58 protein-coding genes and 1 tRNA gene (2 of these 59 running past the window's edge) are annotated in these 54,955 nt (G+C 68.9%); 30 read left to right on the top strand and 29 right to left on the bottom strand.

All coding sequences use genetic code 11. The features are described from left to right. The 3 genes from ACWTPI_RS02300 to ACWTPI_RS02290 form a co-directional block, all read right to left on the bottom strand. Positions 1-807, bottom strand: the 5' end (the start) of a protein-coding gene (locus ACWTPI_RS02300; RefSeq protein ID WP_454730863.1) for a Na/Pi cotransporter family protein. The gene continues 873 nt to the left of window position 1, outside the view; 807 of the gene's 1,680 nt are visible here — the first part of the coding sequence; the start codon lies at positions 805-807; its stop codon lies beyond the left edge, outside the window. Positions 808-1,066: 259 nt separating this feature from the next. Beyond that, positions 1,067-1,681, bottom strand: coding sequence for a LysE family translocator (locus ACWTPI_RS02295; RefSeq protein WP_020202680.1), 615 nt, complete (start codon positions 1,679-1,681; stop codon positions 1,067-1,069). Positions 1,682-1,721: 40 nt separating this feature from the next. Then, positions 1,722-2,294: an adenine phosphoribosyltransferase gene (locus tag ACWTPI_RS02290; RefSeq protein ID WP_020202679.1), complete on the bottom strand. Its 573-nt coding sequence runs from the start codon at positions 2,292-2,294 to the stop codon at positions 1,722-1,724. Between the two features lie 216 nt (positions 2,295-2,510). On the opposite strand from ACWTPI_RS02290, the gene ACWTPI_RS02285 reads away from it, so the two are divergent. Together ACWTPI_RS02285 and ACWTPI_RS02280 are read left to right on the top strand one after the other, a co-directional pair. Then, entirely contained in the window at positions 2,511-3,089 is a 579-nt protein-coding gene (locus ACWTPI_RS02285; RefSeq protein ID WP_020202678.1) for a DJ-1/PfpI family protein, read from the top strand. Between the two features lie 63 nt (positions 3,090-3,152). Beyond that, positions 3,153-3,545, top strand: a complete 393-nt coding sequence (locus ACWTPI_RS02280) for a ribbon-helix-helix domain-containing protein (RefSeq protein ID WP_020202677.1) — start codon at positions 3,153-3,155, stop codon at positions 3,543-3,545. A 43-nt stretch (positions 3,546-3,588) separates the two neighbouring features. On the opposite strand, the gene ACWTPI_RS02275 is transcribed toward ACWTPI_RS02280, so the two are convergent. Further along, the gene (locus tag ACWTPI_RS02275; RefSeq protein ID WP_020202676.1) at positions 3,589-5,568 is read right to left on the bottom strand and encodes a cation:proton antiporter domain-containing protein; all 1,980 of its coding nucleotides are present in this window, start codon (positions 5,566-5,568) and stop codon (positions 3,589-3,591) included. 153 nt (positions 5,569-5,721) lie between these two features. On the opposite strand from ACWTPI_RS02275, the gene ACWTPI_RS02270 reads away from it, so the two are divergent. From ACWTPI_RS02270 to ACWTPI_RS02220, 11 genes are all read left to right on the top strand, one after another. Next, positions 5,722-6,705 (top strand): KpsF/GutQ family sugar-phosphate isomerase, encoded by a 984-nt coding sequence (locus ACWTPI_RS02270; protein ID WP_029043535.1) that lies wholly within the window; start codon positions 5,722-5,724, stop codon positions 6,703-6,705. Positions 6,706-6,720: 15 nt separating this feature from the next. Next, positions 6,721-7,353, top strand: coding sequence for an LPS export ABC transporter periplasmic protein LptC (lptC, locus tag ACWTPI_RS02265; RefSeq protein ID WP_059410409.1), 633 nt, complete (start codon positions 6,721-6,723; stop codon positions 7,351-7,353). Between the two features lie 92 nt (positions 7,354-7,445). Beyond that, complete coding sequence (gene lptA / locus ACWTPI_RS02260) at positions 7,446-8,090, top strand: lipopolysaccharide transport periplasmic protein LptA (RefSeq protein ID WP_454730862.1); 645 nt, start codon at positions 7,446-7,448, stop codon at positions 8,088-8,090. A 34-nt stretch (positions 8,091-8,124) separates the two neighbouring features. After that, the gene (gene lptB / locus ACWTPI_RS02255) at positions 8,125-8,913 is read left to right on the top strand and encodes an LPS export ABC transporter ATP-binding protein (RefSeq protein ID WP_020202672.1); all 789 of its coding nucleotides are present in this window, start codon (positions 8,125-8,127) and stop codon (positions 8,911-8,913) included. A 133-nt stretch (positions 8,914-9,046) separates the two neighbouring features. Continuing rightward, on the top strand, positions 9,047-10,522 hold the full coding sequence (locus tag ACWTPI_RS02250) for an RNA polymerase factor sigma-54 (RefSeq protein WP_020202671.1): 1,476 nt from the start codon (positions 9,047-9,049) through the stop codon (positions 10,520-10,522). Positions 10,523-10,571: 49 nt separating this feature from the next. Next, the gene (gene hpf / locus ACWTPI_RS02245; RefSeq protein WP_020202670.1) at positions 10,572-10,922 is read left to right on the top strand and encodes a ribosome hibernation-promoting factor, HPF/YfiA family; all 351 of its coding nucleotides are present in this window, start codon (positions 10,572-10,574) and stop codon (positions 10,920-10,922) included. A gap of 418 nt (positions 10,923-11,340) precedes the next feature. Then, entirely contained in the window at positions 11,341-11,796 is a 456-nt protein-coding gene (gene ptsN, locus ACWTPI_RS02240; RefSeq protein ID WP_029043533.1) for a PTS IIA-like nitrogen regulatory protein PtsN, read from the top strand. 78 nt (positions 11,797-11,874) lie between these two features. Beyond that, positions 11,875-12,846, top strand: a complete 972-nt coding sequence (gene hprK, locus ACWTPI_RS02235) for an HPr(Ser) kinase/phosphatase (RefSeq protein WP_020202668.1) — start codon at positions 11,875-11,877, stop codon at positions 12,844-12,846. A gap of 203 nt (positions 12,847-13,049) precedes the next feature. Beyond that, positions 13,050-13,385 (top strand): PsiF family protein, encoded by a 336-nt coding sequence (locus tag ACWTPI_RS02230; RefSeq protein WP_020202667.1) that lies wholly within the window; start codon positions 13,050-13,052, stop codon positions 13,383-13,385. Positions 13,386-13,501: 116 nt separating this feature from the next. Beyond that, positions 13,502-14,410, top strand: coding sequence for an RNase adapter RapZ (rapZ, locus tag ACWTPI_RS02225; RefSeq protein WP_020202666.1), 909 nt, complete (start codon positions 13,502-13,504; stop codon positions 14,408-14,410). Between the two features lie 87 nt (positions 14,411-14,497). Then, complete coding sequence (locus ACWTPI_RS02220; RefSeq protein ID WP_059410406.1) at positions 14,498-15,181, top strand: LON peptidase substrate-binding domain-containing protein; 684 nt, start codon at positions 14,498-14,500, stop codon at positions 15,179-15,181. A gap of 80 nt (positions 15,182-15,261) precedes the next feature. Here ACWTPI_RS02220 and mutY read toward each other — a convergent pair whose 3' ends face one another. The 3 genes from mutY to mutM all read right to left on the bottom strand — a co-directional run bounded on the left by mutY (position 15,262) and on the right by mutM (position 19,702). Further along, a complete protein-coding gene (mutY, locus tag ACWTPI_RS02215; protein WP_454730861.1) occupies positions 15,262-16,455 on the bottom strand; it encodes an A/G-specific adenine glycosylase in 1,194 nt (397 codons plus the stop codon). 120 nt (positions 16,456-16,575) lie between these two features. Then, complete coding sequence (locus tag ACWTPI_RS02210; RefSeq protein ID WP_020202663.1) at positions 16,576-18,513, bottom strand: dynamin family protein; 1,938 nt, start codon at positions 18,511-18,513, stop codon at positions 16,576-16,578. A gap of 259 nt (positions 18,514-18,772) precedes the next feature. After that, on the bottom strand, positions 18,773-19,702 hold the full coding sequence (mutM, locus tag ACWTPI_RS02205) for a bifunctional DNA-formamidopyrimidine glycosylase/DNA-(apurinic or apyrimidinic site) lyase (RefSeq protein ID WP_454730860.1): 930 nt from the start codon (positions 19,700-19,702) through the stop codon (positions 18,773-18,775). A gap of 149 nt (positions 19,703-19,851) precedes the next feature. Here mutM and ACWTPI_RS02200 point away from each other — a divergent pair, with 149 nt between their 5' ends. The 7 genes from ACWTPI_RS02200 to pth all read left to right on the top strand — a co-directional run bounded on the left by ACWTPI_RS02200 (position 19,852) and on the right by pth (position 25,949). Continuing rightward, a complete protein-coding gene (locus ACWTPI_RS02200; RefSeq protein WP_454730859.1) occupies positions 19,852-21,738 on the top strand; it encodes a tetratricopeptide repeat protein in 1,887 nt (628 codons plus the stop codon). A 116-nt stretch (positions 21,739-21,854) separates the two neighbouring features. Continuing rightward, positions 21,855-22,451: a lipoprotein insertase outer membrane protein LolB gene (gene lolB / locus ACWTPI_RS02195; RefSeq protein ID WP_454730858.1), complete on the top strand. Its 597-nt coding sequence runs from the start codon at positions 21,855-21,857 to the stop codon at positions 22,449-22,451. Beyond that, on the top strand, positions 22,448-23,326 hold the full coding sequence (ispE, locus tag ACWTPI_RS02190) for a 4-(cytidine 5'-diphospho)-2-C-methyl-D-erythritol kinase (RefSeq protein WP_020202659.1): 879 nt from the start codon (positions 22,448-22,450) through the stop codon (positions 23,324-23,326). The genes lolB and ispE overlap by 4 nt, the downstream gene beginning before the upstream one ends. 58 nt (positions 23,327-23,384) lie before the next feature. Continuing rightward, a tRNA-Gln gene (locus ACWTPI_RS02185) sits at positions 23,385-23,461 on the top strand. A gap of 85 nt (positions 23,462-23,546) precedes the next feature. Next, positions 23,547-24,500: a ribose-phosphate pyrophosphokinase gene (locus tag ACWTPI_RS02180; RefSeq protein ID WP_020202658.1), complete on the top strand. Its 954-nt coding sequence runs from the start codon at positions 23,547-23,549 to the stop codon at positions 24,498-24,500. 103 nt (positions 24,501-24,603) lie between these two features. After that, positions 24,604-25,209, top strand: a complete 606-nt coding sequence (locus ACWTPI_RS02175; protein WP_020202657.1) for a 50S ribosomal protein L25/general stress protein Ctc — start codon at positions 24,604-24,606, stop codon at positions 25,207-25,209. Between the two features lie 146 nt (positions 25,210-25,355). Then, positions 25,356-25,949, top strand: a complete 594-nt coding sequence (gene pth, locus ACWTPI_RS02170; protein WP_020202656.1) for an aminoacyl-tRNA hydrolase — start codon at positions 25,356-25,358, stop codon at positions 25,947-25,949. A gap of 114 nt (positions 25,950-26,063) precedes the next feature. Here the strand turns inward: pth and ACWTPI_RS02165 are convergent, their stop codons facing one another. The 5 genes from ACWTPI_RS02165 to ACWTPI_RS02145 form a co-directional block, all read right to left on the bottom strand. Further along, complete coding sequence (locus ACWTPI_RS02165) at positions 26,064-26,324, bottom strand: YfhL family 4Fe-4S dicluster ferredoxin (RefSeq protein WP_020202655.1); 261 nt, start codon at positions 26,322-26,324, stop codon at positions 26,064-26,066. A gap of 69 nt (positions 26,325-26,393) precedes the next feature. Then, the gene (coaD, locus tag ACWTPI_RS02160; RefSeq protein WP_020202654.1) at positions 26,394-26,879 is read right to left on the bottom strand and encodes a pantetheine-phosphate adenylyltransferase; all 486 of its coding nucleotides are present in this window, start codon (positions 26,877-26,879) and stop codon (positions 26,394-26,396) included. 227 nt (positions 26,880-27,106) lie between these two features. Next, positions 27,107-27,736: a 16S rRNA (guanine(966)-N(2))-methyltransferase RsmD gene (gene rsmD, locus ACWTPI_RS02155; RefSeq protein ID WP_197090298.1), complete on the bottom strand. Its 630-nt coding sequence runs from the start codon at positions 27,734-27,736 to the stop codon at positions 27,107-27,109. Between the two features lie 133 nt (positions 27,737-27,869). Beyond that, positions 27,870-29,243 (bottom strand): M16 family metallopeptidase, encoded by a 1,374-nt coding sequence (locus tag ACWTPI_RS02150; RefSeq protein ID WP_020202652.1) that lies wholly within the window; start codon positions 29,241-29,243, stop codon positions 27,870-27,872. A gap of 19 nt (positions 29,244-29,262) precedes the next feature. Further along, the gene (locus ACWTPI_RS02145) at positions 29,263-30,804 is read right to left on the bottom strand and encodes a M16 family metallopeptidase (protein ID WP_454730857.1); all 1,542 of its coding nucleotides are present in this window, start codon (positions 30,802-30,804) and stop codon (positions 29,263-29,265) included. A gap of 60 nt (positions 30,805-30,864) precedes the next feature. Between ACWTPI_RS02145 and ftsY the strand changes: the two genes are divergently transcribed. Continuing rightward, positions 30,865-32,034 (top strand): signal recognition particle-docking protein FtsY, encoded by a 1,170-nt coding sequence (ftsY, locus tag ACWTPI_RS02140; RefSeq protein ID WP_454730856.1) that lies wholly within the window; start codon positions 30,865-30,867, stop codon positions 32,032-32,034. 174 nt (positions 32,035-32,208) lie between these two features. Here the strand turns inward: ftsY and maiA are convergent, their stop codons facing one another. Beyond that, positions 32,209-32,853 carry a maleylacetoacetate isomerase gene (gene maiA, locus ACWTPI_RS02135; RefSeq protein WP_454732434.1) on the bottom strand — a complete coding sequence of 215 codons (645 nt, stop codon included), beginning with the start codon at positions 32,851-32,853 and terminating at the stop codon, positions 32,209-32,211. A gap of 7 nt (positions 32,854-32,860) precedes the next feature. Then, complete coding sequence (locus tag ACWTPI_RS02130) at positions 32,861-33,562, bottom strand: fumarylacetoacetate hydrolase family protein (protein ID WP_020202648.1); 702 nt, start codon at positions 33,560-33,562, stop codon at positions 32,861-32,863. A gap of 235 nt (positions 33,563-33,797) precedes the next feature. Here ACWTPI_RS02130 and ACWTPI_RS02125 point away from each other — a divergent pair, with 235 nt between their 5' ends. The 5 genes from ACWTPI_RS02125 (at position 33,798) to ybiB (ending at position 39,051) form a co-directional block, all read left to right on the top strand. Further along, positions 33,798-34,442: an ANTAR domain-containing response regulator gene (locus ACWTPI_RS02125; protein ID WP_029043526.1), complete on the top strand. Its 645-nt coding sequence runs from the start codon at positions 33,798-33,800 to the stop codon at positions 34,440-34,442. A 332-nt stretch (positions 34,443-34,774) separates the two neighbouring features. Continuing rightward, on the top strand, positions 34,775-36,091 hold the full coding sequence (locus ACWTPI_RS02120; protein WP_020202646.1) for a CmpA/NrtA family ABC transporter substrate-binding protein: 1,317 nt from the start codon (positions 34,775-34,777) through the stop codon (positions 36,089-36,091). A 196-nt stretch (positions 36,092-36,287) separates the two neighbouring features. Continuing rightward, positions 36,288-37,100 (top strand): nitrate ABC transporter permease, encoded by an 813-nt coding sequence (ntrB, locus tag ACWTPI_RS02115; protein WP_454732433.1) that lies wholly within the window; start codon positions 36,288-36,290, stop codon positions 37,098-37,100. Between the two features lie 18 nt (positions 37,101-37,118). Further along, positions 37,119-37,922 carry an ABC transporter ATP-binding protein gene (locus tag ACWTPI_RS02110; RefSeq protein ID WP_454730855.1) on the top strand — a complete coding sequence of 268 codons (804 nt, stop codon included), beginning with the start codon at positions 37,119-37,121 and terminating at the stop codon, positions 37,920-37,922. 118 nt (positions 37,923-38,040) lie between these two features. Further along, positions 38,041-39,051: a DNA-binding protein YbiB gene (gene ybiB, locus ACWTPI_RS02105; protein ID WP_020202643.1), complete on the top strand. Its 1,011-nt coding sequence runs from the start codon at positions 38,041-38,043 to the stop codon at positions 39,049-39,051. Here the strand turns inward: ybiB and ACWTPI_RS02100 are convergent. Beyond that, entirely contained in the window at positions 39,048-39,926 is an 879-nt protein-coding gene (locus tag ACWTPI_RS02100) for a pirin family protein (RefSeq protein ID WP_029043525.1), read from the bottom strand. The genes ybiB and ACWTPI_RS02100 overlap by 4 nt on opposite strands. Before the next feature lie 353 nt (positions 39,927-40,279). On the opposite strand from ACWTPI_RS02100, the gene rpoH reads away from it, so the two are divergent. Beyond that, complete coding sequence (rpoH, locus tag ACWTPI_RS02095; RefSeq protein WP_029043524.1) at positions 40,280-41,209, top strand: RNA polymerase sigma factor RpoH; 930 nt, start codon at positions 40,280-40,282, stop codon at positions 41,207-41,209. A 112-nt stretch (positions 41,210-41,321) separates the two neighbouring features. Here rpoH and ACWTPI_RS02090 read toward each other — a convergent pair whose 3' ends face one another. The 5 genes from ACWTPI_RS02090 to ACWTPI_RS02070 form a co-directional block, all read right to left on the bottom strand. Further along, on the bottom strand, positions 41,322-41,951 hold the full coding sequence (locus ACWTPI_RS02090) for an SCO family protein (protein ID WP_020202640.1): 630 nt from the start codon (positions 41,949-41,951) through the stop codon (positions 41,322-41,324). 146 nt (positions 41,952-42,097) lie between these two features. After that, a complete protein-coding gene (locus tag ACWTPI_RS02085; RefSeq protein WP_029043522.1) occupies positions 42,098-43,033 on the bottom strand; it encodes a heme o synthase in 936 nt (311 codons plus the stop codon). Beyond that, positions 43,030-44,133 (bottom strand): COX15/CtaA family protein, encoded by a 1,104-nt coding sequence (locus ACWTPI_RS02080; RefSeq protein WP_020202638.1) that lies wholly within the window; start codon positions 44,131-44,133, stop codon positions 43,030-43,032. The genes ACWTPI_RS02085 and ACWTPI_RS02080 overlap by 4 nt, the downstream gene beginning before the upstream one ends. Before the next feature lie 51 nt (positions 44,134-44,184). Continuing rightward, positions 44,185-44,841, bottom strand: a complete 657-nt coding sequence (locus tag ACWTPI_RS02075) for an SCO family protein (protein WP_020202637.1) — start codon at positions 44,839-44,841, stop codon at positions 44,185-44,187. 79 nt (positions 44,842-44,920) lie between these two features. After that, positions 44,921-45,724, bottom strand: coding sequence for an SURF1 family protein (locus tag ACWTPI_RS02070; RefSeq protein WP_454730854.1), 804 nt, complete (start codon positions 45,722-45,724; stop codon positions 44,921-44,923). Positions 45,725-45,808: 84 nt separating this feature from the next. Here ACWTPI_RS02070 and ACWTPI_RS02065 point away from each other — a divergent pair, with 84 nt between their 5' ends. Then, positions 45,809-46,018: a twin transmembrane helix small protein gene (locus tag ACWTPI_RS02065; RefSeq protein ID WP_020202635.1), complete on the top strand. Its 210-nt coding sequence runs from the start codon at positions 45,809-45,811 to the stop codon at positions 46,016-46,018. A gap of 169 nt (positions 46,019-46,187) precedes the next feature. Here the strand turns inward: ACWTPI_RS02065 and ACWTPI_RS02060 are convergent, their stop codons facing one another. The 8 genes from ACWTPI_RS02060 to ACWTPI_RS02025 all read right to left on the bottom strand — a co-directional run bounded on the left by ACWTPI_RS02060 (position 46,188) and on the right by ACWTPI_RS02025 (position 52,960). Then, positions 46,188-47,048 (bottom strand): cytochrome c oxidase subunit 3, encoded by an 861-nt coding sequence (locus ACWTPI_RS02060; RefSeq protein ID WP_059410395.1) that lies wholly within the window; start codon positions 47,046-47,048, stop codon positions 46,188-46,190. Positions 47,049-47,156: 108 nt separating this feature from the next. After that, positions 47,157-47,372, bottom strand: a complete 216-nt coding sequence (locus ACWTPI_RS02055) for a DUF2970 domain-containing protein (protein ID WP_020202633.1) — start codon at positions 47,370-47,372, stop codon at positions 47,157-47,159. A 100-nt stretch (positions 47,373-47,472) separates the two neighbouring features. Continuing rightward, a complete protein-coding gene (locus ACWTPI_RS02050; protein WP_059410394.1) occupies positions 47,473-48,084 on the bottom strand; it encodes a cytochrome c oxidase assembly protein in 612 nt (203 codons plus the stop codon). 18 nt (positions 48,085-48,102) lie between these two features. Next, positions 48,103-48,234 (bottom strand): cytochrome oxidase small assembly protein, encoded by a 132-nt coding sequence (locus tag ACWTPI_RS02045; RefSeq protein ID WP_020202631.1) that lies wholly within the window; start codon positions 48,232-48,234, stop codon positions 48,103-48,105. A 67-nt stretch (positions 48,235-48,301) separates the two neighbouring features. Next, positions 48,302-49,930, bottom strand: coding sequence for a cytochrome c oxidase subunit I (gene ctaD, locus ACWTPI_RS02040; RefSeq protein WP_020202630.1), 1,629 nt, complete (start codon positions 49,928-49,930; stop codon positions 48,302-48,304). Between the two features lie 23 nt (positions 49,931-49,953). Then, positions 49,954-51,210: a cytochrome c oxidase subunit II gene (gene coxB, locus ACWTPI_RS02035; protein WP_029043521.1), complete on the bottom strand. Its 1,257-nt coding sequence runs from the start codon at positions 51,208-51,210 to the stop codon at positions 49,954-49,956. 63 nt (positions 51,211-51,273) lie between these two features. After that, positions 51,274-51,783 (bottom strand): DUF2244 domain-containing protein, encoded by a 510-nt coding sequence (locus ACWTPI_RS02030; RefSeq protein WP_020202628.1) that lies wholly within the window; start codon positions 51,781-51,783, stop codon positions 51,274-51,276. A 232-nt stretch (positions 51,784-52,015) separates the two neighbouring features. Further along, complete coding sequence (locus tag ACWTPI_RS02025; RefSeq protein ID WP_020202627.1) at positions 52,016-52,960, bottom strand: methyltransferase domain-containing protein; 945 nt, start codon at positions 52,958-52,960, stop codon at positions 52,016-52,018. Between ACWTPI_RS02025 and ACWTPI_RS02020 the strand changes: the two genes are divergently transcribed. Both ACWTPI_RS02020 and trmL read left to right on the top strand, forming a co-directional pair. Continuing rightward, positions 52,949-53,857, top strand: coding sequence for a phosphoribosyltransferase family protein (locus ACWTPI_RS02020; protein WP_454730853.1), 909 nt, complete (start codon positions 52,949-52,951; stop codon positions 53,855-53,857). The genes ACWTPI_RS02025 and ACWTPI_RS02020 overlap by 12 nt on opposite strands. A 95-nt stretch (positions 53,858-53,952) precedes the next feature. After that, positions 53,953-54,423 (top strand): tRNA (uridine(34)/cytosine(34)/5-carboxymethylaminomethyluridine(34)-2'-O)-methyltransferase TrmL, encoded by a 471-nt coding sequence (gene trmL, locus ACWTPI_RS02015; protein WP_020202625.1) that lies wholly within the window; start codon positions 53,953-53,955, stop codon positions 54,421-54,423. A 7-nt stretch (positions 54,424-54,430) separates the two neighbouring features. On the opposite strand, the gene ACWTPI_RS02010 is transcribed toward trmL, so the two are convergent. Then, positions 54,431-54,955, bottom strand: partial view of a Bug family tripartite tricarboxylate transporter substrate binding protein gene (locus tag ACWTPI_RS02010; RefSeq protein ID WP_454730852.1) — the 3' portion only. Its footprint extends 471 nt past the window's final position; only the last 525 of its 996 coding nucleotides appear in the window; its start codon lies beyond the right edge, outside the window; it ends in the stop codon at positions 54,431-54,433.

Here is a 54,955-nt window from a genome sequence, read left to right as displayed (position 1 = left end):
GGCGTCGAGCAGCGCGAGCAGGCGCTCGGCCTGTCCCAGCAGCGGCAGCGCGATCACGCAGCCGAGCAGGCGCGACAGCAGGTTGCCCAGCGTGACGCGCTTGCCGGGCTGGTTGTTGCCCGAGGTGGTGAGCAGCGCGGAGATGCCGGAGCCGAGATTCGCGCCCAGCACCAGCGCCATCGCCACGTGCAGCGAGACCACGCCGGCCGAGGCCAGCGCGCCGCAGAACAGCACCACCGCCAGGCTGGAATAGCACAGGATGGTGAGGAAGGCGCCGACCAGCATGTCCAGCGTGGGGTCGCCGGTCAGCGTGCCGAACAGCACCTTGACGCCGGCGGCCTGCACCACCGGCCGGGTGGCGATGGAGATCAGCTCGAGCGCCAGCGTGATGAGCCCCAGGCCGATCAGCACGCGGCCGACGTGGCCGGGCTTGTTGCCCTTCCAGCTCAGGTGCAGGATCACGCCGACGAAGATCAGCAGCGGCGACAGCCACGACAGGTCCAGCGAGAACACCTGCACCATCACCGCGGTGCCCACGTTGGCGCCCAGCATGATGGCCAGCGCCGGCGCCACGGCGATCAGGCCCTGGCCGACGAAGGAGCTGACGATCACCGCGGTGGCGTTGCTGCTCTGTACCAGCCCGGTCACGCCGAGGCCGGCGGCGAACGCCGTGAAGCGGTTGGCGATGCTGGAGGAGAGCACGTGGCGCAGGTTGGCGCCGTACACGCGCAGGATGCCGACCTTGACGATGTTGGTGCCCCACACCAGCAGCGCCACGCCGGAAAGCAAATGAAGTAGAACGCCCATGGTCTGCCCTTCTGTGACCGGTACCGCCGTTGCGAGGGCAGATGCAGGAGCCGGAAGACGCGGGGCCGGACGCGGGGCCGGGCGCGGCGCTGATGCCGGAGCTGATGCAAATGCCGGCGCAAGGTGCCGCCCGGCCATCGTATCGTTGTCAAGAGGGCATTATGCGCCGCCACGCATGGGCGGGCAACGCCGCGGACGGGGGGCGGACAGGGCGTGGGCACGCGGCGCAACGCGGCGGCGCCGGGCCGCCCGCGCGCGTTCAGGCCGGCAGCGCGACCTTGACGCCGAGCGCCACGAAGATGGCGCCGGCCACGCGGTCGAGCCAGCGGCCCGCGCGCGGCCGGTGCCGGAGCCAGTCGCCCAGCACGCCCGCGAACAGCCCGAACAGCGAGAACACCACCGCCGTCTGCAGCATGAAGACCAGGCCCAGCAGCAGCATCTGCCAGCCCGCGTGGGCGGCGTCGGCGCGCACGAACTGCGGCAGGAACACCAGGAAGAACAACGTCACCTTGGGGTTCATCAGGTTGGCCAGCACGCTCTGGCGGAACACCCGCGCCAGCGGCACCGCCGGCGCGTCGGCGCCCCGGCCGAGCGCGCCGCGCGAGCGCAGCGCCTGGATGCCGATCCAGATCAGGTAGGCCGCGCCGGCGAACTTGATGCACTGGAACGCCAGCGGCGAGGAGCGCAGCACCGCCGCCAGCCCGACCGCGGCCACCACGGTGTGGAACAGGCAGCCCGAGGCGAAGCCGAGCGCCGCCACCACGCCGGCGCGGCGCCCCTGCGCCATGCCGCGCGCCAGCACCTGGAGGTTGTCGGGCCCGGGCGCCAGCGTGATGGCGACCGAGGTGACGAGGAACAGCAGCAGATCCGGCATGGCAGAGGCTCCGGTGATTGATTCAGGCGCGCGCCCGGCTTCAGTGCCCGTCGAAGCGGCACACGGTAAACAGCGGCAGCCCGCTGTCGAGCAGGTGGCGCGAGCCGCCCAGTTCGGGCAGGTCGACGATGGCCGCGCCCTCCACCACGGTGGCGCCCAGGCGCTCGAGCAGCTTGCGCCCGGCCATCATGGTGCCGCCGGTGGCGATCAGGTCGTCGATCAGCAGCACGCGGTCGCCGGGCTTGCAGGCGTCGGCGTGGATCTCGACGGTGGCGCTGCCGTATTCGAGCTCGTATTCCTCGGACACGGTCTGGAACGGCAGCTTGCCCTTCTTGCGGATCGGCACGAAGCCGAGGTTGAGCTCGTAGGCGACGATCGCGCCGAGGATGAAGCCGCGCGCGTCGATGCCGGCGACCAGGTCCAGGCGGGCGTCCATGTAGCGGTGGACGAAGACGTCGATCAGCACGCGCAGGGTCTTGGGGTCCTGCAGCAGCGGGGTGATGTCGCGGAACATCACGCCGGGCTGCGGCCAGTCGGGCACGGTGCGGATCCGCTCGCGCAGGTATTCGGTGACGTGGCCGAGGGCGGACGACTGGATGGTGGTATTGGGCATGGGAACTCGTTGGTGCGGCCTGCCGGCCCGGCAGGCCGGCCGCGGTGGCCGGATGCCGGAGGGGTGCGGAACAGGCTGCGGGACAGGATGCGGTAATGGGTTACTACCCGGGCGGCCGCGAACGGCAACACAATGGGCTCGCGCCGGGCGGGCCGGGCGCGCGGTCCGTCCGCGCGTGCGCCCCGCCGGGCACCCGTAACCATACAGGAGACCGCGATGGCAAAAAAGATCTTGATGCTGGTCGGCGACTACGCCGAGGACTACGAAACGATGGTGCCGTTCCAGGCGCTCCAGATGGTCGGCCACACGGTGCACGCGGTCTGCCCGGACAAGAAGGCCGGCGCGAGCTGCGCGACCGCCATCCATGACTTCGAGGGCGACCAGACCTACAGCGAGAAACGCGGCCACAACTTCGCGCTCAACGCGACCTTCGCCGAGGTCGATCCCGCCGCCTACGATGCGCTGGTGATCCCGGGCGGGCGCGCCCCCGAATACCTGCGCCTGAACGAGCGCGTGCTGGAGATCGTGCGCCACTTCGCCGGCGCCGGCAAGCCGATCGCCGCGGTCTGCCACGGCGCGCAACTGCTGGCCGCCGCGGGCGTGCTGGAAGGACGCACCTGCTCGGCCTACCCGGCCTGCGCGCCGGAAGTGCGGCTGGCCGGCGGCAAGTACGCCGACATCCCGGTGGACCAGGCCCATACCGACGGCAACCTCGTGACCGCCCCGGCATGGCCGGCGCACCCGGCCTGGCTGGCGCAGTTCCTTGCGGTGCTGGGCACCCGGATCGTACATTAGAGGCTGCCGGAGGCGGCCCGCGTGCTTGCGTTGCCCGCCGGCCGCGCCGAACGGGAGTCTCCCATGTGCGAAATCTTCATCCGGGCCAATCCGGAGTCGTATCTGTGCCAGTCGCGCTCGCTGCGGCTGCATGGCGTGGCCACCAGCATCCGCCTGGAAAGCCTGTTCTGGGAAGTGCTGGAAACGCTGGCCCGGCGCGACGCCATGAGCGTGGGCCAGCTGATCACGCGGCTGCACGACGAACTGGTGGCCTACCGGGGCGAGGCGGCCAATTTCACGTCCTTCCTGCGCGTGTGCTGCCTGCGCTACCTGATGCTGCAGGGCGAGGGCCGCATCCCGGCCGACCCGCTGGTGCCGATCCGCTCGCTCGACGCGCGCTCGGTGCTCGAAGGCCTGCCGCCGTCGTGGGCCGACGGCGCGGCGAGCGCCACGGCCGCGCCGCGCGCGGCGGCCTGACGGTAGCCTGACCGCGATCCGCGCATTTGCCTGACGGCGGGCATCAGCCCGTCAGCATGCGTTTTTCCGCCGCTTCCAGCGCCTCGGGCTGGCCGCGCAGGACCACGATGTCGCCCGGCTCCAGCACGGTCTCGGGCTGCGGGTCGAACGCGCGGATGCCGCGCCGGCGCACCGCCGTCACCTCCACGCCGATGCGCTCCAGCCCGAGCGTGCCGAGGCTGCGCCCGAGCGCGGTGGCGTCCGGCCCGAGCGAGACCGAGCACAGCCGCACCGACTCGCGCTCCACCATGTCCTCGTCGTCGTCGCGGCCGTGGAAGTAGCCGCGCAGCAGGCTGTAGCGCGCGTCGCGCGCCTGCTGCACGCCGCGCACCACGCGCCGCATCGGCACGCCCAGCAGCACCAGCGCGTGCGAGGCCAGCATCAGGCTGCCTTCGATGATCTCCGGCACCACCTCGGTGGCGCCGGCCTTCTGCAGCACGCCGAGTTCCGAGTCGTCCACCGTGCGCACGATCACCGGCAGCGCCGGCGCGAGCTCCTGCACGTGGTGCAGCACCTTGAGCGCCGACGGCGTGTTGGCGTAGGTGATGATGACCGCCGCGGCGCGGTGCAGGCCGGCGGCGATCAGCGCCTCGCGCCGGCCCGCGTCGCCGTACACCACGGTGTCGCCGGCGCCGGCGGCCTCGCGCACGCGGTCGGGGTCGAGGTCGAGCGCCACGTAGGTGATGCCCTCGCGCTCCAGCATGCGCGCGAGGTTCTGCCCGCTGCGGCCGAAGCCGCAGATGATGGCGTGCTTCTCGGTCTGCAGGCTCTGCACGGCGATGCGCGTCATGTTCAGCGACTGCATCAGCCATTCGTTGGCGGCGAAGCGCAGCACGATGGCGTCGCTGTACTGGATCAGGAACGGCGCGGCCAGCATGGAGAGCAGCATCGAGGCCAGGATGACCTGGGTCAGCACCGGGTCCACCAGGTTGAGGCCGTCGATCTGGTTGAGCAGCACGAAGCCGAACTCGCCGGCCTGCGCCAGCCCCAGCCCGGTGCGGATCGCCACGCCCTGGCGCGAGCCGAACAGGCGCGCCAGCCCGGCGATCAGCAGCAGCTTGAACAGGATCGGCACCACCAGCAGCGCCAGCACCAGCCACAGGTGGTCCAGCACCACGTGGATGTTGAGCAGCATGCCGATGGTGACGAAGAACAGCCCCAGCAGCACGTCGCGGAACGGCTTGATGTCTTCCTCCACCTGGTGGCGGTAGGGCGTCTCGGAGATCAGCATGCCGGCCATGAAGGCGCCCAGCGCCATCGACAGCCCGAGCCGCTCGGTCAGCGCCGCCATGCCCAGCGTGACCAGCAGCAGGTTGAGCATGAACAGTTCCTGCGAGCGGCGCGCGGCCACCACGTGGAACCACCGGCTCATCACTTTCTGGCCGAGGAAGAAGATCACGCTCAGCGCCACCGCGATCTTCACCGTGGCCAGCACCAGCGCCATGACCAGATCGCCGGGGTCGCGCGACAGCGCCGGAATCACGATCAGCAGCGGCACCACGGCCAGGTCCTGGAACAGCAGGATGCTGATGATGTTGCGCCCGTGCTCGCTTTCCAGCTCGAGGCGCTCGGACAGCATCTTGGAGACGATGGCCGTGGACGACATCGCCAGCGCCCCGCCGAGCGCCACCGAGGCCTGCCAGGACAGCGGGAAGGCCCAGTTGAACAGCCAGCTCGCCGGCACCACCGCCAGCATCGACAGCACCACCTGCGAGCCGCCCAGGCCGAACACCTGGCGCTTCATGGCCTTGAGCTTGCCCAGGCTGAACTCCAGCCCGATCGAGAACATCAGGAAGACCACGCCGAATTCGGCCAGGTATTTGGTCTGCGCGGTATCGCTGGCCAGCCCGAGCGCGTGCGGCCCGATCAGGATGCCGACCGCCAGGTAGCCCAGCATCGGCGGCAATTGCAGCATGCGGAAAGCGACCACGCCAAACACGGCGGCGGCCAGCAGCACGAGAGTCAGGTCCAGCGGAGAATGCATCGAAAGGGGTCTGGGTGCGCCGTCCCGCGCCAGGGCCAGGCCCGGCGCGGGCGGCCCTGCCGGCGGGTTGCGGCAGGCGCGGCAGCCGCAACGGCCGCCCCGATCCCCGGAACAGCCAAAGCGCCATCGCATTCGTTGGTATACTTCGTCGCCATGATAGCTAATTTCAATGCGGATCGAGCACTTCGGCTCGCCCGCGACACGCTCCAGACCGAAGCCGAAGCCGTTGCCGCCCTCGCGGGCCGCCTGGACGGCGAGTTCGCGCGCGCCGTCGAGCTCACGCTCGGGTGCACCGGCCGGGTGGTGGTGTCGGGCATGGGCAAGTCCGGGCACATCGGGCGCAAGGTGGCGGCCACGCTGGCCTCGACCGGCACGCCCTCGTTCTTCGTGCACCCCGCCGAGGCCAGCCACGGCGACCTCGGCATGGTCACGCGCGACGACGTGCTGATCGCCTTCTCCAATTCCGGCGAGACCGCCGAGCTGCTGTCGATCGTCCCGATCGTCAAGCGCATCGGCGCCAAGCTGATCTCGGTGACGGGCAATCCGGAATCGGCGCTGGCCAAGCTGGCCGACGCCCACCTCAATGCCGGCGTCGAGAAGGAAGCCTGCCCGCTCAACCTGGCGCCGACCGCGAGCACCACCGCCGCGCTGGCGATGGGCGACGCGCTGGCGGTGGCGGTGCTGGACGCGCGCGGCTTCGGCGAGGAAGACTTCGCCCGCTCGCACCCGGGCGGCGCGCTCGGGCGCAAGCTGCTCACGCACGTGCGCGACGTCATGCGCAGCGGCAACGCCGTGCCCAAGGTACGCGAAAACACGCCGCTGGCCCAGGCGCTGATGGAAATCACCCGCAAGGGCATGGCCATGACCGCCGTGGTGGACCCGGACGAGCGCCTGATCGGCGTGTTCACCGACGGCGACCTGCGCCGCCTGCTGGAGACGCCGCGCGACTGGAAGACCATGCCGATCAGCGAGGTCATGCACCGCTCGCCCCACGCCGTGGGCCCGGACCAGCTCGCCGTGGAAGCGGTGCAGGTGATGGAGGCCAACCGCATCAACCAGATGCTGGTGGTCGACGCCGACGGCCGCCTGGTGGGCGCGCTGCACATCCACGACCTGACCCGCGCCAAGGTCATCTGAGGCCGGCCACGACACATGCGGGAATTCCTGTCCTCCCTCGGCCGGCTCGGCATGCGGCTGCTGCCCCTGCTGCTGATGGCGCTGGTGGCCGGCAGCACGTTCTGGCTGGTGCAGGTCAATTCGCCGCGCGAGGCGCCCGCCGGGCCGGTCGGCGCCAAACACGAGCCGGACTACTACATGGTCCGCTTCTCGGCCACCGAGCTGGCCGAGGACGGCAACACCAAGATGCGCTTCACCGGCGACAAGATGATCCACTTCGCCGACGACCAGACCTACGAAGTGACCAGGCCGGCCATGCGCGCCTACGAGATCGGCCGCCCGCCGGTCACGGGCCATGCCGACCGCGGCACCATGAACGCCGAGGGCTCGGTGGTGGACCTGTTCGGCAACGCCCTGATCGTGCGCGCGCAGGGGCCCGACCCGTCCAAGGACCCACCCATGACGGCCGCCTCCGAGTATTTCCAGGTGCTGGTCAACGACGACATCGTCAAGACCGACAAGGCCGTCAAGCTCACGCGCGGGCCTTCCGTGATGACCGCCAACGGGCTCGTCTTCAACAACGTCACCCGCGAAGTACAATTGCTGGGTAACGTACACGGCACCATCATCACGGTCCCGCCGCCGGCCAGCCCCGCGGCCAGGCCGTGAGCAGGGCCTGACGTGGCCCCACCCGGAAACCGCCAGAGAAACGAAGCCGCCCGCGGGCCACAGCCGTCCGCGCCAACCGCCACCACGCCAATATGAATCCATTCCTGACGACATCGTCCTGTCGCCGCCGCGGCACGGCTGCCCTGATGACGGCCGCGGCCCTCCTCGGCCTGGCGCTGGTCGCGCCGGCCCGCGCCGAGAAGGCCGACCGCGACAAGCCGCTAGTGCTGGAGGCCGACAACGCCAGCTACGACGACGTCAAGCAGGTGTACGTACTGACCGGCAACGTGGTGCTGACCAAGGGCACGATGGTGCTGAAGTCGGACGCGGCGGAAGTGCGCACCGACCCCGAGGGCTACCAGTACGCGGTGGCCACCTCCAAGGGCGGCAAGCAGGCCTACATCCGCCAGAAGCGCGACAACGTCGATGAATACATCGACGGCTGGGGCGACCGCATCGAGTCCGACGGCAAGCAGGACCTGTCCAAGCTGATCGGCCACGCCCGCATGGCGCGCCTGGCCGGCGCCAAGCTGATCGACGAGATCCGCGGCGCGGTGATCACCTACGACAGCCGCAACGAGTTCTACACGGCCACCGGCGGCACCGACAACGCCACCGCGGGCAGCCCGTCAGGGCGCGTGCGCGCGGTGCTGTCGCCGCGCCAGGAGCAGCCCGCCAGCGGCGCCGCCGCCAGCGCGCTGCCGCTCAAGCCCGCGCCGGCCCCCGCCGCCCCCTGACCCCGCCGCAGCCGACCCACGGATTCACGCCTTCATGACCGCTACCTTGACCGAACCGTCGTCCGCGACCAACGTCCTGACCGAAAGCAGCACGCTCGTCGTGCGCCACCTGAAGAAGCGCTACGGCTCGCGCACGGTGGTCAAGGACGTGTCGCTCGACGTGAAGAGCGGCGAGGTGGTGGGCCTGCTCGGCCCCAACGGCGCGGGCAAGACCACCTCGTTCTACATGATCGTCGGGCTGGTGGCGCTGGACGAGGGCGACATCGTGCTCGACGACAAGCACATCAGCGGCCTGGCCATCCACGAGCGCGCCCGCATGGGCCTGTCCTACCTGCCGCAGGAAGCGTCGGTGTTCCGCAAGCTCAACGTGCAGGAGAACATCCGCGCCGTGCTGGAATTGCAGGTCCACGACGGCAAGCCGCTGGCCAAGGCCGAGATCGAGCGGCGCCTGGACACCCTGCTCGACGACCTGCAGATCGCCCACCTGCGCGACAACCCGGCGCTGTCGCTGTCGGGCGGCGAGCGCCGCCGCGTGGAAATCGCGCGCGCGCTGGCCTCCGCGCCGCGCTTCATCCTGCTCGACGAGCCGTTCGCCGGCGTGGACCCGATCGCGGTGGGCGAGATCCAGCGCATCGTCAGCTTCCTCAAGGCGCGCAACATCGGCGTGCTGATCACCGACCACAACGTGCGCGAGACCCTGGGCATCTGCGACCACGCCTACATCATCAGCGAAGGCACGGTGCTGGCGTCCGGACAGCCGGAAGACATCATCGCCAATGAGTCGGTGCGCAAGGTCTACCTGGGCGAGAACTTCCGCATGTAGCCGCGGGAGGGGCACGCGGGGACACCCGCGAGGCGGCGTTCATGCCGCCTTTCGCCCCGCAAACGATCACGGCGACGCCAGCGATAGCAATTTCCGTTCCACCAGTACGGAAGTTGGGCATAAAATAGCTCGCATGAAACCGTCGCTACAGCTCCGCCTCTCGCAACATCTCGCGCTCACGCCGCAACTCCAGCAGTCGATCCGCCTGCTGCAACTGTCCACGCTCGAACTGCAGCAGGAAGTGGAACAGGCCCTGACCGAGAATCCGCTGCTCGAACGCGAGAACGACTGGATCGAAAGCCCGCTGCGCGTGGCCGCCGACGGCTCGGTCAACCTGCAGAGCGCGCCCGCGCCGGCCCCCGCCGACGGCCAGGGCACCAGCGAGAACCGCGCCGACGGCGCCGCCGACAGCGAGGACAGCTACAGCGACAGCGGCGAGGACTACGGCAACGACTGGAGCCTGGACGACTTCGCCCGCCGCCCGCAAGGCGACGAGGACGAAAAGACCCCGATGCAGTTGCGCGACGCGGAGCCCACGCTGCGCGAGCACCTGATGGAGCAGCTCGCCCCGCTGAAGATCTCCATGCGCGACAAGGGCCTGGCCATCTTCCTGATCGAGTCGCTCGACGACGACGGCTACCTGAGCGCCTCGCTCGAGGAAATCTGCACGGAACTGCCCGAGGAGCTCGAATTCGAGCTCGACGAGGTGCACGCCATCCTCACGCTGCTGCAGAGCTTCGACCCCGCCGGCGTGGGCGCGCGCAACGCCGCCGAATGCCTGGCGCTGCAGCTGCGCCGGCTCAAGCATCCGCAGCGCGAGCTGGCCCTGACCATCGTCACCAGCCATCTCGAACTGCTCGCGGTGCGCGACTACACGCGCCTGAAGAAGGCGCTGCAGGTCGACGAGGCCGACCTCAAGGCCGCGCACGAGCTGATCCGCTCGCTCGCGCCCTACCCCGGCCATGCCTACAGCCGCCCCGAGGCCGACTTCGTCGTGCCCGACGTGTTCGTGCGGAAAATGAGCGGCGGCTGGATCGCGCAGCTCAACCCGGATGTGATGCCGCGGCTACGCATCAACGACATGTACGCGCAGATCCTGCGCGGCGCAAAAGGCGACTCCGGCGCGGCCGGGCTGCAGCAGAAGCTGCAGGAAGCGCGCTGGCTCATCAAGAATATCCAGCAGCGCTTCGACACCATATTGCGCGTCGCACAAGCGATTGTCGAACGTCAAAAGAACTTCTTCACCCACGGGGAAATTGCGATGCGCCCCTTGGTTTTGCGGGAGATTGCCGATACACTGGGTTTACACGAGTCCACCATCTCTCGGGTGACAACCAATAAATACATGGCAACGCCGATGGGGACTTTCGAGCTGAAGTACTTCTTCGGCAGTCACGTATCCACGGAAACCGGCGGCGCGGCCTCATCAACGGCAATCAGGGCGTTGATCAAGCAACTCATAGGAGCCGAAGACCCCAGGAACCCCCTGTCGGACAGCAGGATCGCCGAACTGCTCGGCGAGCAAGGCTTCGTGGTGGCCCGGCGAACCGTGGCCAAATACCGTGAAGCGCTGAAAATCCCTGCCGTCAATCTCCGCAAGACTTTGTAGCCGAGCCGCACCGCCTGCCTGGTGTGGCTCTTTCAGAAGGAGAAACGCTATGAACTTCAAGATCAGTGGACACCACTTGGACATCACGCCCCCGCTGCGTGAGTACGTGGAAACGAAACTGGAGCGTATCGTCAGGCATTTCGATCAAGTCATTGGCGTAAGCGTGCTGCTCTCTGTCGACAATACAAAAGAAAAGGACCGGCGGCAGTATGCGGAAATCAATCTACATCTCAAGGGCAAGGACATCTTTGTCGAGGCGCATCACGAAGACCTGTATGCCGCCATCGACGCACTGGTCGACAAGCTCGACCGGCAGGTGATTCGCCACAAGGATCGCGTGCAGAGCCACGACCGCGACGCGGTCAAGTACCAGATGGCCGCATCGCAGATGCAGCAATGACCGTGCCTGGCGGCCCGCCAAGGGGGCCGCCGGTGTCAGTCCCTTGAACCAGAACAAGCCGCGCCCGTTGCGCGGCTTTTTTGCGCCGTCCGCTTTCGTGTCCACCCTCGCGCCGGCGGCCGTTGCGCAATGCCACAAGGGGATTCCGCAACGCCCCGCCGCCGGTGTATGCTGCGCAATACATGAACGGTGGTTCAGCGATTCCGGGCATGCGCGCGGCACCGCTTCCGCGCACGGGCTATTGCGATGCACAAGGCGGGGGCGGGCCTGCTCTATAATGGCCAGACGCCCGACACCGGCATGGGACAACCGGTGCAATGCGGGTATGAGCCGGCACCAGCCTTTTCATCCCCTTTTTGCCTGGCGCGCCCCCCTGCCGGCCCCGGGCCTGCTTACTAGAAAAACCTGCGCATTCCACATGAATCGTTTGGCTAAATTGCTGCCACCCGGCAACATCAACCTCGACGTCAGCGTCACCAGCAAGAAGCGGGTGTTCGAACAGGCCGGGCTCCTCTTCGAGAACAACCACGGCGTAGCGCGCGCCACCGTGACCGACAACCTGTTTGCCCGCGAATCGCTGGGCTCGACCGGCCTCGGCGCCGGCGTGGCCATTCCGCACGGCCGCATCAAGGGCCTGAAGCAGCCGCTGGCCGGCTTCATGCGCCTGGCCGAGCCGATCCCGTTCGAGTCGCCGGACGGCAAGCCGGTATCGCTGCTGATCTTCCTGCTGGTGCCCGAGCAGGCCACCCAGCAACACCTGGAAATCCTCTCCGAGATCGCCCAGCTGCTGTCCGACCGCGAGATGCGCGAAGGACTCGCCACCCTGCCCACTTCCGATGCCGTGCACCAGTTGCTGACGCAATGGCATCCCTGATCCGCCTGGGCAGCCGCCACCCGGCACGCCGGGCGACGGCCCGCCCGGCCTGAAAGCCCGTCCCCCGAAAGTAGCCGCATGGAACTCACTGGCGTCACCTCGCAGTCGATCTTCGACGACAACGCAGCCGACATCAAACTCTCCTGGGTTGCTGGGCTGGAAGGCGCGGACCGCGCCTTCGACGTCGAGTTCGCGCGCGAAGCCACCTCCGCCGCCGACCTCGTCGGCCACCTGAACCTGATCCACCCGAACCGGATCCAGGTGCTCGGCAAGCCGGAGATCACCTACTACCAGCGCCTCGACGACGAGATGCGCAAGCGCCAGATGGGCGAGCTGATCCTGCTCGAGCCGCCGTTCCTGGTGATCGCCGACGGCATGGAGCCGCCGCCCGACCTGGAACTGCGCTGCACGCGCTCGTCCACGCCGCTGTTCACCACGCCGGTGTCCTCGGCCGCGGTGATCGACCACCTGCGACTCTATCTCTCGCGGATCTCCGCGCCGCGCGTGACCATGCACGGCGTGTTCCTCGACATCCTCGGCATGGGCGTGCTGATCATGGGCGAGTCGGGCCTGGGCAAGAGCGAGCTCGGCCTGGAACTGATCTCGCGCGGACACGGGCTGGTGGCCGACGACGCGGTGGACTTCGTGCGCCTGGGGCCGGACTTCATCGAAGGCCGCTGCCCGCCGCTGCTGCAGAACCTGCTCGAGGTGCGCGGACTGGGCCTGCTCGACATCAAGACCATCTTCGGCGAGACCGCGGTGCGCCGGAAGATGAAGATGAAGCTGGTGGTGCAGCTCGTGCGCCGCAACGACGGCGAGTTCGAGCGCCTGCCGCTCGATTCGCAATACCTCGACGTGCTCGGCCTGCCGATCCACATGGTCAAGATCCAGGTGGCGGCCGGCCGCAACCTCGCCGTGCTGGTCGAGGCCGCCGTGCGCAACACCATCCTGCGCCTGCGCGGCATCGACACGCTGCGCGACTTCATGGACCGCCAGCGCGCGGCGATGCAGGCCGACGTGGTCGCGCGCGGCCAGGGCCGGCTGCTCTGAAGCGCCGGGAGCGCGGGCGCGCGCGCGCAGAAAGCGCGCCCGCCCCGCGCGGTTTTTCATTTGCTTACATTGCTTGCGGGTCCAGGCCGTCAACGGCTTTGGGACATCGTCCGTTTTGTGCTGTAATGGGCATCGAGCCCACCCCGAGCCGCCGCGCCGACAGGCCGGCGGCCATGACGTTTTCCACAGCCAGGAGAGCAAGCATGAAGAAGATGATCGCGATGTGCGCGCTGGTAGCCCCGCTGTTCGCCAGCGTGGCGTTTGCCCAGACGGCTGCGGCCCCCGCCGCACCCGCCGCCCCCGCGGCGGCACCCGCAGCCGCCAACACCCAGCAGGACAAGATGAAGGCCTGCAACACCCAGGCTTCCGGCAAGAAGGGCGACGAGCGCAAGACCTTCATGAAGGGCTGCCTGTCGAACAAGCCGGCGGCGGCGCCCGGCAACAGCCAGCAGGAAAAGATGAAGGCGTGCAACAAGGACGCCACCGGCAAGAAGGGCGACGAGCGCAAGGCCTTCATGAAGGATTGCCTGTCCAAGTAAAAGGGCCGCCCTTGCGGCAAGGCACGCAGTCGAATGGCGAACCCCGGTTCGCCATTTTTCTTGGCGCCCGCGCCGTCATGACGGCGTCATTCCCCTGATGTTATGCTTGTGACGCTATGCGCATCATACTTATCACCGGAATTTCCGGCTCCGGCAAGTCGGTCGCCCTGAACGTACTGGAAGACGCGGGCTACTACTGCGTCGACAACCTGCCAGCGCAGTTCATCCCCGAGCTGGCGCGCTATCTCGCGTCCCAGGGCTACACGCATTTGGGCGTCGCCACCGACATCCGCAGCCGCGAATCGCTCGACCAGCTGCCGGGCACGCTGCGCGACCTCGCGGCCGAGCACCAGGTCCGCGTGGTGTTCCTGACCGCCAATACCGACGCGCTGGTGCAGCGCTACTCGGAGACGCGGCGGCGCCACCCGCTGTCCATGCGCACGGAGAAACCCGGCGCGGCCGGCGAGAACAATGCAGACAATGTCGCCGCTGCCGCGCCGCTCAACGACACCTCGCTGGTCGAGGCGATCGAGATGGAGCGCGAGCTGCTCAGCCCGCTGGCCGAGGCCGCGCACCGCATCGACACCAGCAACGTGCGCACCAACACGCTGCGCGCCTGGATCAAGGAATTCGTGCGCGAAGACGGCCTGCAGCTCACGCTGCTGTTCGAGTCGTTCGGCTTCAAGCACGGCGTGCCCAGCGACGCGGACATGGTGTTCGACGTGCGCTCGCTGCCCAACCCGTACTACGACCTCGCCCTGCGCCCGCTGACCGGGCGCGACGCGCCGGTGATCGACTTCCTGCAGAGCCAGCCGATGGTGCTGGCGATGGCCGAGGACATCCGCGCCTACGTCGAAAAGTGGCTGCCGAGTTTCATCGCCGACAACCGCAGCTACCTGACCGTGGCCATCGGCTGCACCGGCGGCCAGCACCGTTCGGTCTACATCGCCGAAAGACTTGCCAACTATTTCCGCGCGCATGGTAATGTGCTGGTGAGACACCGCGAGCTCGCGCCGGGCGGCTGATACACGCTGCCGCGCCCGCCTTCGCGGCCCGGCCCCGGCAGCCGGTGCCCGGCACCGCTGCCCGCCCGCAACCTTTGCTGGCTCAGCATGTCCTCACGCGCCACGCCCGCCGCACCCGGCCCATCCGCCTCGCCTTCCCTGTCCGCCACATCGGCGCCGCCCACGCTGGATAGCCTGCCGCTGTTCCCGCTGAACACCGTGCTGTTCCCCGACGGCCTGCTGCCGCTGCGCGTGTTCGAGGCGCGCTACGTCGACATGGTGCGCGCCTGCATGCGCGACCGCGCGCCGTTCGGCGTGTGCCTGATCGCCAGCGGCAGCGAGGTGGCCCGCCCCGACGAGCCCACCGTGCCGGAAACCGTCGGCTGCCTGGCCGACATCATCGACTGCAACATGGAGCAGCTCGGCGTGCTGCTGATCAGCACGCGCGGCCGGCAGCGCTTCGAGCTGCTCAGCTACACCGTGCGCGACAACGGCCTGCTGGTCGGGCAGGCCAGGCTGCTGCCGCCGGACATCATCGACTGCAAGCTGGAACTGCTGGGCGAATGCCTGGCCGTGCTACGCCGCATCGTCGGCGCGCTGCATGCCGAGCACCCGGGCAAGCTGCCTTTCTGCGAGCCCTTCCTGTGGGACGACCCGAGCTGGGTGGCGAACCGCCTGTGCGAGCTGCTGCCGGTGCCGCTCAAGGCCAAGCAGATGCTGATGGCGCTGCCGGACGCGGGGATGCGGATCGAGATCGTCCACAAGTACATGCACCAGCACCACATCCTGTAGCGAAGGCGCGAATAAATCTACTGCGCGGGCCGTGGCAGGCGCTGCGATTTCTTCGCACCTTCGGGGCGCTGATCAAACCATCAGAACAGGCCGCTTTGCGCTTGCGTTTCGAGCAGCTTGCGCACCGGCGCTGGCGTGCCGACTTCGTCCAGGTCGTCCAGCGAGATCCAGCGCAGCGCGGGGCCATCGCCGCCGTCGCGCATGGCCAGCGCGGTCATGTCCACGCGGATGGCGCGGATCAGCAGGCGGAAGTGGGTGAAGACGTGGGTGAGCTCGCCGACCAGTTCGGCGCGGCCGGGCGTGCCGAACGCGCGGGCGCGTTCGAGCGCGGCGTCCTCGGCCTGCTCGGCGTCGAAGGGCACGGTGTCGACCGGCATTTCGGGCAGGCTCCACAGGCCGCCCCAGATGCCGCTGTCGGGGCGCAGCGCGAGCAGGATCTCGCGGCCGCGCCGCAGCAGCAGCATCACGGTGCTGCGCTCGGGGATGGCGGCGCGCGGCTTGGGCGTGGGCAGCGCGGCGGTAAGGCCGTCGCGGCGCGCCACGCAGTCGGCGGACAGCGGACAGGCCGCGGCGCTGCCCAGGCAGGCGGGCTTGCCGCGCGAGCAGATGGTGGCGCCGAGGTCCATCAGGCCCTGGGTGTAGGACACCATGTCCTCGGACTGCGCGGGGCCTTGGGCGGGCAGCACCTCGCCGGCCAGTTGCCACATGCGGGTCTCGACCGCCTTGACGCCGGGATGTCCGTGGATGCCGAAGAACCTGGCGAACACGCGCTTGACGTTGCCGTCGAGGATGGGCGAGCGCACGCCGGCGCTGAAGGCCGCCACCGCCGCCGCGGTCGAGCGGCCGATGCCGGGCAGCGTCACCAGGACTTCGGGGTCGCTCGGGAACACGCCGCCGTGCTCGCTCATCACCGCCTTGGCGCAGCGGTGCAGGTTACGCGCGCGCGAGTAGTAGCCGAGCCCCGCCCACAGCGCCATCACCTCGTCCGCGCTCGCCTCGGCCAGCGCGGCCACGGTGGGCAGGCGGCCGACGAAACGCTGGAAGTATTCGATCACCGCGCTGACCTGGGTCTGCTGCAGCATGATCTCCGACAGCCAGATGCGATACGGGTCGCGCGTGTTCTGCCACGGCAGGTCATGGCGCCCGTGCACGCGCTGCCACGCCACCACGCGGGCGGCGAAATCGGTGGGAACACCGGCGGCAGGAACGCCGGCGGCGGGCCGGGCTACGGTGGCGGGAATATCGGCGGACAGGACGGCGGACTTGCGGGGCATCGGGGACGTGGCGGGCAAAGGCGGCGCCGGGAGCGGCGGCGCGTCATGATACCGCCTCCCGCGGCGCGGCCCGCGGGCCGCGCTGCTTCATGCCGCCTTCAGACTGCCTACAGACTGCCTTCAGGCCGCCGCCCGCGCGTGGCCGCTGCTCTCGGGCCGCAGGATCTGCCGGGCATAGGCTTCGATGCGCCCGCTGCGGTCGTCCAGGCCGTTGAGCACTTCCTCGAGCTGCGCGATGCGGCTCTCGAGCGTGTCGGTGGCTTCATGGATGCGCTCGATCGAATCGACGCGGCGGCGCAGCTGCTTCTGGTGCTCGCGCACCTGCGCCTCGAGCGGCGTCATCACCGACTTGAGCCAGATCTCGATGTCGCGGTTGAGGTCGCGGAAGGTCTCCAGCACGCGGCTGGCGATGGTCGAGAACGCGCTCTGCACCAGTTGCGGACGCGAGCGCGTGAGCATGCTCATGGCGCCGAAATGCGTGTTGGCCAGCGCCAGCGTGGCCTGCAGCTCGCTGACGTAGCGCGCGGTGACGAACTGGATCGGCGCCGGCAGCGTGAAGCCGTGCTCGGCATTGAAGCGGCGGTACATGCTGTCGGTGAGCTGGTGCAGCTGGGCGATCTTCTGGTCGGCCTCGCTGACCAGCTCGACCAGCCGCGCGAACAGGCTGTCCATGTCCTCGCGCAGGCCGCGCGAGAAGAAGCGCTCCTTCATCTGCTCGCGGCGCTCGCGCATGGTGCTGCGCACGTCGCGCAGCTGCAGGCTCTTGATGATGTCGGCGCTGTGCCGGCCGAACACCAGCCGCAGCGCCTGGAACTTGGCGATGCTCTGCTCGAACTCTTCCTTCTCGGACTGCACGCGCGAGAGCATGTGCTTGACCATCGCGTGGTTCTTGCCGCGCAGCCCGCGCAGCTCGAACAACTGCTCGACGATGCTGCGGCGGCGGCTTTGCAGCAGTTGCTGCGCGCCGCGCGCCATCTCCTCGACGGCGCGCTGCACCTGGTCGGCGACGATCTCGCGCCGCTGCGGGATCAACTGGTCCGACAGCACGTGCTCGAACTGCGGCAGGCCGCTACGCACGAGCAGGTCGTCGTCGTGCGTCACCTTGGCGACCAGGCCCTTCTGCGCCGACACCGGGTAGACGCGCGCCTCGTCGATGCCCAGCACCTGCGCGCTGGAGGTGACCTGGCGCGTGATCTCCGCGGCGGTCTCGGCCGGCGACTTGAGCGGGTCCCACAGGCCGTCGATCTTGTTGAGCACCGCCAGGCAGCCCTTGCGGTGCCCCGCGCTGACATGGCTGCGCCACAGGTCGAGGTCGCTCTTGGTAACGCCGGCGTCGGCGGCCAGCATGAACACCACCACGTGCGCATCGGGGATCAGGCGCAGCGTCAGTTCCGGCTCGGTGCCGATGGCGTTGAGGCCCGGCGTGTCGAGGATCACCAGGCCCTGGCGCAGCAGCGGATGCGGGAAGTTGATCACCGCGTGGCGCCAGCGCGAGATCTCCACCATGCCGTCGGCGTCGAGCGCGTAGGCGGCGTCGGGGTCCTTGTCGTTGTACAGGCCCAGCGACTCGGCCATCTCGCGCGTGACGCGGCTGGTCTCGATCACGTGGCGGAAGGCGTCGAGCATGCCGTCGGGCGAGGACGGGTCGAGCGGCACGGTGTGCCAGTGCGAGTCGACGTCGAGGAAGTCGGCAGTGGAGGCTTCCTGCAGGCGCGTCTCGATCGGCAGCAGGCGGATGCAGGGCGCCTCGGTCTCGTCGTAGCGCAGCTCGGTCGGGCACATGGTGGTGCGCCCGGCCGACGACGGCAGGATGCGCCGGCCGTAGTCGGCGAAGAAGATCGCGTTGATCAGTTCGCTCTTGCCGCGCGAGAACTCGGCGATGAACGCCACCTTGAGCCGGTCGCTCTTGAGCACGCTCTGGATGCGCTGCGCGCGCTCGTCGGCCTGGGCGTCGTAGAGGTCGTGCTGCTGCAGCCAGCCACGGAATTCGGCCAGGGAATCGAGTACCCCGGTTCTCCAGGCGCCGTACTGTTCGAATTGAAGGGCGAGGGTTGTCATTGGTACTGGGATCTTGAGCGATCAGCCCCCGCGGCGGCATCACGGGCCTGGCGCAGGCGTCTACGCCGGCTCGCGCCGGCGCAGGGGCTGAGTATTCGGCTGTGTATTCTGTAACACTTTTTTACGTTATCGAAGATACAGGTTTCCGGCGCACTTTTGTGAAATTAGAAGCGCCCGCGGGCCGCGGTGTTGCGCCGGCCCATCGGGTGCGCGCGGCACCAGCCGCAAGACGCCCGCGAAGCACTTCGCCGGGCGCCGCTCAACGCTGGCAGGTCGGGCAATAGAAGGTGGAGCGCTGGCCCTGCACGATCTGCCGGATGGTCGTGCCGCACACCCGGCACGGATGGCCGGCGCGGTCGTACACCGCGCAGTCGAGCTGGAAGTAGCCGCTGCTGCCGTCGCTGCCGACGAAATCGCGCAGGGTGCTGCCGCCGCGCTCGATGGCGCGCGCCAGCGTGTCGCGCACGGCCGCGGCCAGCCGCTCGCAGCGCGCCAGCGACAGCCGCCCGGCCGGCGTGGTCGGGCGGATGCCGGCGGCGAACAAACTCTCGGAGGCGTAGATGTTGCCCACGCCGACCACGATGTTGCCGGCCAGCAGCACGGTCTTGATGGCCGCGCTGCGGCCGCGCCCGTGGCGGTGCAGCCAGGCGCCGTCGAAGCGCGCGTCGAAAGGCTCGATGCCGAGCCCGCGCAGCAGCGGATGGGTCTCGAGTTCGGCCTCCGCCAGCGCGCTCCACAGCACCGCGCCGAAGCGGCGCGGATCGCGAAAGCGCAGCACGAGCGGCGCCGCGGCGCCATCTCCTTCCGCCCCGGCCAGGACCAGGTCGAGGTGGTCGTGCGCGCCCGGCGGCGGCGCCTGCGGCAGCACCCGCAGCGTGCCGGTCATGCCGAGGTGGATCAGCAGCCAGCCGCGCTCGCCGCCGGGCGGCGACCCAGGCGCCGGACCCGCCACGGCGGCCGGGCCCGGCGCCCCATCATCGTGCGGGGCCGCCCGCATGCACTCCAGCAGCAGGTACTTGCCGCGCCGCTCGATGCGCGCGACCACGCGCCCGGCCAGTTGCGCCTCCAGCCCGGTTTCCACCGGCCAGCGCAGGCCGCGATGGCGCACCACGACCTCGGCGATACGCCGGCCGACCACGTGCGGCAGCAAGCCGCGCCGGGTCACTTCGACCTCCGGCAACTCAGGCATCGAACCTCTCCCTTCCAAGCCACTCAAACCGCCAGAAGCCCCATGCCGGCTGGCGCCACGCGGACAAGCAAGGCATTGTAACGGCAGGCTACAATGCCCTTAACTATCCCATCGCATCTGCGCTTTTGCGTGCTGGAGCACCCACCCACATGTCGGACCGTCTGGACCGTACCTCGATGACCCCCGCTGACTCCATCCTTGCCCGGCCGGCCCGGCGGCCCCTGCGTCACAGGCTGGCGGCCATCGCCGTGGCCGCGCTGGCGGTCTGCGCCCTGGCTCCGCTCGCCGGCCATGCCGCCGACGCCCGTCCGCTCACGCTCGCCGCGGAAGCCGCGCCGGCGCCGGCCCGCTCCAACCCGCTGCCGCCCAAGATGCCGCTGCCGGCGGTGCCGCTGACCGGCGACATCCTGTACCGCGTGCTGGCCGCGGAGATTTCCGTGCAGCGCGGCGTGATCGGCCCGGCCTACCAGACCTACCTGGAACTGGCCCGCAACACGCGCGACCCGCGCTTCGCCCAGCGCGCCACCGAGATCGCGTTCAACGCGCGCAGCGCCCCGCAGGCGCTGGAGGCCGCGCGCCTGTGGACCGAGCTTGCGCCCACTTCGGCGGGCGCGCGCCAGGTGCTGTCCACCCTGCTGGTGCTGAGCGCCCGCTGGGACGAGGCCGAGCCGCTGCTCGCGCTGCAGCTCAACGGCGTGCCGCCGGGCCACCGGCCGGACGCGATCCTGCAGATGCAGCAGCAACTCTCGCGCACCAGCGACCCGGCCGGCGCCGCCGCCCTGCTGCGGCGCCTGGTGGCCAACGACATGGGCTCGGCCGAGACCCACCTCGCGCTGGCCCGCGCCAGGGAAGCCGCCAACGACATCCCCGGCGCGCTGACCGAGCTCGACCAGACGCTGCGCATGCGGCCCGACTACGAGGCGGCCGCGCTGATGGCCGCCGAGCTGCGCGCGGACGGCGCGCCCGACCAGGCCATCGCCGGACTGAAAGCCTTCGTCGACAAGGCGCCGGTCTCGATCAACGGGCACATCACGCTGGCCCGCCTGTACCTGCAGCAGAACGACCTGCAGGCCGCGCGCGCCGAGTTCGAGACCCTGCGCAAGATCGCGCCGAAGGACCCGCGCGTGCCGCTCGCGCTCGGCCTGACCAGTCTGCAGTCCAAGCGCTACGACGAGGCCGAGCAGTACCTGAAGGAATACCTGCAGCTGGCCGGCCAGGTGCCGACCGCCAGCCCGGACATCGCCTACCAGTACCTGGCGCAGATCGCCGAGGAAAAGAAGGACTACCCGGCCGCGGTGGCCTGGCTCGACCGCATCGACGACAGCCGCCTGGCGCCCGCCGCCGCGGTGAAGCGCGCGCAGCTGCTGGGCCGCATGGGCAAGCTCGACGATGCCCAGGCCGTCTTCAACGACATGCTGGCCGACAGCGAGGACATCGCCGAGCCGGACCAGCGCGCGCAGCGCATGACCGCGATACGCCAGGCCGAGGTCGGCATGCTGCTCGACGCCAAGGCCTACGGCCGCGCCCGCAAGGTGCTGGAGGAACGGACCACGGCCGAGCCCGACAACTCCGACTGGGTCTACGAGCTGGCCATGCTCGACGAGCGCGAGAAGCGCTACGACAGCATGGAGACGCTGCTGCGCCGGGTGATCGCCATGCAGCCCGAGCAGAAGCAGGGCTACAACGCGCTCGGCTACTCGCTGGCCGACCGCAACGTGCGCCTGCCCGAGGCGCTGCAGCTGCTCGAGAAGGCTTCGGCGCTGGGCCCGGACGATCCCTACATCATGGACAGCCTGGCCTGGGTCAAATTCCGCCTGGGCCAGCTCCAGCCGGCCGCCGAACTGCTGCGCAACGCCTACGCCCGGGCGCCCGAGGCCGAGATCGGCGCCCACCTGGGCGAGGTCCTCTGGCAGCTCGGCCAGCAGGACGAGGCGCGCAAGACCTGGACCGAAGCCGCCAAGATCGAGCCGGACAACGTGATCCTGATCGACACCCTGCGCCGCTACAACGTGCCGCTGTCGGCGCTGTCCAAGTAGGCCCGCGCCTGCCTTCGCCGACGTTCGCCTCTGTTCGCCGCGTCCGATGATCCACCCGCTTCCTTCCGGCCCGCGCCGGGAGGAAGGCCCGCCGCCGGCGCGGGCGCCAGACACCCATGCCCATATCCCGACGCCTAGCCCTGCTGTGCCTGACCGCGCCCCTCTGGCTCGCGGCCTGCGCCAGCATCACGCCCACCCGCCAGTTCGACACCGGCGAGGCCGCGCAGGCGCGCGACCTCAAGGGCCGCTTTGCCGCCAGCTACGTGCGCTACGGCCGCGACGAAGGCGTGCAGGGCAGCTTCCAGTGGCATGAGCAGGGCCGCAACGTGCGGCTCGACCTGATCTCGCCGCTGGGCCAGACCCTGGCCGTGGTGACTTCCACGCCGTCCGGCGCCACGCTCGACCTGCCCAACCAGCCGCCGCGCAACGCGCCCGAGGTGGACACGCTGCTGGAGGAAGCCCTCGGCTTCTCGCTGCCGGTGGCCGGCATGCGCGACTGGCTGTACGGCCGGCCCGCGCCGGGCACGCCCGCGCGCGCCACGCGCGACGACAGCGGGCGCCTGGCCACGCTGGCGCAGAACGGCTGGACCGTGCGCTACGTCGCGTGGCAGGATGCGGCCGCACAGCAGCCGCGCCGCATCGACCTCGCGCGCGACGGCGACAGCAACCCCTTGTCGGTCCGCCTCGTGATCGACCCGGAACAGGCCCAATGAATACTGCCCGCACCCTGCCCCCGCCCGAACTGCGCGGCTGCCCCGCGCCCGCCAAGCTCAATCTCTTCCTGCACGTGACCGGGCGCCGCCCCGACGGCTACCACACGCTGCAGACCGTGTTCCAGCTGGTGGACTGGAGCGACACGCTGGACTTCCGCCGCCGCGACGACGGCCGCATCGAGCGCGTCACCGAGGTGCCCGGCGTGCCGGCCGACTCGGACCTGATCGTGCGCGCGGCGCGCGCGCTGCAGCAGGCCGGCGGCACCGCGTTCGGCGCCGACATCGCCATCGACAAGCGGCTGCCGATGGGCGGCGGCATCGGCGGCGGCTCGTCCGACGCGGCCACCACGCTGATGGCGCTCAACCACCTGTGGGGCCTGGGCCTGCCGCGCGAGGAACTCAAGCGCATCGGCCTCACGCTCGGCGCCGACGTGCCGTTCTTCCTGCACGGCGAGAATGCCTTCGCGCAGGGCATCGGCGAGGAACTGGCCACGGTCGAACTGCCCGAGAGCTGGTTCGTGATCGTCCATCCGCGCCAGCACGTCCCGACCCCGGAAATTTTTTCGGACGGGCGCTTGACAAGGGATACGCCGATCTCTATAGTTGCGGTCTTCGCTGCTTGCACAAACAAATTCGCTTTCGGTCGCAACGATCTGGAAACGATAGCAACGGCGAAGTTCGGCGAAGTTGCCCGAGCCCTTGAATGGTTGAGACAATACAGTCCCCATGCAAGGATGACCGGATCCGGCGCCTGCGTGTTTGCACGGTTTGATGACGAGCAGACGGCGCAGCAGGTACTGGAACGGTTGCCACCCGGATGGGATGGCAAGTGTGCGAGGAGTTTGTCCCGCCACCCGCTCGCAGCGCTCGCTTGATAGTTTTTCGTTCGGCGTCACGCTGGCTGTATGTGACGATGGACGGACCCGGTTGTGTAGGGGAGTCGCCAAGTTGGTCAAGGCACCGGATTTTGATTCCGGCATTCGAAGGTTCGAATCCTTCTTCCCCTGCCATTACATTCCTCGCAGATCCGCAGAATACGTCACCGGCACTAGCCGGTGACGGTCGTCCCCCCCAGCAGCAAGACAGGTGCACCGAATGAGCAGCGAAGGCTTGATGGTTTTTACCGGCAACGCCAACCCCAAACTCGCGGAGGCTGTCGTGCAGCACCTCGGCATTCCCCTTGGGAAGGCACAGGTGGGCCGGTTCTCCGACGGCGAAGTCCAAGTCGAAATCCAGGAAAACGTTCGCGGCAAGCACGTCATCGTGCTGCAGTCTACCTGCGCGCCGACCAACGACAACCTGATGGAACTGATGGTGATGGTCGACGCGCTCAAGCGCGCCTCGGCACGCAGCATCACCGCCGCCATGCCCTACTTCGGCTATGCCCGCCAGGACCGCCGCCCGCGCTCGGCGCGCGTCGCGATCTCGGCCAAGGTGGTGGCCAACATGCTGGAAGTCGCCGGCGTCGACCGCATCCTGACGATGGACCTGCACGCCGACCAGATCCAGGGCTTCTTCGACATCCCCGTCGACAACATCTACGCCTCGCCGGTCCTGCTGGGCGACCTGCGCGAGAAGAACTACGGCGACCTGCTGGTGGTCTCGCCCGACGTCGGCGGCGTGGTGCGCGCCCGTGCGCTGGCCAAGCAGCTCAACTGCGACCTGGCCATCATCGACAAGCGCCGCCCCAAGGCCAACGTGGCCGAGGTGATGAACATCATCGGTGAAGTCGACGGCCGCAACTGCGTGATCATGGACGACATGATCGACACCGGCGGCACGCTGTGCAAGGCGGCCCAGGTGCTCAAGGAGCGCGGCGCGCAGAAGGTCTTCGCCTATTGCACCCATCCGGTGCTGTCGGGCGGCGCCGCTGCCCGCATCGCGGATTCCGAGCTGGACGAAGTGGTGGTGTGCGACACCATCCCGCTGCGCGACGACGCCATCCAGTCCGGCAAGATCCGCCAGCTGTCGACCGCGCCGCTGCTGGCCGAAACCTTTACCCGGATCGTCAAGGGCGACTCGATCATGTCGCTGTTTGCCGATTCCTGATAGAATTCAAGGCTTTACTGTGGCGGGCAGGGGCAAATAGCCCTTTCCTGCCGGTTCATCGGGCTGTCTGGTCGCGGACAGCCCTCTTACATTTGGAGTCATCATGAAAGTCGTAGCTTTCGAGCGTAGCGTACAGGGAACGGGTGCGAGCCGCCGCCTGCGCAACGCCGGCAAGACCCCGGGCATCATCTATGGCGGCGCTGCCGAACCCAAGATGATCGAACTCGATCACAACGCGCTGTTCCACGCGCTGAAGAAGGAAGCGTTCCACTCGTCGATCCTCGACCTGGAAGTGGAAGGCAAGGCCGAGAAGGCCCTGCTGCGCGCGTTCCAGATGCACCCGTTCAAGCCGCTGGTGCTGCACGTCGACTTCCAGCGCGTGTCGGCCTCGGACAAGATCCACGTGAAGGTGCCGCTGCACTTCGTCAACCAGGAAAACGCCCCGGGCGTGAAGCTGGGCCACGGCATCGTCAACCACATCCTGAACGAACTGGAAGTGTCGTGCCTGCCGGCCGACCTGCCCGAGTTCATCGAGGTGGACCTGGGCGCGGGCGAGCTGGGCCAGACCCTGCACCTGTCGGACGTGAAGCTGCCGAAGGGCGTGAGCGCCATCACCCACGGTGACGAAAACCCCGCCGTCGCCAGCATCTCGCTGCCGGCCGGTGGCGTCGCGGAAGCTGCCGAAGGCGGCGAAACGCCCGCTGCCTGAGTTGCCTGAGCGCGGCCCGCGGGCCGCGCACCAGCAATGGCAAGAAAGAGCCGCCGGCGTGTCCGGCGGTTTTTTTTCGCGTGCCGGTCCCCATGCCGTTTCGCGTATGCTTGGCCTCTGGCCGCCCTCACCCACGTAGTGCACGCATGATCAAACTCATCGTCGGCCTCGGCAATCCCGGGGCGGAATACGAAGCCACCCGCCACAACGCCGGCTTCTGGCTGGTCGACCAGCTTGCCCGCATGGGCGGCGCCACGCTGCGCGTGGAAGGCCGCTTCCACGGGCTGGCCGCGCGCGCGCGCCTGTGGGACCAGGACATCTGGCTGCTCAAGCCGTCCACCTTCATGAACCGCTCGGGGCTGTCGGTGGTGTCGCTGGCGCGCTTCTACAAGATCCTGCCCGACGAGATCCTGGTCGCCCACGACGAGATGGACCTGCCGCCGGGCGCGGTCAAGCTCAAGCGCGGCGGCGGCGCCGGCGGCCACAACGGCCTCAAGGACATCGCCGCGCACCTGACCACGCAGGACTACTGGCGGCTGCGCCTGGGCGTGGGCCATCCGCGCAACGCGCCGGGCGGCGCGGGCGGGCGCGAGGACGTGATCAATTATGTGCTCAAGCCGCCGCGCCGCGAGGAGCAGCAGGCCATCGACGAGGCCATCGACCGCAGCATCGCGCCGCTGTCGCTGCTGGCCAGGGGCGAGAGCGAGCGCGCCATGCTGGAGCTGCACACGGGCCGCTGAGCGCCGCGCCGGCATCACGCGCGCGGGACGCCCAACAAGCACCCAACAAAAAACCCCGCCACCTTCCGGTGCCGGGGTTTTTTGCCGCCGAACAGGCTGCCTGGCCGTGTGGCTTCAGGCGGCGCGCTTGGCCGCCGTCAGCAGGCGGTAGCGCCCCATCAGCGTCTCGCGCGATTCGACCCGGGCCGGATCGTGCGGGATGCAAGCCACGGGGCAGACCTGCTGGCATTGCGGTTCATCGAAGTGTCCGACGCATTCCGTGCATTTGTTGGGGTCGATCTCGTAGATCTCGGGCCCCATCGAAATGGCTTCGTTCGGGCACTCCGGCTCACAAACGTCGCAATTGATGCAGTCGTCGGTGATCATCAGTGCCATCGTGTTTCCTTTCAGCCGGACATGGGCCGCGCCCGACTGGCCGCGGTCCGCATGTCGCAAGCCCTCATTCTATTCCGCTTTGCCGATTTTCTCTTTCAGCCAGCGCTCGACCGAGGGGAATACGAACTTGCTGACGTCGCCGCCGAGCACCGCGATCTCGCGCACGAAGGTGCCGGAGATGAACTGGTACTGGTCCGACGGCGTCAGGAACATGGTTTCCACGTCGGGCAGCAGGTAGCGGTTCATGCCCGCCATCTGGAACTCGTACTCGAAGTCGGACACGGCGCGCAGGCCGCGCACGATCACGCGGGCGTTGTTCTTGCGGACGAAATCCTTGAGCAGGCCGGAGAAGCCTTCCACGCGCACGTTGGGATAGTGGCCCAGCACCTCGCGGGCGATACCGATGCGCTCTTCCAGCGAAAAGAACGGGCGCTTGTTGGGACTATGCGCCACACCGACCACGAGCTCATCGAAGATGTTGGACGCTCTGCGCACCAGATCCTCGTGGCCCCGGGTCATTGGATCGAACGTGCCGGGGTAGACCGCGACGACCATGCTTCCTCCTTGTTCTGCCCGTTGCCGGTCCTGGATGGACCGCTTGGCCCCGCCCGCTATGGTGAGGGCTGGGAGCCGAGGCTGCGTGACGAGCGTTGGCGACAGCGGCGTAGTGTAACGCTAAAAGCAGCACTTGCAAGCCGCCCGATGACGGTTTCGCGGCAGTGCGGCATCCAGCGTGCGATGGCCGGCCACGGCGCCCGGCCGGGCGGATCGGGCCGGGCGGATCAGGTGGTCCGGTGCTGCAGCAGATGGAAGTGCACCGCGCCCGCGCGCGCATGCCGCACGATCTCCAGCGCGGCCGGCACCGGCGCGTCGGGACCGTTCAGCGCGCGGTCGGTCTCCACGTAGACCGCGCCGCCCGGGCGCGACAGCCTGGCCGCGTGCTCGAGCGCGGGCCGCAGCCAGTCCTGCGCGAACGGCGGATCGAGGAAGACCACGTCGAAGCTCGACGCCGGCATCTGCGCCGCGGTTGCGAATGCGTCACCCTGCACGATGCGGATCTGCTGCGCGTCGAGCCGGTACTGGTTGTCGCGCAACTGTTTGGCCACGCGCGGATTGGCCTCCACCATCGTCACCTGCACCGCCCCGCGCGAGGCGGCCTCGAAGCCGAGCGCGCCGGAGCCGGCGAACAGGTCCAGGCACGCCAGGCCGGACATGTCCTGGCCGAGCCAGTTGAACAGGGTTTCCCGCACGCGGTCGGGCGTGGGGCGCAGGCCTTCGGCGTCGAGCACGGGCAGCGGCGTGCGCTTCCACTTGCCGCCGATGATGCGGACCTGCGCGGGCGAGCGCCGCGCGGCAGGCGCCGGGGATGGCCCGCCGGCGGCGGGCGAAGGAGATCGGGTACGCGAATTCATGCCGTGATTGTAGAGCCTGCGAACGCGCCCGTGCTCCGCGCCCGGCGCGCCCGCCTTGCTCCGCCTGTTCCGCTTGCCCCGCCGGTTCCGCCGGTTCCGCCGATTCTGGCCAGGATCTTTCCGAAACGACGTCTTATTCCGGTCCACCCACGATCACGGTGGCCATCGCATCCGGATGCACGTGGCGCTGGAAGGCGTCCTTCACCTGCGCCCGCGTCACCTTGCCGATCTGCGCGGTCCAGGTGTCCAGGTAGTCCAGCGGCAGTCCGTACCAGCCGATGTTGGCCACGTTGGTCAGCAGCTTGCGGTTGCTGTCGATGCGCAGCGGGAAGCCGTTGACGAGGTTGTCCCTGGCCGCCTTGAGCTCGGCCTCGGTCGGGCCCTCGGCCACGTATTGCGCCAGCACCTTGCGCACCAGCGCCAGCGCCTCGTTGGTCTGCTCCTTCTTGGTCTGCAGGCCGATGCCGAACGGGCCCGCCTGCTTGGCCGGCGCGAAATAGCTGTCCACGCCGTAGGTCAGGCCGCGCTTCTCGCGCACCTCGTTGGTCAGGCGCGAGCTGAAGCCGCCGCCGCCGAGCACGTAGTTGCCCACCAGCAGCGGGAAGTAGTCGGGGTCGCCGCGCGCGATGGCGGGCTGGCCGATCGCCACCGTGGCCTGCTGCGCCGGATGCGGCACGCGCTGCTCGCTGGCCGGGATGGCGAGCTGCACCGGCGGCATGGCCGGCGGCGCGGCGCCGGCCGGCAGGCCGCGCGTGAGCGCCTCGGCGATGGACTCGGCCTGCTTGCGGTCGATCGCGCCGATCAGCGTCACCACGGCGCGCGAGGCGGCGAAGTTGTCGTGCCAGAAGCGCTGCAGGTCGGCCCGCGTGATGGACTCGACCGAGGCCACGGTGGCGGACACGCCATACGGATGCGCGGGATAGATCGCGCGCGACACCATCTTGTCGGCGATCACGCCGGGCTTGGAGTCGGCTTCGCGGATGGCGGTGATCAGGCGCTGCTTCTCGCGCGCGACCACGGCATCCGGGTAGGCCGGCGCCTTGACCAGTTGCGCGGCGAGCGCGAGCGACTGGCTCAGCTCGGGCTCGCTGGTGAGCGTGCGCAGGCCGATGCCGCCGCGGTCGCTGCTGGCCGCGCCGCCGAAGTCCGCGCCGGTGTCGGCGAAGGCGTCGGCGACCTGGGCTTCGTCGCGCGCGGGCTGGCCGTCCTGCGCGCCGGCTCCCTTGTCGAGCAGGGCCGACGCCAGCGTGGCCAGCCCCGCCTTGCCGGGCGGGTCATAGCGGCTGCCGGCGTCGAAATCCATATTGACGTCCAGCATGGGAATGGACGGGCTGCGCACGAAATAAACGCGCGCGCCGGTGGAGGTGGTCCACTGCTCGATCGGGATGGCGGCCTGCGCGGCCTGCGGGGCCAGCAGCGAGGCGGCCGCGAGCAGCGCGCCGCCGGCCACGCCCGCGAGGCGGCGCAGCAGGCGTGGCGACGGGATCGTCGGGGCAAAGAGAGGCATCTTCGGTCCTCTTGGTGACTCAGCGCAGCGAGCCGGGATCGACCGGCGCCTGCTGCTTCTTGTTGGGATCGATCGGCTGGGGCAGCAACGTCGCCACAGTGAGGTTGTCGTCGCTGAAATACCTGGCGGCCACGGCCTGCACCTGCGCCGGCGTGACGTCCTTGATGCGCTCCAGCATGCGGTCGAGCTTGCGCCACGAAATGCCGGCCATCTCCGCCACGCCGATCTCCATGCCTTGCCCGAACACGGAGTCGCGCTTGTAGATCTGCGAGGCCACGACCTGCGCCTTGACGCGCTTGAGCTCCTCGGGCGAGACGCCGTCGCGCGCGATGCGGGCGACCTCGTCGCGCAGCGCGCGCTCGATCTCCTCGGCGGTGTGGCCGGCGGCCGGGGTGCCGTCGAGCACCATGATCGATTCCGCGCGGTTGATGCTGTCGTAGCCGACGTTGACGTCGTCCGCCAGGCGCCGCTCGCGCACCAGGTCGCGCGTCAGGCGCGCGTTGTCGTAACCGTTGAGCACGGCGGCCAGGACCTCGAGCGCGTAGGGGTCGACGTCCTTGTCCACGTCGTGCAGGCGCGGCACCTTGTAGGCCAGCACCACGTAGGGATTCTCGGCCGGCGCCTTGACCCAGATCCGCTTGATGCCCTTCTGCTCGGCCTCGAGCTGGGTCTTGCGCAGCGGCAGCGGGCGCGGCTTGAGCTTGCCGTAGGTGCGCTCGGCCAGGGTCTTCACCTCGGCGGCGGTGACGTCGCCGGTGACGATCAGCAGCGCGTTGTTGGGCACGTACCATTCGCGGTACCACGCCTGCACGTCTTCCACGCGCATGTTGACGAGGTCGTCCATCCAGCCGATCACCGGGTGGCGGTACGGCGCGGCGGTAAACACCGTGGCCAGCAACTGCTCGTAGACCGTGCCGCGCGCGGAGTCGTCGGTGCGCAGGCGGCGCTCTTCCATCACCACCTTCATCTCGCGCTCGAACTCGTCCTTGCGAATGATGAGGTTGGCCATGCGGTCGGCCTCCAGCTCCATCATGCGCGGCAGGTACTGCTTGCCGATCTGCTGGTAATAGAGCGTGAAGTCGCGGTTGGTCATGGCGTTCTCGCGCCCGCCCAGCTCGGCGATCTGCCTGGAGAACTCGCCGATGCCCACCTTGGGCGTGCCCTTGAACATCATGTGCTCGAGCATGTGCGCCACGCCGGTGGTGCCGCTGACCTCGTCCATGCCGCCGACCCGGTACCAGATCTGGTGGGCCACGGTGGGCGCGCGGTGGTCTTCCTTGACGATCACGCGCATACCGTTGGACAGCGTGAACTCGGTAGTGGTAGCCTCGGCAGCCGCGCTCTGCGAGGAGGCGGTGGCCCGGCCGGTGGGCAGGGGCGGCGCCACCACGCCGGTCTGCGCGTGAACCGCGCCGAACCAGGGCAGGACGCCTAGCAGCAGGGTGGGAAGAAGGCGCCGCGCACGAGCGGCGGCGCGTGAAGCCCGGAAGGCACCGGCGCCGGCGAGCGGCGATGCGGCACGGGCGGCGCCCGGCCTGGACCTGACAGCACAATGGTTCATGCAACCCCGTCTGCTAGAATTTTGGCGATTGATTCTACCGGGGTATTGACCCCTTTCCCAATGTTTAGTTTCTGGAAGAAGCGCAAGGCCGAACCGGCCAGTGCGCCACCCGAGGTGCCGGCCCCGGCGCCCGCGGCCGCGCCTGCACCCGTTCCGTCGCCGGCCGCCGCACCAGCGGCGCTTCCCGCCGCCGGGCCAGCCCAGGTTCCGGCTCCCCGGCCCGTCCCCATTCCCGCTCCCGCTCCCGCGCCGGTCGCGCAGCAGCCGGTGCCCCAGCCGGCCGCCGCCGAGGAAATGGTCCTGACCCCGCCACCGGCCGTCACGCCGGAAGCGCGGCGCGGCTGGATGCAGCGCCTGCGCTCGGGCCTGTCCAAGACCAGCCGCAACCTCGGCACCCTGTTCGTCGGCGTCAAGGTCGACGAAGCCCTGTTCGAGGAGCTGGAAACCGCGCTGCTGATGGCCGACGCGGGCGTGGAAGCCACCGAATACCTGCTCGGCGAGCTGCGCCGCCGGGTCAAGAGCGAGCGCATCGAAACCTCCGAGGGCGTCAAGGCCGCGCTGCGCGAGCTGCTCACCAACCTGCTGCGTCCGCTCGAAAAGACGATGGCGCTGGGCCGCGAGCAGCCGATGGTGATGATGATCGCGGGCGTCAACGGCGCCGGCAAGACCACCAGTATCGGCAAGCTGTGCAAGCATTTCCAGAGCTACGGCCAGTCCGTGCTGCTGGCCGCCGGCGACACCTTCCGCGCCGCCGCGCGCGAGCAGCTGACGATCTGGGGCGAGCGCAACAACGTCACCGTGGTGTCGCAGGAAAGCGGCGACCCGGCCGCGGTGATCTTCGACGCGGTCAACGCCGCGCGCGCGCGCCGCATCGACATCGTGATGGCCGACACCGCCGGGCGCCTGCCGACGCAGCTGCACCTGATGGAAGAGCTCAAGAAGGTCAAGCGCGTCATCGCCAAGGCCATGCCGAGCGCGCCCCACGAAGCGCTGCTGGTGATCGACGCCAACACCGGCCAGAACGCGCTGGCCCAGGTCAAGGCCTTCGACGACGCGCTCGGGCTGACCGGGCTGATCGTGACCAAGCTCGACGGCACCGCCAAGGGCGGCATCCTCGCCGCGATCGCGCGCCAGCGCCCGGTGCCGGTCTATTTCATCGGCGTGGGCGAGAAGGTGGAAGACCTGCAGCCGTTCCGGGCCGACGAGTTCGCCGAGGCTTTGCTGGGCTGAACGGCGAGCGGCAAGGAAACCTGCCAACGATTGCGGGGGCCGCATTGCCGACGGTTTGCTCCCCTCTCCCATGAAATGGGAGAGGGGAGACCACAAGCGGCAGGCCAGTTGCCTCGGCAATAAAAAAAACCCCGCAAACCACCGCGGGGTCTTCATCACCGACAGCCCGCCGCCCTACTCCGCGTCCGGCTGCGCCTTCGGCTCGGCCTGCTGGAAAGCCGGCAGCGCCATGCACGCCTCGAACGCCTTCGCGATCGCCGCATAGCGGCTCACGTCGATGTTGAAGCGCTGCGCGTTGAACACCTGCGGCACCAGGCAGATGTCGGCCAGCGTCGGCGTGTCGCCGAAGCAGAAACGGCCGGCCTTGCCCGAGCGCGCGAGGTTGGTGTTGACCGCCTCGAAGCCCAGCTCGACCCAGTGGCGGTACCACGCGTCCTTGGCTTCCTCGGTCACGCCCAGCGTGTGCTTGAGGTACTTCAGCACGCGCAGGTTGTTGAGCGGATGGATCTCGCACGCGACCTCGAGCGCGACCGCGCGGATGTAGGCGCGGTCGAGCGCGCTGCCGGGCAGCAGCAGCGGCTCGGGATGCGTCTCGTCGAGGTACTCCACCATCGCGACCGATTGCATCAGGACGTGATCGTCGTCGACCAGGGTCGGCACCAGCGCGTCCGGATTGAGCGCGCGGTAGGCCGGCAGCAGTTGCTGGCCGCCGTCGCGCAGCAGGTGCACCGGCGCGTAGTCGTAGGGCAGGCCCTTGAGGTTCAGCGCGATGCGCACCCGGTACGAAGCCGAGCTACGGAAGTAGCTGTAGAGCTTCAGCATCGGCTCACACCACCTTGACGGTGAGCTCGCCCACGCCTTCGATCTTGCATTGCATGACGTCGCCCTTGACCACCGGGCCCACGCCTTCGGGCGTGCCGCTGTAGATCAGGTCGCCCGGCTGCAGCTCGAACAGGCGCGACAGGTAGGACACCATTTCGGGCACCGACCAGATCAGGTCGGAGAGGTCGCCGCGCTGCTTCTCGGCGCCGTTCACGGCCAGCGTGACCGCGCCCTTGTCGGGATGGCCGATGGCGGACACCGGCACGATCGGGCCGATCGGCGCGGACTTGTCGAAGGCCTTGCCGGTTTCCCAGGGGCGCCCGGTCTTCTTCGATTCGTTCTGCAGGTCGCGGCGCGTCATGTCCAGGCCGATGGCGTAGCCGAACACGTGGCTGGCGGCGTCGGCCTCGGCGATGTCCTTGCCGCCCTTGCCGATGGCCACCACCAGCTCCACCTCGTAATGGCAGTTGCTGGTGCCCTGCGGATACGGGAAGTGGCCTTCGGTGCCGTCGGCCACGTAGCTCACCGCGTCGGCGGGCTTGCAGAAGAAGAACGGCGGCTCGCGGTCGGGGTCCGAACCCATCTCGCGGGCATGGGCGGCATAATTGCGGCCCACGCAGTAGACCCGGCGCACCGGGAACTGGGCATGGCCCCCGCGCACGGGCACGCCGGTGGGCGCGGGCGGGGCGAATACGAATTCGGTCATCCAACTCTCCAGACTTTGCTTGTACTGTGTGTGTACTGTGTTTTTTGGGCCGCGCGCCGGCGCACCGGCGCCGCGGCGTTGCCGGCGCACGCCCTGCCGCGCAGCAGGGCGATAGCATACACCGCGCCCCCGCGCCGTGTACTCTCGCGGGCCGCGCATGCGGGTATCCCCGCAATACATGGCAGGAACCATCCGGCGCGGTTCTTGCATGACTGCCGACAATGCCCCTGACGCCATGACCCGACGCTCCCCCGCCCCTCCCAGCCCGCCGAGCCCCGCGACGCCGCCCACGGCATCGCGCAGCCTGCGCATCCTGCTGGTCAGGGACCCGCACGACGCCGACCCGCTCAATGTCGAGACCATCCAGGCCGGGCTGGTCTCGGCGGGTTTCACCGACATCGACACGGTGGATGCGGACCTGCGCCTGCCCGACGCCATCGCCGCGCGCCAGCCCGACCTCATCATCATCGCCTCCGAGTCCGCCGCGCGCGACACGGTGGAACATGTGTGCGTCTCGACCCAGCACGCGCCGCGGCCGATCGTGCTGTTTACCGACAACGACGACGCCCAGCGCATCAAGGCCGCGCTCACCGCGGGCATCACCGCCTACATCGTCGACGGCCTGCGCGCCGAGCGCGTCAAGACCGTGCTCGACGTGGCCTACGCGCGCTTCCAGCTCGACCAGGAACTGCGCGCCGAACTCGACGCCACGCGCCTGCAGCTGGCCGAGCGCAAGGAAGTGGAACGCGCCAAGGGCCTGCTGATGAAGGAGCGCGGCATGACCGAGGACGAGGCCTACAAGCGCCTGCGCAGCATGGCGATGGAGCGCGGCATCAAGCTGGTCGAGGCCGCCCGCCGCGTGATCGATGTGATGAGCTGAGCGCGCACGGCGCTGGTGCATTGCACAAACATGGCGCCGCGCGGCAACCCCGCGCGCACCGCACCCGCGCCGGAGCGCGCGTGCCGGCCACCCCGTTCACGGTTCCCGTGCGCCGTGCGGCCCGTCTTTCGCCCGCGTTTCCCGGATTCCCCGTTTCGGCGCCTGGCACACCGCTTGCGTAGTTGCCATGCCGGCCAACGAAGGCCGCACACAAACCCGATCGGCGCCGCCAACGAAGGCCGCGCCGCATCACAGGACAACGGCGTCCTGGACCGTCCCGCATTCTGGCGAACGCGGCGCGGTTCAGGACGCTTTTCTTTTGGAGCCGTGGAATGCCCTCTCGCCTGAAGATTGCCAAGCCGCTGCATGCCGCGGTCGCCAACGATGCCGGCGCCGCCGCCGACGCGGTGCCCGCCAGCAGCGGACGCCGCCGCGCGCTGGCGACCATCGCCGGCGCCAGCGTGGTCACGCTGGTCGATCCGCTGGTGCGCGCGGGCGCGTGGGCGGCCGGCTCCGACGCGCCGGAAAAGCCGGAGGTGAGGATCGGCTTCATTCCGCTGACCGACTGCGCCTCGGTGGTGATGGCCAGCACGCTCGGCCTCGACAAGAAATACGGCATCAAGATCACGCCCACCAAGGAAGCCTCCTGGGCCGGCGTGCGCGACAAGCTGGTCAACGGCGAGCTGGACGCGGCGCACGTGCTCTACGGCCTGGTCTACGGCGTGCAGCTCGGCATCGGCGGCCCCAAGAAGGACATGGCCGTGCTGATGAGCCTGAACCACAACGGCCAGGCCATCACGCTGTCGTCCAAGCTGGCCGAGAAGGGCGTCAAGGACGGCGCCAGCCTGAAGGCGCTGATGACGAAGGAAAAGCGCGACTACACCTTCGCCCAGACCTTCCCCACCGGCACCCACGCGATGTGGCTGTACTACTGGCTGGCCGCCAACGGCATCAACCCGATGCAGGACGCCAAGGTCATCACGGTGCCGCCGCCGCAGATGGTGGCCAACATGCGCGTGGGCAACATGGACGGCTACTGCGTGGGCGAGCCCTGGGGCGCGCGCGCCATCGCCGACAAGATCGGCTTCACCGCGGAAACCACGCAGGCGATCTGGAAGGACCATCCCGAGAAGGTGCTCGGCACCACCGCCGAGTTCGTGCAGAAGTACCCGAACACCGCGCGCGCGATGGTGGCCGCGGTGCTGGAGGCGTCCCGGTTCATCGACGCCTCGGCCTCCAACCGCCGCAAGACCGCCGAGACCATCGCCGCCAAGTCCTACGTCAACACCGACATGGACATCATCCTGGACCGCATGCTGGGCCGCTACAGCAACGGCCTGGGCAAGACCTGGGACGACCCCGACGCGATGAAGTTCTACCAGGACGGCGTCGCCAACTACCCGTTCCTCTCCGACGGCATGTGGTTCCTCACGCAGCACAAGCGCTGGGGCCTGCTCAAGGAGCATCCCGACTACCTGGCGGTGGCCAAGAAGGTCAACCGCATCGACGTCTACAAGCAGGGCGCCGCCGCCGCGCAGGTGCCGCTGCCCAAGAGCGATTTCCGCACCGCGCGCCTGATGGACGGCGTGACGTGGGACGCCGCCAAGGACCCGAAGGCCTACGCCGACGGTTTCAAGATCAAGGCCTGAGCCGGTCCGATTGCCGCATGAATGCCGGCGCCGCCTGCGCGCCGGCGCCTCCAAGGAGCCTGACGTGAATGCACTAGCTCGGCCGGCCGACCATGCCGGCAACCCAGCTTCTCCCGCCGATGCCGGCGCCGCCAGTCTCGGCGGACTCGCCTCGCTCGGCGACCCGCAGGCGCGCGAGCGCGCCGAGCGCCGCGCGCTGGAGGCCCAGGCCGAGGCGCGCCGCGCGGCGCGGCGCGAGGCCGTCGCGGCGGTGGTGCTCAAGGCGATGCCGCCGGTGGCCGGCTTCGCGCTGTTCCTGCTGTTCTGGCACGGCGTGGCCACGCTGATCCCGGCCATCCCGACGCCCGCCGCCACCTGGCACGCGGCCGTGCCGCTGTTCTCCGACCCGTTCTACCGCAACGGGCCCAACGACCAGGGCATCGGCTGGAACGTGCTGGCGTCGCTGGCGCGCGTGGCGGCGGGCTTCGGGCTGGCCGCGCTGATCGGCATCCCGGCCGGCTTCGCGCTGGGCCGCTTCGCCTTCCTCAACGCCATGATGGCGCCCATCATCAGCCTGCTGCGGCCGGTCTCGCCGCTGGCGTGGCTGCCGATCGGGCTGCTGCTGTTCAAGTCCGCCAACCCGGCCGCGATCTGGGCCATCTTCATCTGCTCGATCTGGCCGATGGTCATCAACACCGCGGTGGGCGTCACGCGCGTGCCGCAGGACTACCTGAACGTGGCGCGCGTGCTCGACCTGTCCGAGTGGAAGGTGTTCACGCGCGTGCTGCTGCCGGCGGTGCTGCCCTACATGCTGACCGGCGTGCGGCTGTCGATCGGCACCGCGTGGCTGGTGATCGTGGCCGCGGAGATGCTGACCGGCGGCACCGGCATCGGCTTCTGGCTGTGGGACGAGTGGAATAACCTGAAGGTGGAGCACATCGTGATCGCCATCTTCATCATCGGCGTGGTGGGCCTGCTGCTCGAATACGCGCTGCTGAGCCTCGCCAGACGCTTCAGCTACGGCAACTAGCGCGCCAGGGAGAACGACATGGAAAAGTTCGTCCGCATCGAAAACGTGGGCCAGACCTTCAAGACCAAGAAGGGACCGTTCGTCGCGCTGCGCGACGTCAACCTGACCATCGCCCGCGGCGAGTTCATCACGCTGATCGGCCATTCGGGCTGCGGCAAATCGACGCTGCTGAACCTGCTGGCCGGGCTCGACCGCCCCAGCAGCGGCGCGCTGATCTGCGCCGAGCGCGAGATCTCCGGCCCAGGGCCGGACCGCGCGGTGGTATTCCAGAACCACTCGCTGCTGCCGTGGCTGACCTGCTTCGAGAACGTCTACCTCGGCGTGGAACGCGTGTTCGGCGGCAGCGAAAACCGCGCGCAGCTCAAGGCCCGCACGCACGACACGCTGGCAATGGTGGGCCTGACCCATGCCGAGGGCAAGTACCCGCAGGAGATCTCCGGCGGCATGAAGCAGCGCGTGGGCATCGCGCGGGCGCTGGCGATGGAGCCCAAGGTGCTGCTGATGGACGAACCATTCGGCGCGCTCGATGCGCTCACGCGCGCCCACCTGCAGGACGAGCTCATCAAGATCGTCGCCAAGACCCGCAGCACGGTGGTGATGGTGACGCACGACGTGGACGAGGCCGTGCTGCTGGCCGACCGCATCGTCATGATGACCAACGGCCCCGCGGCGACCATCGGCGAGGTGCTGCCGGTGGACCTGCCGCGCCCGCGCGAGCGCATGGCGCTGGCCGACGACAAGGCCTACCACGCCTGCCGCACCGCGGTGCTGGACTTCCTGTACCGCAAGCAGCGCAATCCGGCGCTCAAGGAAGCGGCCTGAGCGCGGGCCGGGCCGCGGGTTCATGGCGCGGATTCAACGGCGCGGGCCGGCGGCTGCGATGGGCAGCGCCGGCCCGCTCCGCTATCATGAACCACAAACAACACCGTCCCAGCCCGCCATGACCGACACCGCCACGCCCGCTGCCACCCCCGCCGCTGCCCCTTTCGCCGCAGCCAGGTACATCAAGGAAATCGGCCGCGGCGTCAACGGCGCCCGCGCGCTGCCGCGCGAGGACGCGCAGACGCTGTTCGACGCCATGCTGGCCGGCCGCGTGGCCGACATCGAGCTGGGCGCCGTGCTGATGGCCTACCGCATCAAGGGCGAGGCGCCGCACGAGCTGGCCGGCATGCTGGAGGCCGCGCACGCGCACTGCCTGCCGCTGGCCGCGCCGCCCGACCGCGTGGTGGTCTCCATCCCCAGCTACAACGGCGCGCGCAAGCAGCCCAACCTGGTGCCGCTGCTGGCGCTGCTGCTGGCGCGCGAAGGCGTGCCGGTGCTGGTGCACGGCAGCCGCGAATTCAGCGGGCGCGTGACCAGCATCGCGCTGTTCGGGGCGCTCGGCATCGCGCCGTGCGCGACGGTGGCCGAAGCCGAGTCCCGCCTGCGCGAGAAGGACAACCCGCTGGCGGTGCTGCCGGTCGACGTGCTGTCGCCGGCGCTGTCGCGGCTGCTCGACCGGCGCATGCAGATCGGCCTGCGCAATTCCTCGCACACGGTGGCGAAGATGCTGCAGCCCGTCGGCGCGCATACGCCGGCCGAGGCGCTGCGCCTGTACAGCTACACCCATCCGGAATACCGCGAGACCCTGACCGACTACTTCTCGCACGAGCCGGCCAACGTGCTGCTGGCGCGCGGCACCGAGGGCGAGGTGGTGGCCGACGCGCGCCGCGCCGGCCGCATCGACTGGCTGCACGACGGCCACCAGCGCACGCTGGTCGACCCCACCGCGGGCTCGATTGGCGAGGTGCCGGAACTGCCGCCCGGCAACGACGCCGCGCAGACCGCGGCCTGGATCCGCGCCGTGCTGGACGGCAAGGTGCCGGTGCCGGCACCGATCGCCACCCAGGTCGAGGCCATCCGCGGCTGCGTGCAGCAGGGCACGCGCGTGGCCTGGACCAGCCCGGTCTAGCGCTTGCGCGGCGGCAGCGGGATGCGGTCGTCCTCGCCCGGCACGCGCGGGAACTGGTCGTTCTCCCAGCGCTGCGACGCGGCTTCGATGGCCTCCTTGCTGCTGGCGACGAAATTCCAGAAGATGAAGCGGTGCCCGTCGGTCGGATCGCCGCCGAGCAGCATCACGCGCGAAGGCGCCTCGGCGTTCAGCGTGACGGTCTGGCCGGGCACCAGCACCGCCATGTGACGCTCCGGCAGCACCTCGCCGTCGAGCGCGACCACGCCGTCGACCGGATAGACGCCGCGCTCGGCATGCTCGGGCGGGATCTCCAGGCTGGCGCCCGCCTCCAGCTCGATCGCCACGTACAGCGTGCGGCTGAAGACCTTCACCGGCGCCTCGGCGCCGAACGCATCGCCCGCGATCACAGTCATGCGCACGCCCGGGCGCTCGAGCTTGGGCAACGTCGCGGCCGGATGGTGGAAGAACGACGGCGCGGTGGTCTCGTGTTCCAGCGGCAGCGCCACCCAGGTCTGGATGCCGTGCAGGCTCGGCCCGGCCTCGCGGGCCGCCGCGGGCGAGCGCTCCGAGTGCGCGATGCCGCTGCCGGCGGTCATCCAGTTGACGTCGCCGGGCCGGATCACCTGCTTGCTGCCCAGGCTGTCGTGGTGGAGGATTTCGCCGTCGAACAGGTAGGTCACGGTGGCCAGGCCGATATGCGGATGCGGGCGCACATCCAGCCCCTGGCCGCGCGGCAGGGCCGTGGGCCCCATGTGGTCGAAGAAGATGAACGGGCCCACCGTCTGGGCCGCGGCGGCGGGCAGCACGCGGCTGACGGTGAAACCGTCGCCGAGATCGCGTGTGTGCGGCTTGAGCAAGTGTTCGATGACAGACATGGATCTCCCCGGTTGGGCCGAAGCTGAGGGCCGGCCAAATGAGAGGAGTGTAGCTGCTGGCGGAACACAGCATCTCATCCGGCGACAGAACCAGACGGGGCGCGCCCCCTCTAATCTTTGTCCGATAAGGCAGCGAACGCTGTCTGATAGTGATTACGCCACATGACGGAAGCCGGCCCCGATAAAAGACTATGTGATTCACGGCATCAATTAGCTGGAACTATCAACCCCACGGGGACTCCAACTTAGCAGTCCCCCGGCTTGAGTGCTAATATGTGTTGCAATGCAGTGCGCGGACCCTTGTGGCGAGCGCCGCGGGCAACCCACCCGCCGGATGCGAAAGGAGCAATCGAGTGAACGCGGTCCTATCTGCCGACCAGACCCAAACCAGCAGCCGCCTGCCTACGGCGCCTCAGGGCGCCGGGGCGTTCGCGCTGACGTTTCCCGGTAATCTGGGAAACCTGGACAGCTATATCCAGGCTGTCCATCGTATCCCCATGCTGACGCCCGAGGAGGAGCAGCGGCTTGCGCGCGACCTGCGCGAGCACGACTCCGTCGACGCGGCGCGCCGCCTGGTGCTATCGCACCTGCGCCTGGTGGTGTCCATCGCCCGCCAGTACCTTGGCTACGGCCTGCCCCACGCCGACCTGATCCAGGAAGGCAACATCGGCCTGATGAAGGCGGTGAAGCGCTTCGACCCGGACCAGGGCGTGCGCCTGGTGTCGTATGCCATGCACTGGATCAAGGCCGAGATCCACGAGTACGTGCTGAAGAACTGGCGCATGGTCAAGGTGGCCACCACCAAGGCCCAGCGCAAGCTGTTCTTCAACCTGCGCAGCCACAAGCAGGGCGCCCACACCTTCACGCCGGAACAGATCGACGCGGTGGCGCGCGAGCTGAACGTCAAGCCGGAAGAAGTGATGGAGATGGAGACCCGCCTGTCGGGCGGCGACCTGGCGCTGGAAGGCCAGATCGACGACGGCGAGGAGGAATTCGCCCCCATCGCCTACCTGGCCGACAACCACAACGAGCCGACCCGCGTGATCGAGGCCCAGCGCCACGACCGCCTGCAGGTGCAGGGCCTGGAAGAAGCGCTGGGCAAGCTCGACGAGCGCAGCCGCCGCATCATCGAGGCGCGCTGGCTGCACGTCAACGACGACGGCTCGGGCGGCTCGACGCTGCACGAGCTGGCTGACGAGTTCGGCGTGTCGGCCGAGCGCATCCGCCAGATCGAGACCGCGGCGATGAAGAAGATGAAGGGCGCGCTGCAAGCGTTTGCCTGAAGCGTTTGCCTGACCGCGCGCGGCGGCGAAAGCCGCGCCGCGCAACGAAAAAGGGCCGGTCCTCGCGACCGGCCCTTTTTTCGTCCGCGCGCCGCCTGCGGCGGCACGCGGATCAGGACAGCAGCTGCTTGAGATCGTGCACGATCGGCTCCGGCCCCTGGCCGTGGCGGATGAACAGGCGCAGCTTGCCGCTCGGGTCGAACACGTAGCTGCCGGCCGAGTGGTCCATCGTGTAGTTGTTCGGCGAGGTGCCGGGCACCTTGGCGTAATACACCTTGAAGTCCTTGGCCACCTTCTGCAGCGCGGCGTCGTCGGCCGCGCGCATGCCCAGGAAGCGCGGGTCGAAGGCCGGCACGTATTGCGCCAGCAGCTCCTGCGTGTCGCGCTCGGGGTCGACCGTGACGAACAGCACCTGCACCTTGTCGGCATCGGGGCCGAGCTGCTCCATGACCGCCTTGAGCTCGGCCATCGTGGTCGGGCAGACGTCCGGGCAATGCGTGTAGCCGAAGAACATCACCACCGCCTTGCCCTTGAAGTCGGCCAGCGTGCGGACCTTGCCGGTGTGGTCGGTGAGGCTGAAGTCCTTGCCGAATTCGCTGCCGCCGGTGATGTCGACGTTCTTGAAGGACGCGCGCTGCTGGCCACACGCGGCGAGCAGCAGCGAACACAGCGCCAGCAGGCAGAAACGACGAAGCAGCAGCGCGAAGCTGGAGGAAGAACCGGGGAAGGGGCGGGTAGGCATTCGGGTCGCGTGATGGATGGGGCGGCGCAGGGCGGCCGCTTCACATTGGCCGCCTCGCATTGGCATATGGGCGCAGTATCGCCGATCGCGCCGCCGCTGCGCCCGGTCCGCGACAAGATGCCGCAAGACCGGCGCCGGCGCGCCGTTCAGGACTGCGGCAGGAACTTGAAGTAGTGGTCGATCAGCAGCGCCGCGAACAGCAGCGACAGGTACAGGATCGAGAAGCGGAACATGCGCTGCGCCAGCGCATCCGAGTAGTTGCGGTACAGCTTCCAGGCATAGGCCAGGAAACCGCCGCCGAGCACCAGCGCGGACGCCAGGTAGATATAACCGCACATGCCGTACACGAACGGCAGCAGCGTGGCCGCGATCATGATCAGCGTGTACAGCAGGATGTGCAGCAGGGTGAAGCGCTCGCCGTGGGTGATCGGCAGCATCGGCAGGCCCGACTTGGCGTAGTCGGCGCGGCGGTACAGCGCCAGCGCCCAGAAATGCGGCGGGGTCCAGGTGAAGATGATGAGCACCAGGAACCACGCTTCGGCCGGCACGGTGCCCGACACCGCCGCCCAGCCCAGCGCCGGCGGCATGGCGCCGGACAGGCCGCCGATCACGATGTTCTGTGGCGTGGCCGGCTTGAGCAGGATGGTGTACACCACCGCGTAGCCGACGAAGGTCGCCACCGTCAGCCACATGGTCAGGTCGTTGGCGAACACGTGCAGCAGCCACATCCCCGCCCCGCCCAGCACCGCGGAGAACACCAGCGTCTGCGCGGTGGTGATCTCGCCGGTGGCCGAGGGGCGCCACGCGGTGCGGCGCATCAGCGCGTCGATCTTCTGCTCCACCAGGCAGTTGATGGCGAACGCCGCGCCCGCCAGCAGCCAGATGCCCGCCGCGCCGCCGATCAGCACCGGCCACGGCACCATGCCCGGCGAAGCCAGGAACATGCCGATGATGGCGCAGAAGACGGCCAGTTGCGTGACGCGGGGCTTGGTGAGGGCGGCGTACTGGCGGACCAGGTGACGGACCCGTCCGGCAGGATGAGGGTGGGTAGCAGTAACCACGGGGGGAATCTTCTCTTTCATGTGGCGCGCACGGCGGCCGGCACGTCAGTAGCGAGGTCAGCGGCGCGGGCCGCGAGCCCTATATTGTAGTTGAGGCGGACCAACAGCATCAGAAGCACCGCCGCGCCGCCGTTGTGGGCCACCGCGGCCACCAGCGGCCAGTCGAACACGATGTTGGACAAGCCGGTGGCCAGTTGCAGCGCGAGCACGCCCAGCAGCCAGCCCGCGTGGCGCGCCAGCCCGCCGAGGCGGCGCGCGCGCAGCCCGAACCACGCCAGGTAGCCCAGCACCACGAAGGCGAAGCCGCGGTGCACCCAGTGGATCGCCACCAGCGCCGAGTGCGGGATGTAGTCGCCGTCGGCGGTCATGCCGAGCTGGCGCCACAGCGTGAAGCCGTGGCGGAAGTCCATCTCCGGCACCAGCTGGCCGTTGCACAGCGGGAAGTCGGTGCAGGCCAGCACCGCGTAGTTGGTGCTCACCCAGCCGCCCAGGAAGATCTGCAGCACCAGCAGCGCCAGCCCCAGCCGCGCCGGCCAGCGCAGCGCGCCGGCCGCCGGCGCCACGCCCAGCGGCGGGTCGTTGCGCGAGCCCAGCCAGATCAGCGACGCCAGCAGGGCCATGCCCAGCATCAGGTGCGTGACCACGATGACGGGCTGCAGCTTGAGCGTGACCGTGAACGCGCCGAAGGCGCCCTGCACGCACACCAGCAGCAGCACGCCGGTGGCGAACCACGGCGACTGCCGCAGCTCGCGCCGCCTGACCCAGGCCAGCACCATCAGCGTGATGATCAGCACGCCCACCGCCATCGCGAAATAGCGGTGGATCATCTCGATCCAGGCCTTGGTGGCGGAAACCGGGCCGCTGGGCAGCGCGGTCTCGGCCGCGCGGATCGGCTCGCTGGCCGCGTGCGGGTTGGAGTGGCCGTAGCAGCCCGGCCAGTCCGGGCAGCCCAGGCCGGAATCGGTCAGCCGCGTGAAGCTGCCGAACATGATCAGGTCCAGCGTCAGGAAGGCGGTGATCCACACCAGTTTGCGGTACTTGTTGCGGTCGCCCCTGACCAGCACGTAGCTCAGGGGAAACAGCGCGATCAGGACGCCGATGACGGCGAGTTGGAGCAGCATGCGCGTAGTCGTTGAGTCTGGCCGTAAGCCCGGGCTTCAGTCGATGTGGGTTCAGCCGATGTGGGAATACTTGAGCAGCTTCTTGAGGTCGGAGCTCATCTTCTGGGGGTCCGGGTCCTTCGGGAAGCGCATCATCAGGTTGCCGAGCGGGTCGACCAGGTAGAGCGTGTCCTCGATGCGCGCGCCCGCGTCGGGCGGCAGCCACTTCTGCAGCGCGTCGCGCGGCGCGCGCAGGAAGCGCACGCCGGCGTAGGGCTCGTTGTAGGCGGCGGACAGGCGCGCGTCGATGGGGCCGTCGTCGCTGACCAGCCATACCGGCACGATGCGCTCGCGGTCCTGGCCCTGGCCGGCGCGCAGTTGGCGGATGGTGAACAGCTTCCTGGCGCAGGCTTCGCCGCAGGCGGCGCCGTCGGCGCTGATCAGCAGCCACTTGCCCTTGAAGCTGTCCAGCGGCACCGGCTCGGCGCGCTCGTTGGCGACCTGCACGGCCGGCATCGGGCGCTGCGGCTCGATCAGCGCGCCGTAGTTGGTGGTGCCGCCGGCCGGCCTGAACACGTAGTAGGTCAGGTAGGAGGCAATCACCGGCGAAGCGCACACCAGCAGCAGCAGCAGCATCTGGATGCGGCCGCGCCGGGTGCGGGCATCGATGCGCGGGTCCTGCGGTGCGGCGCGCGCGGCCTGGGCCGGCGCTGGGTCTCGTTGTGGCATCACGTTCGTTCGTCTCTTCTGTCTCTTCTGTCTCTTCTGTCTCTTCTGTCTCTCGGGTGTCCGGTCGCGGGTGCCGCGCTCATCTGACCGCGCGGCCCCGCGGTGGTTCGGGCCGCATCTCCGGCGGCGTCTCCGCCCGCGCCTCGGCCGCCATGTGCCGCGCGCGCCGCCAGCTCAGCGCCACCAGCAACACCAGCGCCAGCGCGGCCATCCCGAACCACTGGAAGGCATAACCGTAATGGCGGTCGGCGCCGATGTCGGCCGGCGCCCAGTCGCGCGCCAGCCCGTCGCCATTGTCGCTGCGCTGCTCCAGCACGAACGGCTGCAAGGGCATGCCCAGCTCCCTGGCAAAGGCGGCGATGTCCACGTTCTGGCGGATCTTCTGGCCAGCTTCGGCATCCGCGCCGCGGCCGAGGCCGAAGACCCGGGGCACCGTTGCCAGCGCCGTGCCTTCCACGTCCACCTCGCCCGCGGGTGTGGCGAACGGCGCGATGCGGGTGCGGTCCTGCGCGTCGCGCGGCAGCCAGCCGCGCAGCACCAGCACCGCCGGCGCGGCGCGGTCGTCCGACACGCGCAGCGGCGTCAGCACCATGAAGCCGGCGCGGCTGTCGCTGCCGTTGCCATGCGGCCGGTTGTCCAGCAGCACGGTGTGGTCCGTGTCGAAACGGCCGCGCGCATGCACGCGCCGCTCGGCCACCGGGCCCGCCACCAGCGTCCGCCCGACTTCCAGCGGCGGCTGCGCGGCCAGCGCCTGCAGGCGCTGCGCCCGCGCGATCTTCTCGTGGGCGCGGCCAAGCTGCCAGTTGCCCAGCGCGCAGGTCACGGCGATCACCGCCAGCGCGGCGATGGCAGGCACCGGGCTCAGCGCGCGCCACGGTTTCACGGGCGGCCCCCGAGTGCCGGCACCGGCGCGCCGGTGCGATAATGGTACTTCACCTCCAGCCGATCCCGCCCGGGCGAACCCTCCATGCGCATCGTCATCCTCATCGCGTTCGTCCTCATCGTCGGCAGCCTGGCCTCCGCCCTGTTCTTCATGATGCGCGACCGCGGCAGGACGCCGAACATGATGCGCTCGCTGATGTTCCGGGTCGGCTTCTCCGTGGCGCTGTTCCTGTTCATCCTGTTCTCGCACTGGATGGGCTGGATACAGAGCACCGGCATCCGCATGGGGCCGTGAGGCGCGCGCGCCGGGCCCGCGGATGGCCGCCGGCGGCTCGCGCCACGGCGGCGGGATCGCAAAAAACAAGCGCCGCAGGCTGGCCAGGCCCCTGCGGCGCTTGTTTTTCGTGCTCCGTGGGAGGCTGCCCTCCCCGGCGGTGGCCGGCGGCCACCGCGCCCCGGGTGTGTTACAGCCAGTACACCACGACGTAGAGGAACAGCCACACCACGTCCACGAAGTGCCAGTACCAGGCCGCGCCTTCGAAGGCGAAGTGGTGGTCGGGCGTGAAATGCCCCTTCAGCACGCGCACCAGCACCACCGTGAGCATGATCGCGCCCATCGTCACGTGGAAGCCGTGGAAGCCGGTCAGCAGGAAGAAGGTGGAGCCGTAGATGCCCGAGGTCAGCTTGAGGTTGAGCTCGGTGTAGGCGTGATGGTACTCGTAGACCTGGAAGCACATGAACAGCGCGCCCAGCAGGATGGTCAGCACCAGGCCCTGGATCAGCTGGCTGCGCTTGTTGGCCAGCAGCGCGTGGTGCGCCCAGGTCAGCGTCACGCCGGAGGTCAGCAGCAGGGCCGTGTTGATCGTCGGGATCGGCCACGGGCCCATCGTCTGGAAGCTCTCGACCACGCCGGCCGGGCCGGCGTTGGGCCACACCGCGGCGAAGTCGGGCCACAGGATCTTGTTGTTCAGGTCGCCCAGCCACGGCATGGCGATGTTGCGGGCGTAGAACAGCGCGCCGAAGAAGGCCGCGAAGAACATCACCTCGGAGAAGATGAACCAGCCCATCGACCAGCGGAAGGACAGGTCGATGTTCTTGCCGTACTTGCCGGTCTCCGACTCGCTGATGGCGTCGCCGAACCAGCTCTTGAGCACGAACAGGAACCACAGCAGGCCGAGGCCGCAGACATACGGCCCCCACGGTTGCCCGTTCACCCAGCCCGCGGCCCCGCCGGCCGTCAGCAGCAGGCCGAAGGCCGCCGTGATCGGATGGCGCGAGGGGCCCGGTACGAAGTAGTACGGAGCGTTGGCGCGATTCGCACTCATTCTTTTTTCTCCAGCTCAGAGTCTTGATTCAGTCATCGTTATCCGCGCATCCGGCCCCGACGGCCGGCCGGCGGCATGCTTTTGCCTGCTTGTACCCTACTTGTACCCTTACCCTGCCACCACCACGCGCACCACGGTGATCAGCACCGCGATCAGGATGGCCACCCCGATCAGCCCGGCGATGATCACGTGGACCGGGTTGAGCTGCGCCATGTCGCGCTCGTGCTCGCTGCCCTTGCGCAGGCCGATGAACGACCAGAACACCGCGCGCAGCGTCTGCGCGAAAGACATCTTGCGCTTGACCGCGTCCTTCATCTCTTCCACGGCTTGCTCCTGCTTGTGGCTTCGTGTCGCTTCGTGTTGCGTCGTGTCGCTTCGAACTGCCCGGACCGGCATCGCCGGCCACGGCGCGAATCCCGGAATCTCAAATGCCCCTGCCCGCTCCGGCCGGCGTGTCGGCGCCGCCCTGCGGCACCTGCGCCACCGGCGCGCCGATCTCGAAGAAGGTATAGGACAGCGTAATGTTCCTCACGTCCTTCGGCAGGTCCGGATCGATCACGAACACCACCGGCATCTCGCGCGCTTCCTTTGCCTTGAGCGTCTGCTGCTTGAAGCAGAAGCACTCGATCTTCTTGAAATACTGCGTGGCCAGCTTGGGCAGGTAGCTCGGGATCGCCTGCGCCGAGATGTCGCGCGGCTGGCCGTTGGCCACCTCGTAGACGATCGTCGCCATCTCGCCCGGATGCACTTCCATGCTGCTCTTCACCGGCCGGAACGCGAACGGCCCGCGCGCGTTGGAATCGAACTCGACCGTGATGGTGCGGCTCTTGTCCACCTGCGTGTTCCTGACCTGCCCGCCGTACAGGTCGCGCGTGGTCACGACGTTGAGGCCGGTGATCTCGCAGATCTTCTTGTACAGCGGCACCAGCGCGTAGCCGAACGAGAACATCAGCGCCACCACCACCAGCAGCCGCAGCATCATGCTGCGGTTGAAGCGCCTGTCGGCGGCGTCCTGTGACGGCTGGTTCGTGCTCATTCCAATACCCCCGCGGCTTCAGCCCAGAAGAATCATCTTGGCGAAGAAACCCAGAAAGAAAACCACCACGATCGAGAAGAGGATCAGACCGAGGCGGCGGTTGGCGGCCTTGCGGTCAGGCTGCGATGGATTGTTGTCTGGACCCTGCATGGCACCCTGTCTGCGTGGCGCGGCGGGGACAGGCGTCGCGCCCGTCCCCGCCGCGCCTGGTTACGGCTTACTTGACTTGCGGCGGCACCTCGAAGGTGTGGAACGGGGCCGGCGACGGCACGGTCCATTCCAGGCCTTCGGCGCCGTCCCAGGGCTTGTCCCCGGCCTTCTGGCCGCCACGGTACGACGGCAGCACCACGAAGAAGAAGAAATACACCTGCATCAGCCCGAAGCCCAGCGCGCCGATCGAGGCGATCGCGTTGAAGTCGGCGAACTGCGTCGGGTAGTCGGCATAGCGGCGCGGCATGCCGGCCAGGCCGAGGAAGTGCATCGGGAAGAACGTGATGTTGAAGAAGATCATCGAGCCCCAGAAGTGGATCTGGCCGCGGGTCTCGTTGTACATGAAGCCGCTCCACTTCGGGCCCCAGTAGTAGAAGCCCGAGAACATCGCGAACAGCGAGCCGGCCACCAGCACGTAGTGGAAGTGGGCCACGATGAAGTAGGTGTCCTGCAGCTGGATGTCGATCGGCGCGACCGCCGGCATCAGGCCGGTGAAGCCGCCGATGGTGAACACGAAGATGAAGCCGATGGCGAACAGCATCGGCGTCTCGAACGTCATCGAGCCGCGCCACATGGTGGCGATCCAGTTGAAGATCTTCACGGCGGTCGGCACCGCGATCAGCATGGTCGCGTACATGAAGAACAGCTGGCCCGTCACCGGCATGCCGGTCGTGAACATGTGGTGCGCCCACACGATGAACGACAGGATGGCGATCGAGGCGGTGGCGTACACCATCGAGCTGTAGCCGAACAGGCGCTTGCGCGCGAAGGTCGGCACCACGTGCGAGATGATCCCGAACGCGGGCAGGATCATGATGTACACCTCGGGGTGGCCGAAGAACCAGAAGATGTGCTGGTACATCACCGGGTCGCCGCCGCCGGCGGCCGAGAAGAAGCTCGTGCCGAAGTGGCGGTCGGTCAGCACCATCGTGATGGCGCCGGCCAGCACGGGCATCACGGCGATCAGCAGGTAGGCGGTGATGAGCCAGGTCCAGCAGAACATCGGCATCTTCATCAGCGTCATGCCGGGCGCGCGCATATTGAGCACGGTGACGATGATGTTGATCGAGCCCATGATCGACGACGCGCCCATGATGTGCATGGCGAAGATGGCCATGTCCATGCCCGGGCCCATCTGCACCGACAGCGGCGCGTACAGCGTCCAGCCGGCGGCGGTGGCGCCGCCCGGCGCGAAGAACGACAGCACCAGCAGCAGCGCGGCCGGCGGCATCAGCCAGAAGCTGAAGTTGTTCATGCGCGCGAACGCCATGTCGGAGGCGCCGATCTGCAGCGGGATCATCCAGTTGGCGAAGCCCACGAAGGCCGGCATGATCGCGCCGAACACCATGATCAGGCCGTGCATGGTGGTGAACTGGTTGAACAGCTCGGGGCGGAAGAACTGCAGGCCCGGCTCGAACAGTTCCAGGCGGATCAGCAGCGCCAGCATGCCGCCCGACAGCAGCATGGTGAACGAGAACAGCAGGTACAGCGTGCCGATGTCCTTGTGGTTGGTGGCGAACAGCCAGCGGCGCCAGCCATGCGGGTGATCGTGATGCTCATCGTGCGCGTGGTCATGCGCATGATCGTGCGCGTGGTCGTGCGGATGGCCGAGCGCGTCCGGGGTAGCAGTACTCATCGCGAAAACTCCTCTAGTCCTGATCAGCCTGCCGCGCGGTCGCCCGCGACGCTGGCCTGCTTGGCGGCGGGCTTGTCTTGCGCCTTGGGTGCGGCGTCGCCGCCCGCGGCGCCACCGCCTTCCGGGAACTTGCCCGCGCGGGCGTTCACGAAATCGCTCGGTTGAATCACTTCGCCGGTATGGTTGCCCCAGTTGTTGCGGGTAAAGGTCATGACGGCGGCGAGCTCGGTATCGGAGAGGTGCTTCCAGACGGGCATGGCGCCCTTGCCTTCGAGCAGGATGTGCATCTGGCCGGCCTTGGGGCCGTTGACGACCTTGGAGCCGTCCAGCGCCGGGAACGCGCCGCCGCCCTTGCCGGTGGGCTGGTGGCAGACCGCGCAGTTGGCGGCGTAGACCTTCTCGCCGCGCGCCTTGAGCTCGTCGAGGGTCCAGGTCTTGTTGGGGTCGTCGGCCTTGGCGGCGAGTTCCTTCTTCTTGCCGTCGACCCACTTGGCGTAGTCGGCGTCGGACACCACGCGCACCACGATCGGCATGAAGGCGTGTTCCTTGCCGCACAGCTCGGCGCACTGGCCGCGGTACACGCCGATCTTCTCGGCCTTGAACCAGGTGTCGCGCACGAAGCCGGGGATCGCGTCCTGCTTGACGCCGAACGCCGGGATCATCCACGCATGGATCACGTCGTTGGCGGTGGTGACGATGCGCACCTTCTTGTTGACGGGCACCACCAGCTCGTTGTCCACCTCCATCAGGTAGGTGTTGGACTTCGGCGCCTCGTTGTTGATCTGGTCGCGCGGGGTGGCCAGGGTGGAGACGAAGGAGATGCCCTCGCCTTCGCCCTTGAGGTAGTCATAACCCCATTTCCACTGGTAGCCGGTGGCCTTGATGGTGATGTCGGAATTGGTGGTGTCCTTCATCGCCACGACCGTCTTGGTGGCGGGCAGCGCCATGCCGATGACGATCAGGAAGGGGATGATGGTCCAGATCACCTCGACGGTGATGCTTTCGTGGAAGGAGGCAGATTTCGCACCCTTGGACCTGCGGTGCTTGAACACGGAATAGAACATCACGCCGAACACGCCGACGAAGATCACCGTGCAGATGATCAGCATCATCCAGTTCAGCCAGTGAATCTGTTCGGCGATCTTGGTGACGGGCTCGGCCAGATTGAGCTGTCGCACTGCGGGGCCGCCCGGCATGTCTTCCACCGCCAGGGCTGCCTGGCCAACGAGCAGGGACGCGCCCGTCAGACACGCTGCGGATGCCTTCTTCCACATTTTCATTTGTTATCTACCCAATTTACAGATGCAAATCTGTCAGCCTGCCCGGCCGCTGCCAGTCTCCATTCAAAGGCAACGCAAGGCAGATACGAGCTCCTGCGCGAACTTTCTGCGCTTGTACGGGTCCAGAAAACACCCCACCTGCACAACGCACTTACCCGAGCGCAACTGCACCAGCGCCCTTAACGATTCACCCTGTTCGACCCGCACCCAGAGCGGGTTGAACTCATGCCGGGTCAGCTGCCCGGCACTGACGGAGACGACCACCAGCAGGCCGCCCGCCAGGCTGACGCGTTCGTAGTCGGCCGCATGCCGCGCGTAGACCAGCAGCGCGATGCCCAGACCCAGCAGGTCCAGCCCGGCGAAGGGCAGCACGAGCCACGAACCCCGCCACGCAAAGCACAACGCGATGGCGAGCGAGACACAGACGATTGAGAGGTAGAACCAGCCGACCTGGCGTGGCGACAGCGAGCAATTCCGCTTCATCAGCCAGTCTTTGTCCGGCGCACCGGGCCCGCCGGGACTGCTGCCGGGCTCGTCTTGCGCCGTCTGGAATGCGATACCCAAGTCTTGCATCGCCCACCACTCTGCATAGGATGCACACCTGGGACGATCGCCTGGGCCGCACTAACTTAGTGCGATTCCGGGGCACATGTGCCAGGGGAACCACTGCGACAAACTGGCGCATTATAGGGCGCTTCACCTGCTCGAACAAGGCCGCCCCTTGACCGCCGGGGTGGCGCGCGACACGGTTTTGTGCTTCAGCGCGGTGCACGCGGCGGCCTCGCGGTGCCCCGTCCGGGGCACGCTATCGGCGCGGCCGCGCGCGTCCGATCTTGTCCAGCGGCACCACCGCGCGGCCCATTTCGTCGACGTCCTGCCGGCCGCGCGGCGCCAGTTTCCACGCATGCCCGTAGACGATCTCGAAGGTCAGCGGAATCAGCCCGTCGGCATTGCGGCGGCGCTCGAGCGCGCCCAGCAGCGCATCGAGCCAACGCCTGCCACGCAAGCCCTGGCTTGGGATTGGCGGCAGCCGCAGGCCGCCGAAGGCCTGTACTTCGCGCAGCAGGGTGCGCGGCGATTCATAGGTGATCGTCAGCGTTTCCATGTCCATCACGGGCGTGGACCAGCCGCTGTTGACCAGCATGTCGCCGATGTCGTGCATGTCGACGAAGCGCAGCGTGTGGGTGCCCGGATCGACCTCGGCGAAAGCCGCGCGCAACTCGGCCAGCGTGTCCGGGCCGAACAGCGAGAACAGCACCAGGCCCTCGTCACGTGCGACACGATGCCACTCGGGAAATACCCTATGTGGTTCAGGATGCCAGTGCAGCGCGAGGTTGGACCAGAGCAGGTCGAAGCTGGCCGGGGCAAACGGCAATGTGGCAAGATCGCCCTGCACCAGGTCGAACACGGGCCGCTTGCCGAGCATGCGCCCGAGCCATCCGGCCTGGCGCTGGGGATCACGCTGGGCCGCCTCGCGCAGCATGGCGCCGGAGATGTCCAGGCCGGCGATCTGCGCGTCCGGGTACTGCGCGCGCAGCGCCGCCAGGCCGCGGCCGTGGCCGCAGCCGATGTCCAGCGCGCGCGCGGGCGACAGCCGGATCATCTGCATGCGCTCCTGCATGCGCTGGCCGATCTCGCCCAGCAGGAAATCGAGCTGGCCGAAGCGCGCGCTGCGCCGGTCGAAGGCGAGGCGGGTCAGCCGCGCGGGCGGCAGATAGGCATCGGGGGAGTCGGCGTCATGCAGGGACACGGGCAAGCCAGGCAACAGGAGAATGAGGAACACGGCCGGACGCGCGCGCCCGGGCGGAATGCGGCGCGCGCGCCTGCGGGCGCGGCGGCCGGAGCGCAAGTATACGCGTGCGCCGCGTCCGCTGCCGGCGCCCGCCACGCCGAAGGCGCCCTGCGCCGCCAGGCGCGCCGGCTGTGGCGCGCGCTGCTGCCGTGCGCGTGCGCGCTGTGCGGCGAGGTGCAGGAAGACGCCGTGTGCGCCGGCTGCGCGCGCGAACTGCTGGCCCCGGCGGCGCGCTGCCGCGTCTGCGCGCGGCCTGCCCTGCGCCGCGATGCGCGCCACAGCTTGCGCCACGGTCCGCGCTGCCATCACTGCCGGCTCGAACCACCCGCGTTCGACGCCGCCGTCACGCTCGGCGACTACGCCAGCCCGCAGGACGGGCTGGTGCTGGCGCTCAAGTTCGGCGGCGCGCTGCCGCTCGCGGACTGGCTGGCGGCGGCGCTCGCCGAGCGCTGGCAGGCCATGCGCGATACCGCGCGCGCCCTGCCCGATCCTCCCGCCCTGCCCGACCTGCTGGCGCCGGTGCCGCTGTCGCCGCGGCGGCTGGCGGCGCGCGGCTTCAACCAGTCGTGGGAGATCGCCCGGCCGCTGGCGCGCCGCCTGGGCGTGCGCGCGCGCCCGGCGCTGCTGGCCCGCCTGCGCGACACACCGGCCCAGGCCTCGCTGGACCTGCCCGCGCGGCAGGCCAACCTGCGGGATGCCTTCGGCCTCGCGCCGGGTGGCGAGGTCGCCGGCCTGCACATCGGGCTGGTGGACGACGTGATGACCAGCGGCGCGACGCTCGGCGAGGCCGCGCGCGTGCTGAAGGCGCACGGCGCGGCGCGCGTCACCTTGTTCGTCCCGCTGCGCACGCCGTAGCGGGGGGGCACGGCGATGGCGGCGTGACAGGCGCCACCCGGCAAGGTAAGCTGCGCAGCGGTTTACAAGCGGCGCCCCGAGGCCCGCCCCCCAACATGTTCAATGTCGTCCTGGTCGAACCCGAGATCCCGCCGAACACCGGCAACGTGATCCGCCTGTGCGCCAATACCGGCGCCCGCCTGCACCTCGTCAAGCCGCTCGGCTTCCCGCTCGAGGATGCGCGCATGCGCCGCGCCGGCCTGGACTACCACGAGTACGCCACCATGCGCGTGCACGAGAACTGGGACGCCCTGATGGCCAGCGAACAGCCCGACCCGGCCCGCATGTTCGCGCTCACCACGCATGGCGCGACGCCGTTCGGGCAGGTCGCCTTCCGGCCCGGCGACTGGTTCGTGTTCGGCTCCGAGACGCGCGGCCTGGCGCCGGAGCGGCGCGAGTGGTTTCCCGCCGCGCAGCGCATCCGCCTGCCGATGCGCCCGGACAACCGCAGCCTCAACCTCTCCAACACGGTGGCCGTGGTGGTGTTCGAGGCCTGGCGCCAGAACGGCTTCGCCGGCGGCGCCTAGCGTTCGCCTACTCCGGCTGCACGCCGGCGATCCGGATCACCTTGTCCCAGCGCGCCTTCTCGTTCGCCAGGGTCTCGCGCAGCGACTGCGGCGCCGTGCCCGCCGGCGCGAAATACTGCGCGCGCATTTTGGCGCGCACGTCTTCGCTGCCGATGATCGCCACCAGCTCGCGGTAGAGCCGGTCGATCACCGGCGCGGGCGTGCCCGCCGGCGCCATCACGGCCTGCCACGAGATCGCCTCGAAGCCCGGATAACCGGACTCGGCCACGGTGGGCACCGCCGGCAGCAGGCTGGTGCGCCCGCTGGTGGTCACGGCGAGGACGCGCAGCTTGCCCGCGCTCACCAGGGGCATGGCGATCGCCGGCACCATGAAGCCGGCCTGCACCTGGCCGCCGACCATCGCCGTGGTGATCTGCGCGAAGCCCGGGTACGGAATATGGGCGAGGTCGATCTTCGCCATCGCCTTGAGCTGCTCCATCGCGAGATGGGCGGCGCTGCCGTTGCCGACCGAGCCGTAGTTCAGCGCGCCGGG

It is taken from the genome of Cupriavidus ulmosensis, from assembly GCF_977008105.1.
This window is presented reverse-complemented; position numbering and strand designations above follow the sequence as displayed.

Coding starts and splice junctions, on each gene's coding strand:
- ACWTPI_RS02295 (WP_020202680.1), bottom strand. CDS start 1,681: ATGCCGGATCTGCTGCTGTTCCTCGTCACCTCGGTCGCCATCACGCTG.
- ACWTPI_RS02290 (WP_020202679.1), bottom strand. CDS start 2,294: ATGCCCAATACCACCATCCAGTCGTCCGCCCTCGGCCACGTCACCGAA.
- ACWTPI_RS02285 (WP_020202678.1), top strand. CDS start 2,511: ATGGCAAAAAAGATCTTGATGCTGGTCGGCGACTACGCCGAGGACTAC.
- ACWTPI_RS02280 (WP_020202677.1), top strand. CDS start 3,153: ATGTGCGAAATCTTCATCCGGGCCAATCCGGAGTCGTATCTGTGCCAG.
- ACWTPI_RS02275 (WP_020202676.1), bottom strand. CDS start 5,568: ATGCATTCTCCGCTGGACCTGACTCTCGTGCTGCTGGCCGCCGCCGTG.
- ACWTPI_RS02270 (WP_029043535.1), top strand. CDS start 5,722: ATGATAGCTAATTTCAATGCGGATCGAGCACTTCGGCTCGCCCGCGAC.
- lptC (WP_059410409.1), top strand. CDS start 6,721: ATGCGGGAATTCCTGTCCTCCCTCGGCCGGCTCGGCATGCGGCTGCTG.
- lptA (WP_454730862.1), top strand. CDS start 7,446: ATGAATCCATTCCTGACGACATCGTCCTGTCGCCGCCGCGGCACGGCT.
- lptB (WP_020202672.1), top strand. CDS start 8,125: ATGACCGCTACCTTGACCGAACCGTCGTCCGCGACCAACGTCCTGACC.
- ACWTPI_RS02250 (WP_020202671.1), top strand. CDS start 9,047: ATGAAACCGTCGCTACAGCTCCGCCTCTCGCAACATCTCGCGCTCACG.
- hpf (WP_020202670.1), top strand. CDS start 10,572: ATGAACTTCAAGATCAGTGGACACCACTTGGACATCACGCCCCCGCTG.
- ptsN (WP_029043533.1), top strand. CDS start 11,341: ATGAATCGTTTGGCTAAATTGCTGCCACCCGGCAACATCAACCTCGAC.
- hprK (WP_020202668.1), top strand. CDS start 11,875: ATGGAACTCACTGGCGTCACCTCGCAGTCGATCTTCGACGACAACGCA.
- ACWTPI_RS02230 (WP_020202667.1), top strand. CDS start 13,050: ATGAAGAAGATGATCGCGATGTGCGCGCTGGTAGCCCCGCTGTTCGCC.
- rapZ (WP_020202666.1), top strand. CDS start 13,502: ATGCGCATCATACTTATCACCGGAATTTCCGGCTCCGGCAAGTCGGTC.
- ACWTPI_RS02220 (WP_059410406.1), top strand. CDS start 14,498: ATGTCCTCACGCGCCACGCCCGCCGCACCCGGCCCATCCGCCTCGCCT.
- mutY (WP_454730861.1), bottom strand. CDS start 16,455: ATGCCCCGCAAGTCCGCCGTCCTGTCCGCCGATATTCCCGCCACCGTA.
- ACWTPI_RS02210 (WP_020202663.1), bottom strand. CDS start 18,513: ATGACAACCCTCGCCCTTCAATTCGAACAGTACGGCGCCTGGAGAACC.
- mutM (WP_454730860.1), bottom strand. CDS start 19,702: ATGCCTGAGTTGCCGGAGGTCGAAGTGACCCGGCGCGGCTTGCTGCCG.
- ACWTPI_RS02200 (WP_454730859.1), top strand. CDS start 19,852: ATGTCGGACCGTCTGGACCGTACCTCGATGACCCCCGCTGACTCCATC.
- lolB (WP_454730858.1), top strand. CDS start 21,855: ATGCCCATATCCCGACGCCTAGCCCTGCTGTGCCTGACCGCGCCCCTC.
- ispE (WP_020202659.1), top strand. CDS start 22,448: ATGAATACTGCCCGCACCCTGCCCCCGCCCGAACTGCGCGGCTGCCCC.
- ACWTPI_RS02180 (WP_020202658.1), top strand. CDS start 23,547: ATGAGCAGCGAAGGCTTGATGGTTTTTACCGGCAACGCCAACCCCAAA.
- ACWTPI_RS02175 (WP_020202657.1), top strand. CDS start 24,604: ATGAAAGTCGTAGCTTTCGAGCGTAGCGTACAGGGAACGGGTGCGAGC.
- pth (WP_020202656.1), top strand. CDS start 25,356: ATGATCAAACTCATCGTCGGCCTCGGCAATCCCGGGGCGGAATACGAA.
- ACWTPI_RS02165 (WP_020202655.1), bottom strand. CDS start 26,324: ATGGCACTGATGATCACCGACGACTGCATCAATTGCGACGTTTGTGAG.
- coaD (WP_020202654.1), bottom strand. CDS start 26,879: ATGGTCGTCGCGGTCTACCCCGGCACGTTCGATCCAATGACCCGGGGC.
- rsmD (WP_197090298.1), bottom strand. CDS start 27,736: ATGAATTCGCGTACCCGATCTCCTTCGCCCGCCGCCGGCGGGCCATCC.
- ACWTPI_RS02150 (WP_020202652.1), bottom strand. CDS start 29,243: ATGCCTCTCTTTGCCCCGACGATCCCGTCGCCACGCCTGCTGCGCCGC.
- ACWTPI_RS02145 (WP_454730857.1), bottom strand. CDS start 30,804: ATGAACCATTGTGCTGTCAGGTCCAGGCCGGGCGCCGCCCGTGCCGCA.
- ftsY (WP_454730856.1), top strand. CDS start 30,865: ATGTTTAGTTTCTGGAAGAAGCGCAAGGCCGAACCGGCCAGTGCGCCA.
- ACWTPI_RS02130 (WP_020202648.1), bottom strand. CDS start 33,562: ATGACCGAATTCGTATTCGCCCCGCCCGCGCCCACCGGCGTGCCCGTG.
- ACWTPI_RS02125 (WP_029043526.1), top strand. CDS start 33,798: ATGACCCGACGCTCCCCCGCCCCTCCCAGCCCGCCGAGCCCCGCGACG.
- ACWTPI_RS02120 (WP_020202646.1), top strand. CDS start 34,775: ATGCCCTCTCGCCTGAAGATTGCCAAGCCGCTGCATGCCGCGGTCGCC.
- ACWTPI_RS02110 (WP_454730855.1), top strand. CDS start 37,119: ATGGAAAAGTTCGTCCGCATCGAAAACGTGGGCCAGACCTTCAAGACC.
- ybiB (WP_020202643.1), top strand. CDS start 38,041: ATGACCGACACCGCCACGCCCGCTGCCACCCCCGCCGCTGCCCCTTTC.
- ACWTPI_RS02100 (WP_029043525.1), bottom strand. CDS start 39,926: ATGTCTGTCATCGAACACTTGCTCAAGCCGCACACACGCGATCTCGGC.
- ACWTPI_RS02090 (WP_020202640.1), bottom strand. CDS start 41,951: ATGCCTACCCGCCCCTTCCCCGGTTCTTCCTCCAGCTTCGCGCTGCTG.
- ACWTPI_RS02085 (WP_029043522.1), bottom strand. CDS start 43,033: ATGAAAGAGAAGATTCCCCCCGTGGTTACTGCTACCCACCCTCATCCT.
- ACWTPI_RS02080 (WP_020202638.1), bottom strand. CDS start 44,133: ATGCTGCTCCAACTCGCCGTCATCGGCGTCCTGATCGCGCTGTTTCCC.
- ACWTPI_RS02075 (WP_020202637.1), bottom strand. CDS start 44,841: ATGCCACAACGAGACCCAGCGCCGGCCCAGGCCGCGCGCGCCGCACCG.
- ACWTPI_RS02065 (WP_020202635.1), top strand. CDS start 45,809: ATGCGCATCGTCATCCTCATCGCGTTCGTCCTCATCGTCGGCAGCCTG.
- ACWTPI_RS02060 (WP_059410395.1), bottom strand. CDS start 47,048: ATGAGTGCGAATCGCGCCAACGCTCCGTACTACTTCGTACCGGGCCCC.
- ACWTPI_RS02050 (WP_059410394.1), bottom strand. CDS start 48,084: ATGAGCACGAACCAGCCGTCACAGGACGCCGCCGACAGGCGCTTCAAC.
- ACWTPI_RS02045 (WP_020202631.1), bottom strand. CDS start 48,234: ATGCAGGGTCCAGACAACAATCCATCGCAGCCTGACCGCAAGGCCGCC.
- ctaD (WP_020202630.1), bottom strand. CDS start 49,930: ATGAGTACTGCTACCCCGGACGCGCTCGGCCATCCGCACGACCACGCG.
- coxB (WP_029043521.1), bottom strand. CDS start 51,210: ATGAAAATGTGGAAGAAGGCATCCGCAGCGTGTCTGACGGGCGCGTCC.
- ACWTPI_RS02030 (WP_020202628.1), bottom strand. CDS start 51,783: ATGCAAGACTTGGGTATCGCATTCCAGACGGCGCAAGACGAGCCCGGC.
- ACWTPI_RS02020 (WP_454730853.1), top strand. CDS start 52,949: ATGCAGGGACACGGGCAAGCCAGGCAACAGGAGAATGAGGAACACGGC.
- trmL (WP_020202625.1), top strand. CDS start 53,953: ATGTTCAATGTCGTCCTGGTCGAACCCGAGATCCCGCCGAACACCGGC.